Genomic DNA, 57,671 nt, shown 5'->3' with positions numbered 1-57,671 from the left:
ATCGGCATGACGACCATTGCCGCGGCGCATCTGGATGACCGCGCCCGCATGGAGGACTGCCTGGAGAAGATCAGTTTCTCTTCCAAGCATCTGCTGGCTCTTATCAACGATATTTTGGATATGTCTAAGATCGAGGACGGCAAGCTGACCGTCAATCAGGCTCCTTTTTATCTGAAACAGGTGCTGGATTCCGTCTCCACGATCATCTACCCACAGGCCGCTGCCGGGGGACTAGACTTCAAAGTGTCTGTGCAGGATATGGCGGAGGAAGAACTGCTGGGTGATTCCATGCGGATCAACCAGATCCTGATCAATCTTCTGTCCAACGCGGTGAAATTTACGCCGGAACAAGGAAAAGTACAGCTGGAGGTGAAAAAGCTGGAAAGGCACGACCGCGGTATCAAGCTGGCCTTTATCGTCAGCGACACGGGCCGGGGCATGAGCGAAGAATTTTTAGAGCGCCTCTATCAGCCGTTTGAACAGGAGAACACCATCGGCGGCACAGGCCTTGGGATGCCGATCACGAAAAACCTGGTCGGCCTGCTGGGCGGCACCATCTCTGTGAAAAGTGTGCTGGGTACAGGTACCACCTTTACGGTGGAGCTGCCCTTTGCTTTATCCCAAAGACAGCAGCCTCCGACTTACCCCGCCATGGGTACCCTGCGGGTTCTGGTCAGCGATAACGATCCCGATGACGGTACCTACGCCGCTTTGCTGCTGGACAAATTCGGCATCAAGCCCAAATGGGTGCAAAGCGGTCAGGCAGCGGTGGCGGAGATCCGGCAGACTTATGACGCCGGGGAAAGCTATGATATCTGCTTCATTGACTGGCAGATGCCGGGGATGGACGGCGTGGAGACCACCCGCCGGATTAGGAAGATCGTCGGATCGGATACTCTCATCATTATTCTTACGGCTTATGATTACAGTGAAATCGAAACGTCCGCCCGGGAGGCCGGCGCCAATTTCTTCCTTTCGAAGCCTTTGTTCGCGTCATCCCTTTATAACGCTTTGATGACCGCGACCGAGATCGGGACGCCGCTTCCCAAACCTCATACCCTGACGAAAACGAATGCGCTGGCCGGGAGAAAAATCCTTGTTGCCGAGGACAATGACCTGAATCTTGAAATAGCCGTGGAGATACTGAACATGGCAGGCGCGCAGGTGTACTCTGCCCATACCGGCAGGGAGGCGGTCGATTGGTTTCTTGGCCCTGACGGCAGAACCTGCGACGCGATCCTGATGGATATCCAGATGCCGGAGATGGACGGCTACCATGCGTCCAAGACAATCCGCCACAGCGCCTGTTCCAATGCCCGCAGTATCCCTATTATCGCCATGACCGCCAACGCTTTTCGGGAGGATGTGGATGCGGCGTTAGCCGCGGGCATGGACGCCCATGTGGCAAAGCCAATCGATGTGGAAGAACTGTACCGGACGCTGGGGCAATGTTTGAAAGAACCAATCCATAGCCGCAACTATCCGGCGTAAATATCTTGTCTACAAAAGAGAGATTCTGACTGCTTACCACCGTCAGAATCTCTCTTTTCTTCGTTTCTTTTATATGATCCCCGACATTCAGATTTCCGTCGGATCATACCCGTTCCTACATTCTTCCGTCATAAAATATCCCAGCAAAGACCATCCCCAGAATGGGTCCAGTCCCGTTCCTTCGCCGGTCTCGGTTATATAGTATTCCCGGTCGCCGGATCTTTCTATTAATTCCCGCGTCCGCTCTGCAAGCGTCAACGCGATATCCGGGTACCCATATGTCATCAGGCCGTGCATAACCATGTAGTTTGTCGGCACCCAGGTATCTGCCCGCCAGTTGCAGCCGATATCCCCGTCCAGGTGAACCGGACTATAGCCAGGCTCAGAGGCCGCTAAGGCCGGCAGCGGATAAGGCCGCCAGAATTCTTCCGTGTTCAGAATATGTTCCGTAACCAGCCGGCCCGCCTGCTCTTTGTCCGCGATCCCGGCCCACAATGGCAGCAGCCCGGATATGGATTTGACCCGGATCGCTTCGCCCGACCGCATATCCCGGTCATAAAAGTAGCCGTCTTCTTTATCCCACAGCGAAAGCACCGCTGTTTTTCTGCTATTCGCTGCCGTCCGGTATTTCTCAGCTGTATCTTGATCCCCATAAAATACGCAGATTTTTGCGAATGCCAGACATTCCCTGTAGAGGTAGCAGTTCAGATCCACCCCTTCACAGTAATCAGACCGCCATATACCGGCCCGCTCGTGCTGATCGTCCATACCGGTTTCCACAGAACTTCTCCAGTAGGAGAGATTGTTTTTATCCGGGTCCCTGGCATACAGCCAATAATCCAGAGATCTTTGCAGTTTCCTGAAATTCACTTCCTCCAGCCAGTCCAAATGTCCGTCTTGGCGCAGACATAACAGCGTAATCTGGGACAGGAACGGTTTCACCATTTCAAAATCCTCTTCCCCGGAATAACCGTTTTGTATCGCCCTCTTAGTGAATCCATCCTTCTGCTGGAAGGCTAAATAGACCAGGACCGCATTTCTCATGCGCACCGTATCTTTCCCCATATACAGCTGTACGATTCCTTCAAAATACTGATCCCAGTCATATAACGTAGTGTTTTTATAGCCTGTATAATATGGAAGTTTTGTTTCCTCATTTACCGCCAGGCCGTTTTCCATCAGCTCCTCAATCCGCACGCGCTCTTTTTCAGTCAGACCGGACGCTATCTTTTCCATCATTGTTTGCTGCATCTGCTTCACCGCCTGTTCATCCTTTGTTTTATTTGATACACCTGTTCTGTCTGATCCACCCTTTACTCTGTCTGATCCACCCTTTACTCTGTCTGATCCACCCTTTACTCTGTCTGATCCATCCTTTACTCTACCTGGTCTATTCGTAAATTTGTCCGTATCCTGCCGTGCTATACGCCATACGCGCGGTATTTCCATCAATCCCTGCGGCAGCAGCACGTAGCCGTCCTGCCACTCCCGGCCCTCCGTCAAAAATGTTTCCGGGCCGTAGGCATACGCTCTGCCGGGCAGCCGATGCAGGGGTCCGAATGTATTCCGCCTCGTCAATTCCACCCGTATCCCGGTCAAATCCTCTACCGTTCTGTCATATGGAGGCCAGGCCGCAAGCTGCGTCTCTTTTCCCTCATACACGAGGCAGGCCCCTTCAAATACCGGGCCGTCTATCCTGACGCGCTCCCCGATAAGATTTGGAATCCGATAGAGCACCCCACCGGAATAAAAAGGCAGCCCCTGGGTAACTATGTCCCCGGGTTTCAGCTCTTGTGGGAGTTCACCCAGCACCACTGGTGTACCCTCTCTTAAATAGACGCCGAACGCGCCCAGCAGATATACGGCTTCGATGCCGGAGCCTGCTCCGTAGTACCGATCGATCCGGATAATATTCCGTCCTATTCTCACCGCATGCGCAGGGACGGCTATTTTTTCAAAACAGATGTCGATCCATTTCCCGCGGCTGTTCAGGTCCAGGACCGTATCATTGAACCGGATTTCTTTTATTTGATCCAGTTCTTCCACAACCAGCGTCAGATCCGCCGGCACTTTCTCGCAATCCACCGCGTACCGAAGGACAACCGGGTGAACCGCGCGGCCGGATGCTGATCCGTTTTTCTCCTGAAACCAGGGCTGAATCATTTCTCCGCCCCGATAAGGCATCTGAAACAGATCCCGAAGCCATCTGTCTGCTTTTAAAACTTCCTGGTCAAAGATCCTCAGATTCTCCGCGGCCTGAATGTCTACCCTGTCCAGTACGCAGATATTCTCCTCGGTCAGCTCATAGGAAAATGACTCCGGCAGCTTAACCTCTTCCAGAGGCCCTGTTTCTTCCTGCCGCCTTCTTTTACCTTCCGGCGTCCCTTTTCCACTCTCATCCTGAGTCTTCGGCCTATGAAAAATAAAATAATTTTTAAGTTCTCCCCGCATAAAATCCGTTGTTACGTAAAGCTTTCCTTTATCAGCCGTAAATTCAGTCTCTAAAATCTTCCCCGTCTCCGCCTCCAGGCTCTGTACGTAATCCCCGCTCCCAAGGCAAACCTGCACCCTGCGGTAATCTTTTTTCCGGTTCCGGTTCATCAATACAACTACACGGCCTTCCGGGAGTATCCGCACCTGGCCAAAAATATCTCCCGAGGCCTCCCCCCGGATATCCACATGATTTTCTGTCCGAAGAGCGGCCGCAAGGTTGTCTTCACTAAACGCAAGGCAAAGCGACTGGTCCGCCAGCCGTCTGGCCCGGTCTGATTTCCTGACATCCACATATCCCGGAACCTCTCCGGCAAAAATAACCGTTCCGCCCTGCGCCCGGAACTCCTCCAAAAGCTCCATCGTCGTGCTCCGGATCGTATCCAGTCCTGCCACCAGCACCTTCCGGTAGGACGCGGCATTGATCTGCAGTCTCCCGTTTTGGCAGGAACCATGTTCCGCCATCAGCCCCTCATCCCCGTAGTCAAAGTCAATCCGGTTCGAAACCAGTGTCTCGCAGATCCACTGATATTTTTCTTCCAGCTCCCTGATTCCCTCATCCCGTGCCGTGAGTCCGTCAAAGGCAAAACTATAAGCCCTGGCCCAGACGCTCTCCACCGGGCTTAAGACAAGCAGCTCACAGTCCGCAGTTCCCTGTGCCAGCAGTACGTGAAGCCTGGCAAAATAATCCTCCACACCGGCATAACTCCGATACCAGCCTGACTGATGCAGGATACTGGCCGGGTAATCACGCTTCGCCTCCCCCTTCATGGTGTACCAGGAAAGATGGGGACAGCGGACATTCACTCCGAACAGCGCCTGCCAGGCTCCGACGTTTTTGTAGTCTTCAAAACTCATCTGCCAGCCGGTTCCGCCGTAAAGTTCCGAGAGCACCCATTTTTGACCCATCTGTCTGGCCACCGATACTACCTGTTTGACCACCCACCAGCATTCGTTGGATTCCGTCAGGATATCGATACCGGGCACATCCATATGTTCATAAAAACGCATCACAGACCCCTGCATCACGGTCTGGGCGCTTAGGCAGTCTTCATGCAGCACGTGCCCGGTGAACAACAGTTTTCTCTCCCGGCACCAGCTGTGGATCTGGACCGCGTAGCTTTCCAAAAATAACTCCTGGCATAGCTCCATGTAATCCCATTTTACTTTGGACAGCGGTTCATCTTTGATCTTCAGGAACAGCTCCGGCAGCCGGGATCTTAAGTCATAGCCATACGTCTCCAAAAAACGTTCGAACAGGCCGGGCGTATAGGGCAGCGCCCATTCCTTTCCGTCAGAGAATCCGGTGAACAATGGTCCCCGGTGAGGCTCATCCGTAAAGATCCCCCGGATAGAGCTACCCAGCCTGCTGCCGCAGTATTCCCCGTATTTGTCGTGGGTGCTCCGAATGAATGCCTTCACCGCGTCCGGATTCATGGTATCCAGATATGTGCCGCCATTATAGACATCTTTACATTCGAATTCCGTGATCTCAAAAGCTACCGTTGTTTCTCCCTGCTCCGGTTTCTCCTTTGGATGCAGCAGCCGGCCGCTCTGATACTCATACTGATTCAGGACACAGCCAAATATCGCAACCGTATCCGCCGTCCTTATGCGGTCCGGGTCCGAACCCGGCGGATAGAACTTCATCTCAATCCGCCCCGCCCGGTAATGCTCATCCTGTGTCAGCAGCCCTCCCGCGGTTCCCGAGGGCCAGCGGTCCTCATCATACAGCCAGGCCTCCAGCCCGTCTTTTTCTCCCGCGTCCGAGCAGCGGTTAATCAGGGAAAACCATTCCCGGCCCAGGTATTCTGTCTCCAGTCCCGTGCGGGAATGCATGAAGAAGCCTCCAAAGCCCATTTCCCCCATGATGCCGATCTGTCTTAACAGCTCCTGTTCCTCCAGTTTTCCGTTCCAGGCCCAGAACGGCCTGGCATAATATTCCTTTCCGGGATTCCGGAACTCTTGATCCATTCTGTCCATTTGATCTATTCTGTCCATATGATCTCCTATTCCCAGCAGATTCCCGGCATTTTACGGATCTTAACCTCATCCGGCGCGGTCACACCGGCATGTATCGTACCGTCCTCTTCCTGTCTCGCCGAAAGACGGACCTCGCCGTAGGGCGTGGGAAAGCTTCCTCTCACCCATTTAAGCCCTCCCAGTTTGGGTTCCGCTTCAATCAGCCTGCATCCTGGCTCCAGTACTTTTAAGCCCAGAACATTCTCTGTCAGCCAGGGAGTGACGCCCGACGCCCATCCGTGGCAGAGGCTGTGCCGGTACCCTTTGTAACAGTATCTGCCGAAGGTTCCGTGAATGTCTACCTCCTCCGGATTTTTGATCAGGCTGTCGATGGGAGCCGCATGTTCCATCCATTCCACATCAAAATCCTCCCAGAATGTGGTGGCTCCCAGATTGAGCATCCCGCCCCAGTATTCCCGGACACAGTCCAGACAACCCTCGAGATCCCCCGCCATTGCCCGTGCGGTCAAAATATAATATCCCATAAAAGTAGACATTCCCTTTGCCCCGCCCGCCTTCAGCAGTTTCTCATTTGCGGTATCCGCGTCCAGGAGTCCCGCCATGACCAAAAGAGCGGCGGCTTGTTTGGAATCTTTATAATCCGCCGGATATTTTCTAAGCTTCACCAGGTCTTCCCCGCAGCGCAGTTCATACTCTTTTTCTCCCAGGATCTGAAAGATCCGCTTAAGCTTTTTCGTGGCGATCGTATGCAGCGCCTGGAGCCCCGCATCCACCACCACAGTGTCCGCATGGGAAGGCCAGTCCAGGAAACGGATCTGGGGGGTGGTATCTTTACCGTTTTCATCGATGGAAGCCGAGAGCTGATCGCAAAGGCCCAGCAGATAATCACGGTTGGACTTTAAGTATTCCAGGTCGTTGGTGTGCAGGAAATAATCATGGAGAATGAGAATCCACCACATGGAATAGGCTGGGTAACCGTTCATCCATCCCGGCAGCGGTGTCTCCGCTTTGACGAACTCCAGGCTTCTGGTGATGCTTTTATCAGAACCAAATACCGCCTGTATCGTAGTGATCTCGGGATGCATGTCCCCGACCCACACAAGCCGGTCCCTTTTAATCCCGTCCCAGATGTAGTCCTGCATATTCAGATGTACCGTATACGCTCCTGTATACCAGATACGGTTCAGCAGCTCATCGCTGCATTGAAAGCTCCCTCTGTACGGTACATCCTTGATAACCAGTACCGCTTTTACGGTTTTTAAGACCAGCTCCGCCTGTTCTTCCAGCAGGTCCAGCCGTACAAAACGGAATCCCGTCTCCCCCACCGGCGTCATGCTCATACTGCTGATATTCGTGACTATATCCCGGTTGGCATGATCATTGGTGGCATTCTTGTCATCCCCGATATCGCTCATGGCTTCCATCGCGGATTCACCAAAACGGATCCTGACTTTTGTCCCCGTTCCATTACTCTCTTTCCACGCGGATATGATAATTCCCCCATGGATTTCCATCCCAAAGTCCAGTAGCACGCCGGCCCTTTTCCCGTTATTTCTTAGAATGCAGGGATTCTTGGCCTCCAAAGATATCTGAACAGAACGGTCCAGCAGCAGCGCGCTGCTGTTTTCCACCTGCGCGCCCTCCCCTTCTGTCTGCCACAATATTTTCCGGGGGCACAGATAGACGCGTTTTCTCACATCCTGCTCGGCGGCCGGCCGGGTATTATTTCCATACATGTCAAAAAAACTTTGACCGTCATTATTCATCTTCATACTTAAATTTCCTCCAGTGGCGCATTCACTGCGCCTTATTTCCACTTCAACATCCGATGGGCATAGTATACGGAGCCCAGAATCAGAATCCCGGAAATAATCATATTAAACTGCATAGAGCCAAAGACCATCTCTCCGACCACAAGCTTCACCCGCTCCATCCGGGAAATCAGCCCGGAACCGGCAAAGCTCCCGATAAACCCTCCGCAGGCGGTCACCGCAGTGGCAAGTCCCAGATAGGCCATAGCCTGTTCCGGTTTTATATAATCGTAAGGAATCATAAACTGTGAGGTAACCAGTCCGGTGGAGATCAGTCCGCTGGTAAGAAAGATTACCAGGATCAGCCCTATCGATTGTGACGTCACAAGGGGCCATATAAAAAACTGGATACCCAGCGCTGCCGTGGTAACCAGCAGAATCCGGTTCCAGCAGATCCGGTTGGCGATTCTTCCCCATATGGGTGCGACCAGCATCTGCACCAACACCTGCAGCGACGTCAAAAGCATTACATGGGTAAATGATAAATGCAGCTTATCCAGCATATACGCATTATAATATGGATTTGCCATATTAATGGCCAGGTTTAACCAGAACATATAAAAAAGGAATCTCCCGAACTGCCGGTCCGACCGAAGGCAGTCCGCGTACTTTTGAACAGACTGCTTTTCCTGCGCCGGGCGCAGTTCCACATAGGGAATCTTACGAAGGATTCCATAGTCCGCCGCGGCAATCACCGCTGCCGCAAAGAACACCGCCGCAAATCCGATATATTCCCTATCATTCGCTCTTAATTCATCAATCAGAATCCCGCCCACGAAAGACAGCACGGTGGTAATGGCAACCACGATCCGGTCCCGTCTGGCAAAAAAGGTTCCCTGCATATGGGTATCCACCGTATTTACCATCCAGTAATTCAACCGGATACCGGAACTGGCGGCGATCGTGTAGGCAAAGGTAAGGATCACTACCGCCATCGCGGTCCGGGCGCTGAACATGCCCGCTATCCGCACATCTCTCCCCGGAAGGAACACAGGGATCATGATAATGCTCAAGATCAGCATCCTCCCTGCGAAGACCATCCGGTTAATGGTCTTGCCGGAATCCGGAAGCCTCGACCAGATCCGTTCCAGCATTAACTGGAAGATATTTGCCAGCAGGGGGATGGACAGCACGACGCCTACTTTTGAAGGCGCCACGCCCAGATACAGCAAAAACCCTGTCATCAGCACCCCGGAAACCAGGCTGTTATATACGGATGCCATTACCTGAGAAGAGAGAAACCGTCTCTGTTCCGGGCGGAATGACCCCGCATCCTTCTGACGCTCACTTTTCATATTTTAACCCTTTACGGCCCCTACCATCATTCCCTGAACATAATATTTCAGACAGCTGGCCGTTGCAATCAGCAGAGGGATGGTGCCGATGATAAAAGCCGCGGCAATCAATCCCATATCATTGGTCCCTTTCCCGGCTGCGTTGTTAAACACGATCTGGCAGAAGGTTTTCACGTTATCGCCGCCGGTAATGGCGATGGTGGGCCAGATATAGTCGTTGTACATGGCGACTACCGAGGTGATTCCCACGGTAATCAGAATCGGTTTGGACAGCGGCATGGCGATTCTGGCAAACATGCCGAACTCTCCCGCTCCGTCGATCCTGGCCGCCTCAAAGATATCGCCGGGCAGTTCCCGGAAAAAGGATTCCGCCAAAATGATACCCATCACCTGCTGCCCGGCCACGTAAGGGATGATCAAAGCCCAGAACGTATCCACAATGTGCAGCCCTTTCACAATATGAAAATTCGGAATAATCAACAGGGTATAGGGGATCATCATGACCGCCAGGATAAGGGAATACAGCACTTTTCTGCCTTTGAATTCCATCCGCCCGAACGCGTAGCCGGAAAGCGCCACGATGATAATAATAAAAAACAGGGAAATCCCGCAGACATAGATCGAATTCAATACCGGCTTGAAGATGAATTTCAAGGCTTTTGAGAAATTCATCCAGTACACAGGATTCGGAAGTCCCAGAAAATCATTGGTAATCATGACATTGGGCTTTAAGGACATATTGATCAGCATTAGAAACGGAAATGCCGTAGTAATTAAAAGCAATATGACAACAAGCCTGGACACTACGTAGCCCGGCGTTATTTTTCTTTTCACTCCCATGTCATTCACCATCCTTTAACAATTTTCTGGAAACCATGGTAAGCAGTATGATTACAAGGAACAGGACCACTCCCAGAGCGGAAGCGTATCCGAAGTTTCCGTCCCCGAACGCTACCTTGTACATCTGAAGGGCGGGTATCATGGTCGCAAAGCCCGGTCCCCCATTGGTCGTGGCTGCCACCAGACCAAAGCCCGACAGACTGTTGATCAGGGAAAGGGTCACTACGATTTTTGTGTAAGGCTTGACATTGGGCAAATGAATGTCCTTTACCACATTCCAGTTCGTCGCGCCATCTACGATGGCCGCCTCATAGAGTTCCTCTCCGATCATATTGAGTCCCGAGTGAAATATCAGGAAATACATGCCGGACACAAAGGGGAACCCGATCAGTACGATGGCGAACAGCGCCGTTTTTTCATCGTTAAGCCAATTATGTATCCATCCGTTTGCACCGATTTTCTGCAAAATAGTATTAAATCCAAAATTCGGGTTATACAGGTATTTCCAGATCAGAATTACTACGATAGAGGGAACCAGCATCGGGATCACAAACGCGGTCCTTATAAATCCTGATATTTTCTTATGTTTGATAAAAAACAGCAGTTCCGAAGCCAAAAGCGGGAAGAACACGCTGAAAAATACGGCCGCCACCGTAATCACGACCTGATTTTTAAAGGATGTCAGAAACATCTCATCATGAAACGCATCCACATAATTGCGGATTCCGATAAAGTTTGAGCTTTTATCCGTAAAGGAGGTAAATACGGCGTTCCCTATGGCATAGTATGAGAATACGGCCAGCAGAATCACCGTAGGCGCTATAAACAGATAAGGGATCATCTTTGCACAAAATGTTTTTTTCATAAATTCCTCCAGCTGCCGCAGTCCCTGCGGCCTATCTGCATCCGGCATTACCCTTTCGCGATATTGCCGTTTTGCAGTTGCTTCTTTTCATCGTATTTGCTATAATAAACATGCTGTTCTCTTATGGGTAATCGTTCCACCGGTCCCAATACTTTGTGAGAGCAGTTTTTTATAGCTCCTGCCCGCGAAAGGCAGGAGCTATTTTTAATTCTATTTCGCAGCATCCAGGGTCGTAGGGTCCAGATCAAATCCGGCGCTTGCGATGCCCTCATCCGAATATTTGTCGTAATAGGGTTTTAACTGCTCCAGGAATTCGCCCGCATCGATTTTGCCTCTGCTCAGGGAATTCACAAGATCATAAAATTTGGGCATATCCGCCTGGGTGACTCTGGTGAATCCGGTCAGGCCGTCCCAGTCTCTCGCGGTTCCCTCCGGTACGAATCCGTCTAATTTCTCCTGCAGCTCCGCGCTTAAGGTGACTCCCGCAATTACACTGGGGCCCTGGATAAAGTTACCGCTTGCCAGTGTTTCTTCATAGGTGGTCTGGGCCTGCTTCGGAGAATACCAGAATTTGTAGAAATCCTTGACTCTGGCCATGTGGTCCTCGCTGTCTTTTTGAACGATCGCCATCTCGTTCCCCAGTACGAAGAGTCCTCTCAAGGTATTTTCCAATCCCTGAGGCGCGTCTTTGAAGGACGGGAACTGGAAGGTCGACCACTGGAACTGCTTATCCGCCGGAAGCTGGTTGATGTCGTCCAGGATCTTCCCTGCATTGAAACTGCCCTGCAGCAGCATGGGGGAGTTCCCCATCTCGAAGTCGGTGATCATCTGGCTGCTGTCCACTCCTACCCAGTTTTCCGGGAAGAATTTTGCCACCTTGCTGAAGGTATCCCAGATCGTCTTATTGAGTTCCGTATTGACACTGTTTTCTTTCCGGTACATCGCGACTCTCTCATCGTTATTGACGATGTCTTTATCACATTTTAAATTGCTGGGATCCCATTTAAATCCTTCGTTGGCTTTCATGGTCGCTTCATCCCACACCGCATCCCCGGGCTTTGTCAGGAACTGGTCTTCTATGGTCCGATAACCGGAATCCGCGATGGAATTTAAGAACCAGCTGGATTCCAGACCGGCTGCGATCGGGTTTTGGTATCCTTTGTCCTTAAATGTCTCGCAGGCTGCGATCAGATCCTCAAAGGTCTGGGGCACCGCCACGCCTTCCTTCTCGAATATATCTTTATTATAGAAGAACGCTACGCCGATCTTATCAAAAGGCAGGATTCCCATTTTCGATCCGCCTGTTTTATTCAGTGCGATGGCCAGGTCGTTGGGATCAAAAACGTCCCGGACCAGTTTCCCGTCGTTATAAGGATTCACTTCATCCAGCATCGGAGCCAGATCCGTCAAATATCCTTTTTCAAACGCCACGTTCCAGCTGCTGGCGGTCAGTGCGTTTACTACAAAATTCCCATGCACGATGTCCGGCGCGTCATTTTGATCTGCGCTAAATGCCGTCTGCATCTTGGTCATATAGGCGTCGTTATCCGATACTACGTCCACCACCACTTTCGTCTCCGGGTGAAGTTCCATATATTCTTCCGCCAGTTTCTTCTGGCCTGCCGTATAGTAGTTGTTGATAACGCTCAAGACAATGGTATCTTCCTTTGTGGTATCCCAGGCCGCGTCGGAATCCTGCGCCGGCGTCCCGGTCTGTTCCGCCGTATCCGCTGTTTCCTTCGGCGCGCCGGCGTCCGGCGTTTCACTTTTATTTCCACAGCCTGCCAGCATGGCCGATACGGTCATAGCCCCCACTAACAATAAAGCTAAGCTTCGGTTTCTTTTTCTCATTTTTCTTCTCCTTTTCTCTTACGGGCATATCGCATCTTTTCTTTCACTGACTTTCTTGGTAATCGTTCCACCGGTCCCATGATACAGTGCGTACAGTTTCGCCTCCTTACCGTATATTTGCCACCCGTTTCTTTTTTATATCATCTGCATTTTGCAGTTGATTGTCCTTCCACCAGTTCCAAATCGTTCTGGAAATATCCTGTGCTGCCCCGGCTCATATTCGTATAGAGCAGCTCGAAGGCTTTTTTCCCAAACTGAATCTTATCCATGGACATGGAGGTAAGCGTCGGCTCCCAATACTGTCCATAGGAAATCCCGTCGAATCCCATCACCGATACATCCTCCGGAATCCGAAGTCCTCTCGCCTTCAGCGCCTTCATAGCCCCCAACGCCATCAGGTCATTGACACAGATGACCGCCGTGAATTTTCTGCCGGAATCCAACAGTTCATTGGCATAGTGGAAACCGTCCATCATATCGGTGGAGTATGGAAATTTACCGTCAAACAGCAGGCTGTCTTTGCAGGGAAGGTTTAACTTTTCCACCATCTCCCGGTATCCGATGCTTCTCAAGTCATAGGGAAGGTTTCTCCCCAATCCGCTCAGGTAGGCAATATCCCGGTGTCCCAGGTCATACAGGTACTGCATTGCGATATGCATGGCTTCTATATGGTTATTTTCTATCGATGACACTTTTCTGAAATCAGCGCCTACATTGCCGCTGACGATCACTTTGATCCCTTTATCCACCAGATGATACAGTTTATCGATCTTAAACTTATAGGGAATCGCCGTGACAAACACCCCATCCAGCCGTCTAATAATAAAATTGTCAAAGTAATCGTCCAATTTATTAAAACCGGTACAGATATTTACAAAATATCCCTTCTCATTGGCCGCGCTCTCAAAGCCTCTGACAATATCCCCAAAAAATGGATTAGAAATATTCTCCAGCACGATACCAATCTGCATGGTTTTCTTCATCACCATGCTCCGGGCGATCATATCCGGCCGGTAATCCAGCTCTTTGATCGCCGCCCTGACCCGGACTGCCGTCTCTTCCTTTACCTTATTGTTCTCATTCAATACATTTGATACGGTCGCGGAAGATACTCCCGCCAGCCTTGCCACATCCGCCCTCGTCACTTTCAAAGATCGTCACCGTCCCTCGATAATTTATACGTGTAAATTATTTTTAAAAAGAAAAGAAGATCGGATTCCTCTTCATTCTTTCCACATCCCGGTGTTTTTCCACAATTTTCATACAGTTCACGGGATATCTTTATGTATTTTTTGTTGTTTTCTGCGTTTATCATAGCATTTGAAAGAAATATTGTCAATCCTATTTTTTACACGTGTATATTTTTATTGACTTTTCTTCGGCACCATGATACCTTCATCTTATATCACACGAAATACTCTGAAAAACAGGAGGAATGTACCATGAATCCACTATTACCTCTCCGGCATTTTGTCCCGGATACCGAAGCCAGGGTCATGCCTGACGGCCGTTTGTACCTTTACGGTTCTTATGACATCAGCCGGGAAACCACCTATTGTTCCGATATACTGCATGTTTTCTCCACCGATGACCTAATCCATTGGACAGATCACGGCGTAGCGCTGCGCAGCCAGGATATTCCCTGGGCTTCCAAGGGGCATCTTCTGTATGCTCCGGATTGCATATACCGGGACGGAACCTATTATCTGTATTTCTGCATGACCGGTTCTTATGAGGGAGTCGCCGTCTCCGACAGCCCCGCCGGCCCTTTTCACGACCCGGTTCCGATCACCCCTGCCGACCAGGACAGTATCGATCCCGCGGTATTCATCGATACCGACGGCCAGGCCTATTACTTCTGGGGGCAGTTTCATTTACGCGGGTCAAAATTAAACCCAGATATGAAAACCCTGGACTTGTCAACCTTGAACACCTGCATCATAGATGAAAAAGAGCACGGCTTCCATGAAGGCATCTCAATCCGAAAGCGAAATGGCATCTATTATCTGTTATATACCGATATTTCCAGAGGTAAGGCTACCTGCATCTCCTATGCCATGTCCCGTTCGCCGCTGGGACCTTACAAAAAAGGCGGCGTCATTATCGACAACATCAACTGTGATCCTGAAACCTGGAACAATCATGGCTGTATGGCAAAATACAAGGGCCAGTGGTACATATTTTACCACCGTTCCTCCCAGAACTCCAAGTTCAACCGGCGTGTCTGCATAGAGCCCATCTTCTTTGATGAGCTGGGATACATAGCCGAAGTCCCCATGACCAGCCAGGGAGCTGAGCCTCCCCTGTCTGCCGCGGCCCCCGTATCTGCGGCTCTCGCCTGCCAGATGATGCATGGTCCGTACATAATCCCTTCTGCGGATAACGAGATAGAAATCCTGAGCCATGCCACAAACGGCAGCTGGGCGGCTTACCGCTTTCTCGCCTTTGACGGCCCCCATAGTTTCTCCATAACAGCGGCCGCCGCCATTAATGGCGGAACCGTGGAGATCTGGGCCGATTCCCTGCTGCTTGGTTCCTGTCCCGTGACCCCAACCGGAGGCTGGGACATCTTCCGCACCTTTTACTGTGCCGTAACCCCCGTCTCGGGAATAAAAACCCTGTATCTGGTCTTTCGCGGAAACGACCTGGACCGGCGGCTTATGGACGTGAAGGAATTCCGCTTTTACAGGGATTATGCATCCCCCGCTTGCTAATGAAGGGTAAATGCGCTAAAATATAAATAGCAAAGGGTCCGCGGAGTGTGTCCGCCTCTTCATCCGTGTATCAGAAAACCTTATGGCAAGGTGGTATGTTATGGATAGGGAAAATTTAGAGAAAGCCTATGAACAGGCATTGGCTGAGTTGGCAAAGGCAAAACTGGAAGTGGAAATGCTGACCAACACAGTAAACGGCGGTACCGCCCGGCTGGCAGTGGATGACGGAATGAGAATCATCGCTGCCTCCGAGGGCTATTACCGCATGACCGGATATACCGAGGAAGAAAGCTTTGACCCACCGTTCTTCCGAAGAGGTGTTAATCTTGTTTTGCCGCAGGATCTTTCTGTAATCACATCTGCGATCAAGAAGCTTTCCCGGGACGAACCTATCCAGATTTCATACCGGATTCGAAAAAAGAACGGGACGGTCGCCTGGAATTTTGCTCACTGCTCACGCATCAATCAATCGGGTCCGGAGCGGACCATCGATGTCTTTTTCTTCGATATTACCGACACCAAGCAAACAGAGATTGAACTGAAAAACCTGCTCGACAACATCCCCGCCGGTGTGCTGCGGGCTTCCGTCGGCGACGGCATTCACGTACTGTTCGCCAATCAGGAATTCTATCGCCAGACCGGGTATGCGCAGACGGAGTTTGCCGGGAAGGATATCGATAACCAGTATCTTCGCGTTGTACATCCGGAGGACCGGGATCATCTGCTGGAGCGGGCCAGGGCTTTCACCGAATCCCAGTACAGATGTATGGGGATAGAGTACCGGATTATCACCAAAGACGGACAACTCCGGTGGATGTGGGCCACAGGCTCGCGGTTGAGCGATCTCAATGAACCCGCGTCGGTTCTGCAGGGAATTATCAAGGATATTACCGATGAGCGGCAGCAGCGGCTGGATGTAGCCCTGAATGAGGAGCGCTACCGGATCATCTCTGAGCAGACAAAAGAGACCGTTTTTGACTGGGATCTGGTTCAGGACCGCATCCAGTTTTCACCGGTATATCAGAAGATGTTTGGCTTTATGCCTCCTGCGGACCTTCCTGTGCGTAGTCTGACAGACTACGATATTATCTATGAGGAGGATAAGCCGCAGGTCACCAGGATGATAGACTCTATATTAAACGGGGCCTCCTATGCGGAAGCGGAATATCGGGCCAAATGCGCCGATGGTTCTTATCTATGGTGCCGGAACCGGGTTACCACCATTTTCGGAGACAATCACAGGCCGGTCCGGGCGATCGGGCTGTTAAGCGATATCAATGATTATAAGCAGACCGCTACGGTTCTTCAGAATCAGGCCATGCGGGATTCTCTTACAGGCCTGCTCAACCGTATGGCTTTCCAGCACAGTGTAGAGCGTATTCTTCAGGAGTATCCCTCCGGCAGCCATGCGTTTTTACTGTTTGATGTGGACCAGTTCAAGAGCATCAACGATACCATGGGGCACGCACTGGGGGATGAAGTGCTGAAGAACATTGCTTCTATCCTGGCGGACGAACTCCGCTCATCGGATCTGTTCGCCCGGATGGGCGGCGATGAGTTCGCTGTCTTTATGGTAAATATAGCTTCGGCGGAAGCCACCCTTAAGATCGCCCACAGGCTGCGCGCCAGGATCGGCGAACTGGCCGGATTGACCGGCCTTAAAAACCAGACTACCATCAGCCTGGGCATGTCGGCTTATCCGGCGGATGCATCCACTTTCGAGGAACTCTATAAGCGGGCCGACAGAGCCCTGTATGAAGTAAAACATAAAGGAGGCAACGGGTGTCTGCGTTATTTCTGATAAGCGATTCTCTCTGATCCGTCCTCCAGATAAATCACTCCGCAGCGCGTGAATCCATTCTTTTTGAGGGTCCGCTGCATCGGAATATTCTGTCTGTGGGTATCGATCCGTATGCTGCCGCACTGGTCATAACACCAGCCTATACAAAAGGTGGCCACACCTTTGGTCCCCTGTTTTGAGGTGATCCGGTGAATGATGCCGTAGGGCAGTTCATTGATCCACCCGCCTTCATAGATCTTCCGGTAAGTGGGTTCCTCCCCCTTTTTAAAATAAAAGGTGCCGACGATCTCCCCGTCCTTCTCACATACGTAGCTGTTCCCCTCTTTTATATCGTTGATAAGCAGATCCTTTGGCGGATAGGCCGTTCCCCACTGATCGGGATTTCCGCTCTCTGCCATGAAAGCTCTCGCTTCCCGGAATAATTGCAAAATGGTGTTCAGATCATTGATTGTAGCTTTTCGAATCTCCATAGACTCCTCTTTTCAGCGCTTTCCTGTATCCCGGATTTTCCGGCATATGCCGACCGGGCCGCGCATTCTTCTGTTATTTTCGTATTATTTTAAATTGTATGAGCAGGCTTGTCAACCAGCCGCGCTGCCGCCGCTTGGCGGCATTTCTGCCAGCTAACAGATTCCCATTGTCTTGTTACGGCTTTTGCAGTTTGATCTCTCTTTGGTTCAGCGTGCCGATATAGCGCCCTATCCTCTTATAATGGTAATCGTTGGTAATATCGATATCTTCCTCCTCATCGTTCAGGGCTTTTAAGATTCTTCGTTCCTTATATTTATAGACCCGCCGGACAATGAGGTATCCGTCTTTTAGGAACATCCAGATTTCTCCGTGTTTGGGAATATAATCGTCTATATACTGGAAGCACAAAATAGACTCCGGGAAGAAAAAGGGCGTGAACTTATCCGTATTCAGAAAGACACAAAAGGTGGTCTGCATAGTAAATATGTTGTTGTCTGTCTCAACCATATATAATTTCTTTCCGGAGTATTCCGCCAACTCCCCCCGCCAGTTCAGGAACTCATAGCAGGTAAGCACGGTTTTATCTTTGTTCTTTAAATAGATCATGCGGTCGTATTCCACGTTTATCAAGAATTTTATGTATTCCTGCCTGTGTTTTGGCAGCATTTTATAGCGGTAAAAATATTCTTCCAGCTGATAGGGGACGCGTGTCTCTCTGCCAAACAGTTCATCCATCGAACACCGAAGCGCATTTGAAATCGCCTCAATTGCCTGGCAGCCGGGATTTTTCGTAATGCCGCTTTCAATCTTAGCCAGCGTACTCAGCGGAATTTTGCTGGCGTGTGACAGCATTTCCAACGTAAATCCTCTGGCTTTCATGATTTCTTTCAATTTTTTATGATCCATTTCTTTTGTCCCTTCCGCTTTTTTATGAAACCTTGGTATTCCAAATTTGGACATTTTTTGACCGGTGTGGTAATTGACTTCATTATAGTACTTTTCTTATAATTAAATCTATTCCTACAATGAATCTATAAGAAGGACGTACAAGAAAGGAGTTATGGTCATGGTAACTAAAAACATTCAGTTGGTGGTTCCTAAGGATTCTTCTCTGCAGATCATAGTCTTGTGTCAATCAAAAGACCGGCTCACCGTGTTGGAACTTCCAAATACCATCTCAACACAATTGCCGGACCATTCGCTTCTTCTTCCGAAAGAGCATATTTCCTCTTTGGAAATTGCCCCGCTCATCCGCAAACTGGGATTGTCTCCCAATCTAAAAGGGTACGGTTATCTGCGCAAAGCGATCGAAACATCCCTTCGTTATCCGGACACCGCTATCAGTATTACCAAAATGATCTATCCGCAGGTAGCCCGTACTTTCCATACCACCGAGGCCTGTGTGGAGCGTTCGATCCGTCATGCCATTCAGGTAATCTGGACAAAAGGAGACCGGGATTTTTACCGCCAATTGTTCCCGGACAACGCCGGACACAAACCAACCAACAGCCAGTTCATTTCCCTGTTTACGGAATATTTGAAAAGGCGGGAAGACCACACGATACTCACCTATCAGCCATCCGATTCATAATTCAAAGCTTTTATACTTTTTTACCTTCTATATGTCAAGTATACATTCTTCAGGCTTCTTATCCGTTCGAAGCCCTTTGAAAACGGGCTGCCTCAATCCCCCGCCGGCAGTCCGTTCCATATATTTTACCACACATACCAGTTCGGGTTCGATCCAGTACGCTTCCTCATTTCCTCTGGGAACCGTCATTCCCGCCGGAGGCCCTGACAGCCGTTTTTCCCGGCGTATCCGTGTAAAATCAGGGCCGGATACCCCCAAGGTCACATGTCCCTGATAGATCAGTTTTCCATCCTGGAACTGGCCCAGGATCAGGCTGCTTACATGATCCGACTTGTCGATCCAGCCGCAGACCACGAAGTCCTCATCCTGCAGATTTTTTATTTTAATCCAGTCTTTTGTCCTTTTTCCGGGAATATAGATACTGTCCTTTAATTTCGCGACGATTCCCTCCAGCTCATTTTCCTTCGCCAGGCGGAAAAACTCTACGCCCTTTTCTTCTATAAACCGCGACAACGCCACTCTCTCATTTTCCTTCAGATTTTTCGCCAGCAATTCTTTGCGTTCCAGAAGCGGCCGGTGCACGATCTCTTCCCCTTCATAGTATACCATATCAAAAGCGACAAAACTGGCCGGAGACCTTTTGGCTTCCAGCTCAATCTTAAACTTGTTTGACATCAGGCTCCGGCGCTGGATCGCAGAATAATCCGGGCGTCCGTTCACCATCATCATCAGTTCCCCGTCCAGAATGCACTTTTTTCGTACCTGCTTATGCATATCTGCCAGTTCCGGAACCTTGGGGAGCATTTTCAGATCCCGTTTGTTTCTAAGCTCCGTTAATTGGGCGGCCGGGTCCAGATACGCCACGCACCGCTCGCCGTCCATTTTCAATTCATAAATATAATCCCTGCTGTCGAACGCGTCAGCGCTTACACCGATCAGCATGGGCTTTAAGCTTCTTGCCGCGAACAGATCTCTCATGCCGGTTCCGCTTTCTTTCTGGTTCTCTTCTTTTTCGGGGGGCCATCCTGATCTTCCACCTGCCGGATACTTGCCTGCAGCGCATCCATCAGATTGATTACATTAGCCGGCTTTTCATCCGGCGGCGTTACGATCTCCTTGCCGGCGATCTTATCCTCGATAATCTGGCGCAGCCGTACCTGATATTCATTCTGGTACTGCTCCGGTTCAAAGGGCTTCACCATACTGTTGACCAGGGTTTTCGCCATGGTTAGTTCCGCATCGTTTAATTCCGGCTGCTCCGGTTCTTTGGGCATTTCTTTAATCTCATCATAAAAGAAGAGTGTTTCCACCAGAATTCCGGTATCCGTGGGAATCAGGGCCAGCAGTTTTTCCGTCTGCCCGATCACGGTTTTGGCGATGGCTACCTTCTCTTCGGACAGCATGGCTTTGCGCAGCAGCTCATAAGCTTTATCGCCGCCCGCCTCCGGTACCGCGTGATAGGTTTTATCATAATAAATGGGACGGATATTTCTCATCTCCGTAAAATGAAGGATATGGATGGTCTTATCTTTTTCCGTCTTCGCTTTCTCAAAATCCGCGTCCGTCATGGTTATATACTGTCCGGGGGAGAATTCAAATCCCTTGATTATTCCGTCGGCCGCCACTTCCTTGCCGCAATTCGCGCAGACTTTCTTGTACTTTACCCGGGAACCGTCCTCCCGGCACAATTGATTAAAGTGGATATCATTATTCTGTGTCGCTGTGTGAAGCGCTACCGGTATGTGAACCAGACCAAACGATATCGCTCCTTTATGGGATGCTGCCATTTTTATCACCTCGAACTTAGTATGCGCAGCGCTGGAGGTTTGCATTCATTTTTTTACTAAGGGCCGGAGAGGGAGGACGCGGGGGGCACCGGGAGCGGGCGGCAAGCCGCTTCGGCCGGGCCTAAGAACGGGTAACTCCGATGGCGGGAGAACCTCTTATTGGCAGGGTCCGGTACAAACTCGCCAAAGGACGGCTCGGACAGTGTCCCGGGCCCTGCGAGGTTCTCCCACCATCTGCGTAACCCGTTCTAAGGCCTGGCCTCAAGCGGCTTGCCGCCCGCTCCCGGTGCCCCCCGCGTCCTCCCGCTCCTGCTTTGGTGATAAATGAGATGCTGGCGATTTCGGGGTTGTATTTTTGCGATATTGTTTGTATATATATATGATGTTTTTTTTAAGGTGTCTTATTGATAGTAACTATTTTCCAAGCTATTGGTGCGAATATTACCAGGAAAGAACTTGTTCTATTTGTATAATTATGCTAAGATGATGATAAATTTTTTTAAAGGAGTCCTTTTTGTGTTATCTGTTTACCGTAATGAACTGAAGTATTTGTTGAGCTGGGAACAGGCTGTGCAGTTGGAGGAACAGATCGGTCAGGTTTTGGAGCCGGATGAGTTTTCCAGCCAGGGGGCTTACCGGGTAAAGAGCCTGTATTTTGATACTATTTATGACGCGGATTTTAATTCCCGTTTTTATGGAGAGTATTACCGGAAGAAAATACGGCTTAGGATTTATGATGAGAATGAGCCGTTCGCTAAATTGGAACTGAAGGAAAAGGAAGACCATTATCAGCACAAGACCAGCCTGACTTTGTCCAGGGAACAGGCGGTTCGCCTTATGGACGGCGACTACGGCCTGCTGCTGGATCTGGAGGAGGAGGCGGCGCTTCGCCTCTATTCCCTGATGATGGGCGAGGGGTACCGTCCGGCGGTTATTATCGAGTATGACCGGCGGGCCTTTGTATATCCGCTGTTTCATACCCGGATTACTTTTGATTCCGGAATCAGGAGCAGCGAGATGGACCTGGATCTTTATCAAAAAGAGCTTCCCTGGAACCGGGTCAGTTCGGAACAGGTCGTGCTGGAAGTGAAATATGACCAGCAGCTCCCGCCCTTTCTGTCGAGCCTTTTCCGCAAATATTCCCTGTCCAGGCTTTCCGTCAGCAAGTACGGAATTGGCCGCCCTATTTATCAAGAATATATTTTTTAAAGGAGTGTAAGTATGTCAAAAAAAGATATCCTGTCCTGGTTTTATACCAACAGTACAGCCCTGACAGCCCGAGACATCGCGATTATCCTGTGTATCGGCCTGCTCTGTTCCGCGGTTATTTTCCTGACTTATAGATTTACCTATAACGGGGTAACCTATAATCCGAAATTTAATTCTTCGAATGTGATTATTCTGCTGATTACCGTTGTGATCATGCTGATGATCAGCAGTAATATCGTTATATCCCTGGGTATGGTGGGCGCGCTCTCCATCGTACGGTTCCGGACCGCGATCAAGGACCCGAGGGATACGGTTTTTATTTTCTGGTCTATCGTGGAGGGGCTTTGCGTGGGTTCCCGGAACTTTAAGCTGGCTTTGATATCGGTATTATTCATCGCCCTGGTTATTTTCGCTTTTCATCTCTATGTGCGGAAATGGAATTCTTATCTGCTGGTCATCCGCGGCTCCCAGACGGCTATGGATGCCGCCCGGATTCAGTCGGTGCTGAAACCGTCGGTTACTTCTGTGCGGGTGAAAGCGGTGAATCAGACGGATTCTTCCTGTGAAATGATATTGGAGACAAAGGTAAAGGGAACGCTTTCAAAGGAAAATCTGGAGGTTTTACATAGCATCGAGGGAGTGAAAAGTTTCCACTGGATGCTGCAAACCGGCGAAACCATAGGATGATGTATATATGAAGGAAAAACTGCTGAAATTTTCTAATCCCAGAAATAAAAATTGGTGGCTGTTTACCGGGGCTCTGGTTATCTTTGTGCTGGCTGTGGTTTTGTTTACCCTGACGGAGGAAAAGGACGCCGGCAGCCTTCAGGAATATGTAAAAAACGGAAGCGTGGAGTACAGTGTCGCCGACACGTTCCTGACTGAAGATACCGAATTGGCGCTTACGGCCGATGCGGTTTATAGTTCGTCCTATGATATTTATTATACGCTGGACGGCAGCACGCCTGATCTTACATCTTCCTTATATGAGAAACCGCTCCTTTTGGAGGCCGGGGATACGGTCCGCGCGGTACCGGTAAAAGCCAGGGTTTGTTATAAGAATACGTTGAGCGATGTGGTGACCAAGACCTATTTTGTCGGAAAGAATGTGGACCAGCGCTATACTACCCTGATCGCCTCGATTACCACGGATCCTGAAAATCTCTATGATCCGGTCACCGGTATCATGATGGAGGGGCCCAATACGGAGTACGGCTTTAAGAATTTTGACCAGCGCGGCGACGAATGGATACGCGACGCCAACGTGGAAATGTTCGACGAAACCGGAGAGAAAATAATAGACCAAAAGATCGGTCTGGGCATATCGGGGGGATACAGCGCCAATTATTTTCCCAAATCCCTGAAATTGGATGCCAACGAGATCTATGATAAAGAAAACCCCAAGTTTGAATATCCCTTTTTCTCCACGGATGAAACCGTTTCGTCACAGTCCGCCGGCCGTAAGTTTAACCATCTGGTTCTTCGAAACAGCGGAAATGACCTGTACTCTACTCTGATCCGGTGGAATCTGGCCAGCTCCCTGGCCAAAGAAATCGGCCTGACTCCCGTGATGTCCGCAAGACCGGTGACCGTGTACTTAAACGGCGAGTATTACGGCCTGCTGCAGATGCAGGATTCTTATTCTTCCTATAATCTGGCCCAGCAGCTGCATGTGGAAAAATATGAGGTGGAAAAATTCGAAAGCTCCGAGCGGGAATGCGCCGAAGCTGCCGGTTACGCAGAATATCTGTATTCCGATCTGAATGTCGCTTCGAACCGGGAACATCTGGAAGAACTGGTCGATATGGATAATTTTCTGACCTACTACGCCTTCCAGCTCATGGTGAATAACTTTGACTGGCCCCAGAAAAATTATGCCGCTTATCGGACGAATCAGGAAGGAGCCGACAACCGGGTCCGTTTTCTCCTGTTTGACACGGATTATATGTACAACCTCTATGACACCCCCGACCGGGCGCAGGAGCTCTTCGGAGAGATGCTGGTATACCCGGAAAATGACAACAACGCCCTCTCAAATGTTTTAAAGTGTCCCGAATATGAGACCCGTTTTGTCAACATTATCACTTCTCTTATGAGTAATATTCTGGACCCGGAACATCTGTTGGAGCTGATCGACCGCTATAGCCAGGAGATCGCGGCAGAGATCGGGTATATGGAAGACGAAAGTCCGGATGCTGAGATACGCGGCGTTGCCGGAAACTGGGATTCTGAGATAGCCCGGCTAAAGTATTATGCGAAAATCCGAAACGAGGAAGTATCCGACTGGCTGGACACGCTGTTTGAGGTGGAGGATCTCTACACGGTGACCATGGTGCCTTCTGAGGGCGCGGATCTTAGCTTTGGCGCCGTCCGGCTGACGCCTGAGGATTCGGAGTGGAACGGATACTTTTTCCAAAGCCATCCACTTACGGTGACCTGCGAGACCTATCCGGGTTACGAGTTTGACCACTGGGAAGTGAATCACCGGACCGTCACATCCAAAGACCTGGTCATATCCCCGGATATGCTCCTGGAAGGGGATAATCAGGTCCGGCTGGTTACCCGCAGAATCAACGGGGAGGGGCCGGTGATCAGCAATGTATCCGCCGCCAGCGTGGATGACTGGATTGAGCTTTATAATCCCTATACGAATACCATAAAGCTTCGGGATTTCTATCTCTCCGACAACCGCAGTGATCCGCTGAAATACCGCTGCCCGGAGACAGAGCTGGAACCCGGGGAAACCCTGCGGCTTTACGGCAAGACCAGTCCTGTGCTCAACCATTATCTGGTGAATTTTAATCTAAAAAAAGGCGAAGTGCTGACTCTGTCAGATGCCGATGGAATGGTTCTGGATCAGGTTACGATTCCGAAGATGTCCGCGGATGAAAGTTACGGGCGCTATCTGCATGGGAATACCTGGAAGTTTTTTGGGAAACCGGTAGAATAGATGATATGAATAGACCATCCAAAGAATTATTCTTTCCCGCTGCGTATTTCTCTGATATAATAAGAGCTGACAGTGATTCTGCCGATCTAATGCAACATACATGGCACTCAACAAGGAGGATACGAAATGATCATCAAGGGTTTTAAGATGAAGCTGTATGAGGGTATGGCCGAAGAATACGAGAAACGTCACAATGAACTGTGGCCGGAAATGAAGGATATGATCCATGAGCATGGCGGCCGGAATTATACGATTTTCTGGGATAAGGAGACCAATTTCCTGTTCGGTTACATCGAGATCGAAGATGAGGAAAAATGGGCCGCCGGAGCGGATACCGCGATCAACCGTAAGTGGTGGGACTTCATGGCTTCCGTCATGGAAACGAACCCGGATAACAGCCCGGTAACGGTGGATCTTAAAAACGTATTTCATTTGGATTAAGCATAAATAACCCTGTTCGTGTTGCGGTTCTATTAGCCGCGGCACGGACAGGGTTATTTATATTGATTGCCGTTCTTTCTTTTACCGGTTCAAAGCTTTGAATATACCGGTCAGGCCCGCCTCGTCTACTCTTCTGCGGATCTTTTCCGTATCTGTCGTATACAGATTAAGCTTTTTCATACGGGTGAAGTAACAAGAACCGGAGAACGTGTACTTTCTGCCCATCCCCTCTTCGGTTGCCATCTCTTCTTTTACATATGCGATGGCATCTCCTATAGCCAGGCTGCGGGGGAGTTCTAATAGCGCAAGTCCCTCAGCGTATCTCACGCTGTTGTATCCGGCCAGCGCCCCTGTTGCGATTGCCTCGGTATGGCCCACCAAAAGCCCCGCTTTCTCCCCGGCGCAAAACAGGTTCTCCGCATCCGTCACCTTCAGCGTATTTTCCCTGGGAGCCATCGCAAAATACCGCATGGAGTTTCCTTTGCCTCCGGCGTAGGGGTCCTCGTACCGGGCGTTTTGAAATCCCGGAATCGGATGCAGCTTCTCTAATGGATAATAGGGCGTCATAAGCTTCGCGTGCCCTGTGTCCAGCAGGATTATATTGTCTCTGAATTCAGGAAGCGCATATTGCTGACAGCATTTCAAGTCCAGATGATCGTCGATCAAAGCTTTGGGAATCGGAATGATACAGACGCCTTCCTGGTCCAGCCTGCGGATGATTTCGGGAGAGAGGGATTCTTTTAAGAGCTTGCAGGAACCGCTCATAGCGCCGGTGGAACCGTCTTTTTTTCTTCCCTTGTACTCTTCTATGCCGGTCAGTCCGGTCAGGGAAACTCTTCCTCCGAAGCTTGGACAGCGCAGGACGCACATCGCGCAGCCATTTCCGTATTTCGTACAGCAGTTCATAGGACCTGCCGTACCGGTCGCGTCGATAAAGACGTCTCCTGCATAGGTCCTGTCCTTGTCATCCGTGACGTGAATGATCCGCCGGTTCTCCATTTGGATATGCGATATGCGGGCCTGAAAGACCAAATGAATGTCCTGTTCTTCCAGATACCGCCTTACGGCGCCCTCGATCCTGCCGATATCGTACAGATCCGCGTGCTCATGGCCTGGAAACCGGATGTTTCTATGCCGGATGTTCTGATCGATCACCTGGAACAATTCTCCGGCCCCCAGCGCGATCAGTTCTTCTGTGGCGGTAAAACGGCCGTTATTTCGCATAATCCCGCCTGCGAGGCCGGTGCCTAACAGCATATCCGTGCGCTCCAGCAAGGTGACACAGGCCCCCAGCCTGACAGCTTCCGCCGCGGCCGCACAGCCGGACCAGCCTCCCCCCGCGATAACCACTTTTTTCATATTTTTCAGCCTTCTCCTCTCATCCTTGACTCAAATCCGGAATTATTTTCATCCAGAATTACTTTCATCCGGAATTACTTTCATCCGGAATCACTATTTCTTACACCCGGAAGAGTCTTTACGGATATTATATGAAAGACGGACGGCTAATATTTATGACTTAAGCTTATATCGGCATGTTCCGGATCAATTCCACCAAAGACTGCACATTTTCCCCGGTCGTGGCCCAGCTGGTGCAAAAACGCACCGCTGTGTTTTTCTCATCGATGGGCTCCCATATTTCGAAAGCCGCATGTTCGGAAAAATATTGCATCTGCGCCTGCGTAAGGATCGGGAACTGCTGATTCGTCCAGGAGCTGACATAGAGCGGAATCCCCTTATCTTCCAGCGCTCCGCGGATTTTAAGAGCCGCGTCCACCGCGTTTTTACAGATCTTCTCATACAGATCATCCTCAAACAGGACATCGAACTGGATACCCAGCAAACGTCCCTTCGCCAGCATACCGCCATGCTGCTTCATTATGTATCGGAAATCTTTTTTTAAGCTCTCCCTGGCGATGACCACCGCCTCTCCGAAAAGGGCTCCGCATTTTGTGCCGCCGATGTAGAATACGTCGCACAGCCTGGCGATATCAGGAAGAGTGAGGTCGTTCCTGCTGCCGGCCAGTCCGTAACCAAGTCGCGCGCCGTCCACATACAGGGGCAGCCCATACTTTTGGCAGGCGGCATACAGGCTGGTCAGCTGTTCCTTCGAATACAGCGTTCCGCTCTCCGTGGGAAAGGAGATGTATACCATGCCGGGCTGGACCATATGCTCCCTGCTGGTGCTGGCGGCGTGGGCTTCACAGTATGCCGCCACCTGCTCTGCGGTAATGGTGCCGTCTTTGGATGGCAGGGTCAGCACCTTGTGTCCGGCCGCCTCGACGGCTCCTGTCTCATGACACGCGATATGGCCGGTATCGGCGCTGATGACTCCCTGATGCGCTTTTAAGATGGATGCGATCACTGTCGCGTTCGTCTGCGTACCTCCGACCAGGAAATGAACATCCACCTCTTCTCTGCCGCAGGCCTTTCTGATTTTCTCCCTGGCGCCTGCGCAATAATCGTCATTCCCGTATCCCGGCGTCTGCTCCAGGTTGGTTTCCGCCATTTTCTCCAGAATTTTGGGATGGCATCCCTCTACATAATCACTTTGAAAATAAATCATTTCTTCCTCCCTGCATGCATATTCCCGCATGCCAATTCCAATTGTATTTCCCATTATACAACAGGAGAGGGATTCCCACCAACGAAAAAAACCGAAAATCCGGCAAATCATTCCAAAATCCGATAAATCCTTCTAAAACCAGCGGTAGTGGGGCTTCGCTTCTCGGAAAAACCAGTACCGCAGGTAATCATCCAGGACAATTCCCACGAATGATAAAAAGAACCACAGAATGGTAAACGGAAGGCAGATCTGCCCCATCAGGTTAAACGGCACCGCGCCGTAATCCCAGACATTCCATCCAAGCTTGATATTTAACAGCCAGCCGGTAAGGAATTCCAGCCCCGTTATGATACCGGCCGAGGCCAGCATCTGCGCCCACACCGGAAAGCGCAGAGAATATCTGGCGTCCAGAAGCCCGATCAGCACGAAACAGATCCCGCCCAGCACCGCCATACTCCAATGGGAATACCCACGGAACATTATTTCCATCAGATAATACACGCCTCCGCCAACGCCGAACAAAAACGGCAGTTTTGAAATTTGTCTCCACATTGCCTTCTCCTCCTTTTTAATCATTTTCTCCCTACAGCCCCGGAACCATTACGGTAATTAAATCCAATTTGAAACAGAATTGGGTTGCTTTGCTTTTATTTCCATACTATAATAAAATAAGTGTTTCCCAATACATAGAAGATCAGGTGTTATCATGAAAAACAATACAATATGCAGAAAAAATACCAAAGGTTTTACTTTAACGGAAATGATCGTGGTTCTGGTAATCATTGTCATACTTATCGCTCTTTTAGTCCCCACTCTGGTGGGATATATCGACAAAGCGAAGGAAAAAGAGGCCATCGCGGAATGCCGCAGGGCGGTCGTCTCCACCCAGACACTGGCTTCTGAAAAATATGGCCTGGACAATGAAGTGTCCGGCGGTATCGCATTCCTGGCCAAGTATAAGGATGAAATATTTGAACTGGCCGAGCTGCCCGATAAGGCGCGAATCAGCTATCTGTCCTTCCAAAACGAAGGAGCTTCCGCGGATGGAGCCTCCCGTTCCATCTCCATGCTCAAATTCACATCCTCCAGCAATATCAAAGTAATCTATGACGCTTCCAAGGATCCCAAGTACCGGATTGACTGGGAGGATGCCGGCGCGGGCAAATACTTGTCCGATGCGCAGGAATTGTGGGGCTCCAAAGATTATATTAACAACGACAAACTCTGGGAGGCGTTCCTAAAAGACAACAGCGACGCTCCTCTGACGGATACGGAAGTCCAGCTGATGAACGAATTCGCGGAAAAATTTGGCTGTACCCTGAAAGTCGATCCCAACACCCTGCAGTGGCGGCCGGTGCTGGTCCGTGGAACCGATACGGTATTACTGTTCACCCCTTCCGATCCTGTCACACATAAGAATCAGAATACGCCGGTATTTTACGACGGAAATAATTTTTATTATTACGTCCGCAAAGATTATAAGGGAAATCTTGAGATTAACCTGAGCGCCGTGACTATGGATAACGCACAGCGGCTGATCGATAACGCTTTGTCCAGCAAGACGCTGAACACGGATGATATCGCTCCGAATCAGGGTGCCTGGGTCAAATACGAGCCGTAAGCCTTAGCGTCGCGTAGGATTATCCATTCCGGCTAAGCCGTATTAATAGGAAATGAGTAAAAGCCATGATCTCCTTTTTACAGGTAATCATGGCTTATTCTTTTGTCTGCTTCACAGGAGCCTTTTGTATTGTTCACATTTCTCTTTTTTCATCCTCATCTCCGGCCGCAACCATAAGAGACATTGTGATGACTCCAAGACAGGCCCCGCCAATCAAACAGAGTATATAACCCATAGCATTTCCTCCTTCTCTACCGTTTTCATCTTTTGGTAAGCCTAAAAAGGAATAAAGAACCGGATTCGCGTGGTCCTTCTCTAATATCTTCTCTGTTCCGTACGGGAATATGAGTTTTAGAAATAGCAATATTTAACTGTCTAAAAATGTATAAATGGAATATTATTTTCACAGGATATTATTTTCACAGACTCTTGACACGTTAAACACAAATTCTACACAAATAAAGAGTATATTATGAATTGCAAAAGCAAATAGCTTTTTCATCCTAACACTTTCTTTTTCATATAAGGCGGCATCTGAAAAATGCCGCCCCCCCTCTTTTTTCAGTTTTCCCACACACTTTATTTTGGCATAAGATTCAAAAGCGCCGCCTTCGCCTGTTCGATGGCCAGGCCCTTTGTCCTCCAGATTTCATACTCACTCAGGGAAGGAAGTCCCATGTTCACGCCTGTCTTCCGGTATTCCATGGAACTTTCCAGTGTTTCTTTCCCGGACATATGAAACTGGGTCAGGGGCGCGGCGGCGCCGGCCTTTGTAATCACGTCCGCGCATACGCCTCCGGCCGCAAGGATATGTATCCGTCCTTTAGCCGCAGCCGCAAGCTCCTGCAAAAGCTTAAGCCCGTTCAGGCAGCTATCCTTCTGTCCTGATGTAAGGATCGTGTCAATTCCGAGCCGGACGGCGGCTTCCAGCGTCTCAAATGGATCCGCCGAGACATCGAAGGCCCGGTGCAAAGTGACCTTCATGCCGCCTGCGCTTTCCATCAGAAGCTTCATCCTCTCTATGTCCAGACTGCCGTCAGGTTTTAAAACCCCGATTACCACCCCATCCGCGCCCAAACGTTTAAACTCCAGAATATCCTTCCGGATCACTTCAAATTCATCATCCGTATAACAGAAGTCCCCGAACCGGGGTCTGACCAAAACCCGGATTACGGTGTCACAGCATTCCCGGATATGGGTAAACACCCCGATACTGGGCGTGATTCCTCCAATGATCAGCCCGGAGCACAGCTCCAGCCTGTCGGCGCCCGCCTCACAGGCAATCCGCGCCGAATCCGCGGAATCCACACAAGCCTCCAGAATATATGGTTTCATACTACTTCCTCCTTAACGTATCATCTTTCCTAAAGCAAATGATACCGGCCTCACAGATTATGCAGCCGGCAATGTTTAAGAGTATATCGTTTACAATGCTTTTCATTGATGAAACCTATTGTAGAGGAAAATCTGGTGTCATACAAGACCTTGGAGCATAAAGTTTTTACCTTTGTCTGCGGACTGGCGCAAGAGATCACCAGGACCATGCCGGAAAGTTATGATGCTTCCGCTTGCAGAACACTATTGGCAGCATAAAAGATTCTTAACGATATCTTAGCGTGCAAAATAATAGAAATTGTATATAATAGAATTATAAGGAGGCGGTTAAAATGTTAGAAACCTTACTCGTTTCTTTTACATTGCTTATCGTCTTAACAAAATTTGGTTTACCTCTTTTCTATTGGCTCAATCAATGTTCCCGCCATTGATCACCACGAAAAGTGCCGGCAGCTTCCCGCCGGCACTTTTTATTGCTATGAGCGCTTAGCGGCTGTTTTTCATTCAGGACTTCTAAGTTTGGACGGATTTACTCCCATATATTTTTTAAATATTTTTACGAAATACCTGGTGTCCGTGAAGCCGACCTTCTCCGCGATTTCATAGATTTTCAGATTGGTAGTCAAAAGCTGTTCTTTTGCGTATTCCACTTTATGCCTGTTGACACAGTCGATAAAGGATTCCCCGTATTCTTTTTTGAAAATATAACCCAGATAGGATGGATTTACATAGAACGCAGCCGCGATCTCTTTGAGAGACGGGTTGTCCCGGTAATGCTCTTTCAGATACTGCAGCAGATCTCCCACCAGTTTACTGTATACTTTGTCCGGAGTCCCTCCGTTTTGTTCTTCCAGGCTTTTTTTCGCCTCTTGGAAGGAACAGGCTACCTCTTCGAGTTCTTCCACTTCTACCCCCATACCGGATTTTACCTTTACCTTAAGGATCTGTGCTAACGTCCCCCGGACTTCTTCCTCAAAGGACCGGATCTGCGCCAGGGTCTGATGTCTGTCATAGAGCAGGATCACATAATTTTCCATAAAGGGAAACGACAGGCCGTACTGCCGCTCCCTCATCAGCTCGTCGCAGACATTGGCCGCCGCGTATATCATCAAAGCGAGTTCCTTTTTATCTGTCTCGTCCTGTGACAGAATCTGGAACACGCTGACTCTATAGGTCCCTTTGTTAATCCGGATATTGAGGTTTTTTAACTTTTCTTTTAACTCATTGTTGCCGATATTTCCCTCGATCAGCCGAAGAAAGGTATTCTCCCGCAGCAGATTCTTACCTGCCCGGGCCAGCGCGTCCCCCCGGCGTTTCATGCGGATTCTGGAGACAGCCGTGCCGATCACTTCATGTAATTCCTCCGGGTCCAGCGGTTTTAACAGGTAATCGGTCACTTCCATGCGGATCGCTTCCTGGAGATATTCAAAATCACTGTAGCCGCTCAGGACGATGATAATGGGATGGGCGTTTTCCTCTCTGAGCGCCCGGATCAGTTCCAGGCCATTCATCCGGGGCATCTTGATATCGGTAATCAGGATGTCCACCTTGGTCTTCCGGTATTTCTCAAGCGCCTGCAGCCCGTCATTCGCCTCTTCGATCTGCTCCACCCCGTGATTATCCCAGTTTACCGAACGGATGATTCCCTGACGTACCAGGGGCTCGTCATCCACGATCATTACTCTGTACATCCTCTTCCTCCTGTCCTTTTGCCGGTAAGTATAACGCCACGCAGGTCCCCTGCAAAGAACTGCTGAAGATCCTCAGTCCGTAGCCGCTGCCCAGCAGCAGCTTCATCCGCTCATTTACATTTTTGAGCCCGATATGGTAGAGATTCTCTTCCTTTGAATCCGTCTCGATTTTCTGCTGTAAAAGATCCCGGGTCACGGCGTCCATGCCGATTCCGTTGTCCTCGATCAGAATGCAGACGCCGTCCGCTTCGTTTTTTCCGTAAATGCGGATCCGGCACACATCCATCTCCTGATTAAACGCATGGTTGACGCAGTTTTCTATAATCGGCTGCAAAGACAGCTTGGGAACCCGGAGCTCTTTTTGTTCCATATTAAGCATTTCTTCGTATTCCAGCCTTTCGCCGAACCGCAGCTCTTGAAGCTGCATATAGTAATCCACATATTCCAGCTCATCTTCGATCAGCACGATATCCGGGTGCCTTAAATTCCATCGGAACATATTTCCCAGAATCGTTAACATCTGCGCGGTTTTTGAGTCGCCTCCAGATATGGACATAGCCCGGATGGATTCCAGGGTATTAAACATAAAGTGGGGATTGATCTGGATCTGAAGAGCCCGAAGCTCCGCTTGTTTCATTTTAATGTCTTTTACATAGATCGTGTCGATGTATTCTTCCAGCTTCCGGCTCATGTCGTTCAACCCGTTTTCCAGCACGGCGATCTCGTCATCTCTCGTCACCTCCAGCCGCTCATCCAGCCTGCCCTTTTGAATCTTCCGGATATGTTTTACGATCCGCGTGATCCGGCTGCCCAACAGACAGGCGATCAGCACTCCCGCGGCCAGGCACAGCAGCAGACAGATCACCAGGACCGGCAGCACCTGCTGCAGGGTCAGGCGGTAGACCTCCCGGTAGAGCACGCCTTTGTCGATGATATGGACATAGGAAAGTCCGCTCCACGAGACCAGATCCGCCTTTTTCACAACGAACTGTTCCTTTTCTCCCGGGGACAGACCGGTTGTCTTTTTCAGCAGATAATCTAAGCTCTCATCTCCTGTCCGGTAATATATGACTCCCTTGGAATCCACGATATAGGTGGTCCCGATCTGCTGTTCTCCCTGGCTGTCGTAAATTTCGAAAAATGTTTTTGGGTCGATATTGATAATCACGGCGCCGCATTTCGGGCCTTTCTGCATGTTGAAGATATCCACGATATTCATATAGATACTGATCACGTCGTCCTGCTCTTTTAGATAATCGGACCGGTACACAGGGGTCATAATGATTTCATTTTCATATTTCTTCACTTCATTCAGAAAATCCGAATGCAGGAAATCTACCTCCTTATTCCAGTCCTGAAACAGGCTTTTGGCAATCAGATACGTCTTATTTCTCTGATAATCCACCAGGATTATCTCTTTGACGAACTGGTTGCCATTGCTGGATGCCCGCAGGAATTGGTTGATGAGCAGCTCCCGCTGATAATCATCCTGTTCTTCCCGCAGCACATCCGTAATATTTTGATAGCCGTATTCCTTCAGATAAAGGTTGGTAAAGATATTGCCGACCGACTGGAGCCGACCGTTGATATCCACCTTCATCTTATCCATCAGCTCCGCCTCATAGTTTGTCTGGGTCCGGATCATCTGTTCCGCCATCGTGTTGGCGATAAACCAGGATGAGGCACCCAGACCCAACACGATAATCAGCGAATACATGACCAGCATATTGCTGACAAATCTGTTTTTTTCATCCTCTCATTCACTCACAATTCGCAGCTCCCTGCTGTCCGGCAGTCTGGGAAAACACGTATTGCCCAGGGTCTGATACCAGAAACACACCGTAAATATGTCGTCCCTTCTGGCCAGGTAGAGATCCTTCCTGGTCCAACCCAGATCCTGTATCTCGATCCTTATATCCGACTGAAAGCGGATCGCATCCTGCACATGCCAGCGGTACATGGAAAATCTGGGCTGGATGTTATAAAGCCCGTCCGGCTTCCGGTAATAATGCATCCCCAGATACGGAGTGCTGTATGTGGTATAAGCTCCGTCCACTTCAAAGTTAAAGGAACCTCCAAAGTAATCTTCCGTGCCGGTGTAACAGATCGAAGGCGCTTCCTGATCCCCGTCCAGGTAAATCTTCACTTCCCCTTCGCCCCACCAGCGTCCGTCTCCGTTTAAGCCGATGCTCATGGCCAGCCCTACATATTTTCCCTTTCCCTGTACCCCGCTAAGGGCCGTATGAACCTCGCCCTGACGCAGCGGCTTGGACTGCCGGTACTGGGCGTGAAAATATCCGATGTTCTCAGGAAGTGCCGTCCGGATATAATTAATCTGGTAAAAACACATATAATCCCGCTCTGTCCGGTTTTCGACCGTCATCCGGCAGTGCCTGCGAAACGGCATCTTCCAGAAACAGTTCATTCCCCGGATCGGCCCCACCACTACCTGGGACGAATTCAGTGTATAGAAAGGGCCTTTCATCCATTGGTCGTCCATCGTTTCCGCCCATCCGTAGGCAAAGAAGTCCGGCAGCGGGCATTCCACACCGGGCTTAGCCATTTCGTCCCAATAAATTCTCAGGATGAAATTCTTATCAACCACGCCGCCGAACCACATACTCTCGATCATACCGCTGCCATCGATATCCGCTATCGTAAGCGTTTCCCCGGGTTTAATCAGTTCACACGGGCGGATCTTCCATCCTTTTCCAAGCTCCCGGGCCGGGCCGGCGCCAAAGCCTTCCGATGCCATGGCGCCCTTTCCCTTTTCCCCTGTCGGATTCTCCGGCGAGATGCTGTAGCTCACCGCGTCGTCCAGTAATATCATATCAGATCTGTCATCCATCTGTTAACTCCTCATGCAATTATATTTTCTGTATCTTTTCCGTATCCTATCTTCAAAAGGATATCCAACCTTACGGGCACCGCTAACCTTTCACCGCTCCCGCCACCATGCCGTGCCGGAACTGCTTTTGCATACACAGGTACAAAATGACGACCGGTACCGACGCCCACATGACCGCTCCGAACACGATATCCCAGTTCGTCGTATACTGCCCGATGGCCCGGTAGATCCCCGTCGTAATGGTACTGCCGGTTTTGGCGTCCAGGATATACAGCGGCGGTAAAAAATCATTCCAGATCCACATACCCGAAAAAATGATCACGGTGGAGGTACAAGGCTTCAGCAGCGGCAGCAAAATCGAGCGGAAGATCACAAAACGGCTGGCTCCGTCGATCTTCGCCGACTCTTCCAGGGAAGTGGGCAGCGTCTTAAAGAATTCCACATAGAGGAAGAAGGAAACGCTGAAATAGACTGCGCAGTTAAACAGGATCATTCCCGGCATCGTCCGAAGCAGATGAAAGAAAGCCAACGTCTTGATACTGGGTATCAGGATCATCTGAACCGGAATCATCAGCCCCATCAGGAAAAACACATAGACGCCGTTATAAAATTTTGTATTCTTGCGCGCTACGATGTAGGCGGCCATGGAGGCCACCAGAATCAGCAGCGCCAGCGAGCATCCGGTGATCAGGATACTGTTGAGATAGAGTCTTGGAATCCCCGCGCTGTTCCAGGCGCTGACAAAATTCTGCAGGGTAAAGGCCGACGGAGGGGCAAGCGGCTTCATGACAATGTCCTCATAGGGTTTGAAGGCGTTTACCACCGCGATATACAAAGGCAGCGCGAAAATTACGGTAATGAAAAGCGCCGCGATCCTGGAAATGACGGAAACTTTCTTTCTCCTCTTCATCAGTAATCCACCTCCATCTTTTTCAGAATCAGGTACTGAACCGCCGTCACCACTCCGATGAACAGGAACAGGACGAGAACGATGGCCGAGGAATAGCCCAGCATATTATAGTCCGTCATTCTGGAGACCGCATTGACCGCGATGGTCTCGATGGTCTGGGGTGTCATGATCTTTACAAAATCATACTGGCGGAGCGCGTTAATCACGGAAAAAATAACGGATATGGTCAGTCCCGGAACCAACAGCGGCAATGTGATGCGGAAAAATTTGTGGAAAGCGGATGCGCCGTCCACCTGGGCCGCCTCATACAAATCCTGAGGGATCGTCTTCAGCGAGGCATCGTATACCGTCACATAAAAGCCCAGGCCGGCCCAGGAGATCGCCATGGTAACCGTAAGGGTTGTGACAAAGGGGGAGGCGAAGAAATCTACATTACCGCCTCCGAAAAAGCCGATGATCTCGTTGATCACGCCCCCGTTCCCCTGTGTCATATAGGACCAGATAAAGGACACCACCACGCTGCTCAGCACACAGGGAATAAAGATCACCGCTTTGCACAGATTGTAGGTCTTCTCCTTTTTGTCCATCCAGACCGCGATCAGTACACCGAATACATTGACAAAGATCACATTGAACGCGGTCAGGATCAGCGTCGTCTTCACGGAATCCCAGAATGCCTGGTCCGTCATCAGATTGACAAAGTTCTTCATCCCGATGAATTTATAGGTGGGACTGATGCCGTCCCAGTTCGTAAAACTGTAATAAAAGCAGACTACGATAGGCACCACCATAAAAATCAGATAGATCAGGCTGCCCGGCAGCAGAAATAAAAAGTCGGATAGTTTCGTTTTCCAGTTTTTCATAGAGGGCCTCGTTACTGGGCGTTATCCAGAAGCTTGTCAAACTCCCGATCCAGATTCTCCAGCTCTTTCTGCATATCCGCATTCGGATCTGAAGCCAGCTTCAATGTGAATTTTATCAACAGATCGGAGCCGCCCGCGATCCAGGCGTTATCCCCAACGGTGTCAAAGAAATTGGGAATTCCCTTGTACTCGTCCATCATGCCTTCGATCTCTTCGTGCAGCGGTGTCTTTTCATATTTCACTTCTTCCTTAAGAGGCGTAAATAACTGTTCTGTCTGAAGGAACTGGGCCGACCATGTAGGGTCCTGAATAAAGAATTTCACAAAATCCTTGGCAACCTCCGGGTACTTGGTCTTAGAACTGATGGACAGGCCTTCATTTACCCACAGCGGCATCACTTTGTTGGAGGCGTCATCACCCGGTATGGGGAAGAATCCAACTTCGAAGTCATGAGGCATCGTCATCTCATCTCCCTGTGTCCAGGAACCCATCATATACATGGCGCTCTTTCCGCTGAAGAAATATTCGTTGCTCTGGGCATAGGTCATACTGGACCGGTCGGAGGTATTGTATTTTGTCATAAGATCCACAAATTTCTCCACGCCTTCCACAAATTCCGGCGTATCGGCAAAACTCACCTTTTTCTCCATTCTCTGCTGCGGCCAGTCCGGAGTCTTGGAGAGCACGTCGACTGACTCGATACATTGGAAAGGAAGGGTATGGGCCCAGCCGTCTTTTAATCCCATCACAGCCGGAGTGATTCCCTTGCTGTTGAACGTATCACAGATCTTGATCAGTTCTTCCCACGTATCCGGCACTTCCAGATTGTTCTCTTTGAACAGGTCCTTATTATAGAACACGCCTCCCACCTGGATCTTATAGGGTACGACATAGATCTTACCGTCTATCTTCGATACGTATTCCGGCCGGATCATGTCTACGTCGCTGTCCTCAAAAGGCAGCAAAGCGCCTGACGGAACGAAATCACTGGGAGTGGCCATAACCATAACGTCGGGGAACTGGCCCGTAGACAGCAGGGTCTTCGCATGCTCCCGGACCGTAATGTTGGAGGATGGCTGGAAGATCAGTTCGATATGTACATTGGGATGTTCCGCCGTATAGCGGTCGACCACAACCTGCCAGAAATCCCTGGTCAAAATGGGGGTCTCATTGGCTAAGAACTGGAGATTGACTTCTTCCCCGGCGGCTTCCGGCGTAGTTTCCGGCGTCATGGCGTCCTCCTGCGCCGGTGCGGCAGCCGGTTCGGCTGATGGAGCGGCGGCCGGTTCCTCTTTCGCTCCGCAGCCTGCCAGCAAAGCAGCGTTCATACACAGACATAACACAATAGTAATTACCTTTTTCATATACCTCTTCCTTTCTGCTTTTGATGGTTTTATTATAGCATCGGAAGCTGTGTATTTTAACGATATGGATTCTATATTTAAGGGCACAAATTCTAGGATCTCAGACTTTTCTTCAAAATAAAATGGAGTTTCGCTTGCGAAACTCTTCGCCTGCGGCGGGCCGCGCACTTTTCTATAAAATAAAAATGCCGGATTTATATGTAAGGTATTCAAAACCTCACATATAAATCCAGCCCCATTGTTTTTTAGTACGTTTATTTCACATACATCTGCATAGGATAGGAGAGATATTCCACCGGCTCCAGCTGCTCTACCGTCACATAACCTGCAGGCGCGTTCAGAATCGTGGGAATCCGGTTGACAATGGTCGCGCAGGTATGTTCCACGGTCGCCGGTTTTTGCACATAGAAGGTAACGTCCGGCTCGCCGATGATCTTCCAGTCACACATATCTCCGTCATCAGGTCCGTACACCTTGCCGATACACTGGGTCTCGATCACAGGCCCCTGGAACGTTTCGGTAGTGACCACAGCGCTCATGCCGATGCAGTTGCCCTTTGGAATCGTTTCGCCCAGAGTGGAAGAATATAGATCCGTGTCATAGAAGTAGGGCACACATTTCTGAGTCTGGGATTTGATCGTCCATCCCATCTTCGCGCACAGTGATTCATTGGAATTCCATACATAGGCAGGCTCCAGTGTGGTCGGATGCGCGATCTTCTCCTCGAATTCCTCCGGCGTAAAGCCTGCTCCGTGAGCCTGCGCAAGCGCCAGCCCGTAGTCTTCCACATTATAGCTGACCGCTCCTTCGATCCGGTCGATCCGGTGAACGCCGCCGGCTACACAGCCGATCATATTGATCCAGTAGATATCCTGCATTCCTGCGCCAACGATGGTACAGTTGTTTTCTTTCGCCAGTTTGTCTAATTTATTGGTAATCGCAGAAGCGGTCGTCCAGGGATAGATCGCCTCTTCACAGGTCGTAACCACATTGATGCCTCGTTTTACGCAGCGCTCAAAATGCGGATATACATCGTCCATAAAGCTAAACAGGGTTAACACGGCAATATTTGCATCACAGTTGTCCAATACGGCATCCGCGTCACTCTGGATCGTTACTCCCAGCTTAACACCTAATCCGGCCCAGTCGCCCACATCCATGCCAACCACTTCCGGATTGACATCGATCGCACCGACGATCTCCGCGCCTTTTTCATATAAATAGCGGAGTGAATATTTGGACATTTTTCCACAACCATACTGCACTACTCTTACTTTTTCGTTATACATTTGCGATACCCCTTTCCTGTCGCTCCCCGATACACTTCCTATATGCTGCTGCATGTCTTATAGGATCTTGTACGGAAGCCGCTTGTCTTTGTTATCTTACGGCTTCATTGTAAACTTTATAACAGGAATAGGGTCAATACTGCAATTGTTACAAATTTAACGATATTTTATTGGTACTTGTAACCGTAAGAACATGCCCCGCTCCTCATATTCCATCAGCGGAATTTCCGAAATCACTTCGCAGATATAATCCCCGCAGACCGTATATCCTTTCTCTTCCACTTCGTTCAGCAGCCGGTCGGCATATTCCAGTTCCTGCTCAAAGCCCTCGCAGTAGATACACAGATAAGTATTGCTGGGAATCCGGGTAATCAGTGATTTATCCACATAATCCTGGTCTACAAACACAAAAACCACTTCCGAGTAAAAGTTCCGTTTCAGGATATTTTCCCGGGAGACAATGGAACCGGCATTACAAAAATAGATCTGAGGCAATTGATTTTCCATGAGACTGTCCTTCAACTGACGAAGCACTTTTTCGTACATCTCAATCCCGTAGTCATAGAAATTTTCTTTTGACTTCACACAGTACATCTGTCTCTCCCGGATGAATTCCGTCAAGATCGTTCCTGCCTTCGGGGCGTTTTCATATTGCTCAAAGCTGTCCAGGGTGCGCTCGATCGCCCGTCTCTGATACTTCAGCTCCCGGATCTGACTCTCGATCTGGCTGTTTTTCTGACGGAGGACGCTCTTCATCATATCAATATTTTTGTCTTCCATGTGCACCTTGATATCCTTGAGGCTCATCCCCAGGGATTTCATATACTGAATCATGTCCAACTGTGCACACTGGCGAATGTCATAATACCGATAACCATTCTCTCCCACATGGACAGGGCTTAATAGTCCCTTGCGGTCATATAGTCTTAACGTTTGTTCGGAAATGTGGTTTAATCTGGCCATCCTGCCTATCGTCATCTTATCCATAGTTTCCTCCTGTGCCGCATTTACTGCGGCTTATTTCAGGTATGGTGTAACCATTTCCTCCTGTGCCGCATGTTATAATCAAAACATTATACCTGCTATAATGTTTTCAACATTTTTCTACAATAAAAACAGAAGCAATCCAGCCTTTTAATCTCCCAACTTTTATTCGGATTTTTAATAATAACAGGCCAACGGACTTTTTCTAATTATAACACAACTATGGCTTTTTCGGATAAGATAACTGTTTAAAAACCCAGAGCATATCTGTTTATTTATTTCACAATTCTTACAAATTTTTTCTTTCCTATCTTTAGTACATCTCCGTTTACCAACACATAATCAAAGTCCGCAATTTTTTCACCATTTAACTGAACACCTCCCTGGGCCGCCAGTCTGCGGAATTCGCTGTTGGATGCGGTATATTTGGCTTTGGTAAGAAGAGGAATGATATCAGCCAGCCTGTCCTTCTCCTCTTCTATGATCAGCTCCGGTATTTCCTGCGGGATACCCTTTTCCTGAAACGCGGCTGCGTAGTAATCTTCCGCTTTTCTTGTTTCTTCCGCCGTGTGATAGAGGGAAGTGATGATGCGCGCCAGTTCCATTTTTACATCCCGTGGGTTTTTCCCCTGCTCCAGATCTCTTCTGATCTCTTCCACCTGATCCGGATGCACATCGGTGGCCAGCTCAAAGTATTTTAATATCAGATGATCCGGGACCTCCATCACTTTTTTGAACATGGAAGGAGCCTCTTCATCGACCCCGATATAATTGCCCAGGCTCTTACTCATCTTCTCCACGCCGTCCAGACCCTCCAAAATGGGCATGAACAGGGCTGCCTGCGGTTCCTTCCCCAATGTCTTCTGAAGTGTACGGCCCATCAATATATTAAATGTCTGATCCGTTCCTCCCAGTTCCATATCCGCATCGATGACCACCGAATCATAAGCCTGCATCAGAGGGTAAAAGAATTCATGCAGGCCGATCGGAACTTCATTTTTATACCGGTTCTGGAAATCGTCCCGCTCCAGGATCCTGGCTACTGTGGTGGTCGCGGCCAGCCGGATCACCTCTTCAAAATTCATCTTTCCAAGCCATTCGCTGTTAAAAAGCACCTCTGTCTTATCCCGGTCCAGCACTTTAAAAATCTGCGTCTGATAAGTCAGTGCATTTTCCTGTACCTGTTCTTTACTCAACGCATTCCTGCCTTTGGATTTGCCGCTGGGATCTCCGATCTGTCCGGTAAAATCACCGATGATGATAACCGCTCTGTGACCGAGATCCTGCATCTGCCTGATTTTGCGGAGCACGACGGCATGCCCCAGATGAATATCCGGCGCGCTGGGATCTAACCCCAGTTTGATTCTCAATGGCCTTCCCGCCTTCTGCGCGTCGCTTAATTTTTGTTTTAACGTTTCTTCGCTTACTACCTGCTCCACGCCTTTCATAATAATTCGGAATTGTTCTTCTACTGATACTATCATAACAGACCTCCTGATAAAATAATTAGATTTTCTTTAATACCGCAAGGTCTATAAGATTAAATCCGCAATTTACTCAAAAGGACACTCATCCTCTGAAATAAAATGAGTTTCGCTTGCGAAACTCTCCGCCCGCGGCGGGCCGCGTAAGCGGCATCTTCCTTTCCGTCGCAGTGCGATCCCCCGGAGGGTATTTTATTCCACAGGCGTACTTTTCTATGGAATAAAAAAACTCCCGTCCTGTTCTAAGGACGAGAGTGTATCTCGTGTTACCACCTTAAGTTCATAAACAGTTCACACTGCTTACCTCTTCAAGTACGGCCAAATATCCCGGCGATACTCTAGCACTATAACGTGTGCGGGATCCGTCGCAGCCTACTGTATGCTTTCAGTGCGAAGCTCAAAGATGTATTCATAACAAGTTTCCCATGCGCCTCTCATCAGCCGGCAGCTTTCTGTATGTTTCGCTTATCACTACTTATTCTTATCATTGCTTTTCTTAATCATATACTCCGAATTATGATCCATAATTCTTCGTTATGCGGTTTATTAAATTAATGTGATTATAAACGGGTTTATAGCGGATGTCAAGGGGCGGCCTTAACAATTCACCTCAATTATACTTGTTTTTTGCAAGTATAGCGGGGTAAACCGTGGCTGTGCTTTCCGTATTCTACCGCTTCCTTTGGACAGCGGCAGATACACGCCATACAGTGCGTACAGTTACCTCCCCATACAGGCTTTCCGTTTTCGAGACGGACATTGTTAAGAGGGCAGACGGCCGCACATTTACCGCAGGAAATACAAGCGTCCGTGGCATAGAATTTCTTTGCGTGAACGAACATGGGATAGAAAATGCCGTTGACAATTCCGCTGTTCATTTTGTCGCCGAACGAAATATTTGATTGCACAAGTTTATCGCAGCTTTTGATTACATGCGCGGTATCGTTTATGATGCGTTCCGCCTGCTCTATGATTTGCAATGCGCTTTCCTCCGTCGGAGTGGAAAACAATGCGATGTAGTTTTCGGGCATGACAATCCCGGCACAGCCACAATAATTCATCTTTTTTTCTGCGCAGAGTTTTTCAAGATACTTTCCGGCGTTTCCAATACTTCCGCCGCAGGTCATCACAAAATAAATATCCTTATTTCCCGTAAGTTTAGTGTTTTCCAACCATTTCTCCACTATGCGCGGAATTCTCCAGGCGTAAGTTGGAACAGAAACCACCCACGGGCGTTCCGAGTGCATAGCTGAAAAATCACGGTTTCTGATTTTGTCAAAAAGATTAAAAATCTTATCATCGATTTCTTTGCCTATTCTTTTTGCTGTGTACTCACTGTTGCCGGTTCCTGAAAAATATAAAATCATAATTTTCCTCCTTTACGTTTGTGAACTGATATGCTGTATGCTTGCATATACACGGTTGATTAAATCGCTAATCTCTTTCCACTGTGTTTCATCCGTACATAAATAATAATAGTTTTTCGTACCTTCCCGACGCATTGCCACAATCCGGGCGTCTTTTAATATTTGAAGGTGATGGGAAACGGAAGGTCTTGTAAGATGCGTTTTTTGAGCTATCTCCCCTACCCGGATACCATTCAGGTCACTTTCTAATAACGCAAGTAAAATCAGCTGCCTTGTTTCGTCGCCGATGGCAGTAAAGGCATTCTGGCATTCCCGAAAGCCTTTGATAATCTGCTTTAAATTTTCTTCGCATTCTCTTTCCATTTTGAATCCTCCTACATATAACGAACATCTAATTCTTTATGGGGAGTGGAACGTAAAAATTTTATATTCGGATAACCGAGCACTAGCGTCATAGCAACTTTTTTCCCTTTGGGAACAGCGATTGCTTTTTTGATTTTTCGTGAAGCGTTGGCGGCCATTGTGAAGAACCCGCTGTATAATACGCCCAACCCGTGCGCCTCCGCTACAAATTCCATATTTTGTGCGGCAAGGATACCATTTGTCTTATCCTTTGCCATGATGACGATTACAATCGGAGCATGGAAAAAAAAGAAATCATCGGTAATTTTATTATTTTTCGCCATAGGACTGAACATGTCTGCGATTGGCTTTACCTTCTTGAACACTTGAACTGCCATCTTCTCAATACAGTCTTTTTCTTTGTCGAGCACAACCATTGATACATCCTGCATATTCTTTGCCGTATGTGTGAACCTGCCCGCTTCTAAAATCTGATCGATTATTTCCTTGGAAATCTCTGTCTGCTTGAAACTACGGATACTCCTTCGAAAACGAATGGTATTCAAAACATGATCAGGTTCAAGGCGTATCTCTTCTGTTTTTTCCGTTTGGCCGCTACCGCAGCCGACGACCGAAATGGCTTTTTTCGGGCAGACAGCTGAGCATTGCCCGCACATGATGCATTGATCCATTACTGTGACTGCCTTTTTATTATTTATCTCTATATTGTGTGCGGGACAGACTTTACTGCACAGGCCGCATCCTATACATTTCTCCGTATTTATGATTACCGCTTGGTGTTCCATATTCATCAGATCCTTTCGTTAAAGTTCTTTAACCATTATACTCAACACATTGTGTAAAAACAACATTGGTAAAGACATTCGTTACCATATAACTATCAAATAAAACAAACAAATAAAAATCTATGAGCAGCTGCCAATTACAAGTAGCTGCCAATAAGGTTGTTTTATTTTTATAATTTGGTAAAATAAGGTTTGGAATGGATAATTATTTGCGGAATAGTTTTAATATGCTTGCAGGGTTGTCTCCTTTTGAATCGTAGAAAACGCTGGGATAAATGAGCTTATAATGCTTGTTGCTTTCATAATTTTGGGGGAGGGGAGGTGGTATTGTGGTTGAATTTAGTGGTCTGGTTAAAATAAATTTCTTTAAAAAGGAAAAATTCACCGGTTCCTGCGGCGGGATGTGTTTTAAAGTCGAGAGTAAAGATGAAAACTCTGTGTTGCTGGCTACAATCTGGCCTGGCCCTTACAGTTCAGATCATACGCCGGATGAAAAGAAACAGTATGCGGAATTCGCATTCAGTCCGGAAGGCCTGGAGGAAATTCAGGAGTGGCTGGAGGAACAGTATCAGGCGCAGAGCGCTTTATGGAAACCGGTTCGGATTGGATAAATTTGGTGTTCTGAATAGGCTCTATGTTTTCGGTTACACTGTCTTTGGAGGTGTTTGATATGGATGAAAATTATCGAATTGCAGATCTCACATCGGAATGTGTGACTGAAATTAATGAATTGCAGGAAAAATTGAAGGAACAGACGAAGGAAGATATTGTATTGGTCGCATATAAAGCCGGGGAGTAGGTTCCCCGGCTTTATTTAGGCTTATGTTTTATGTATTAGGATGTTCTTAATGGAATTTTTCAAATTATATTTTTATTCATCTCTTGGCTCCTCATAGGTCATGGCCTGCCGGCTGTCTTTGATTCCGGCAGTTGTCGGATCTGTGACTATTCCCAGTAATACCAATAGGTTGATGATCATCCCGGCTGTCTTTACCAGTTCTGATTCCGCTATAGGCGGAACGATCCCCATCAGGCCGCAGATCTGATAGATCAGGGCAATCGTTGCCATGATGATGGCGGTAAGCGTTGTTTTGTTCTGAATCCTTACCTTCCAGTTTATTTGTTTCATATTCCTTCCCCCTTTACTACTATTTGGTCTATTCTGTGGTGAGCGGATTTCGTTGACTGCTCTACGATTACCACTCTTTCCGTTAGTCCCTGCACATCCCGTTTGACTGCTGCTATATCATATTTGATATCTCGGACATCGTTTCCGATTTGGTCTAGTTTTACATTGATTTCCGCGGATTCTTTTGCCTTTCTCTCCGCGTCTGACTCGTCTGCATGTCTGGCATTTCTTAGGCCCATGTAGATGGCGAAGGCTGCGGAGATGAAGGCGATTAGTGTTGAGATCGCGGTTATGGTTGTGGATATGGTTATCACATTTGGCACCACCCTTTCTTTTTATGATATTGGTTTTGAGGCGTTGGGAAGGATGGTTCAGGTTAGTTGGTTAACTCATAAAATGTTTTTTCTTTTATTATAAATTTATGTTATAAAAACTTGAAAAATCTCACTGTTCAAAAGTGGCCCGTATTAATCATTAAAACAAACAATGATTTGTCGGTTAGAATTACTCAGACAAACACGAGTTTGTCAGACAGAATCGATACGACAAATGATGGTTTAACACAGTTAAGTAATGATTTATCATGGATATATTTAGACTTTACTCCGACGAGCGAAACTACAATTTACTATCGATATTGCAGATATAATAAGGCCACTTCTGAGACACATCTCAACATACAGATGGCCGCACCAATTGGAACGGCGAATACACATATTGGTACAATACCGATTGACTATGCTCCTAGCGTAGTGACCTTTTTTATGGGATCGTCTGATGATTCGAGCTTAATACGAGTTTATGTTGACTCTAATGGAAAAATATATGCCCGATCTGCCACAAATCAAACATCAGTGAGGTTTAGCGCTTCATATCCCGTTATCAAATGATCTTTACGTATAAATAAACACCAGTGTTCGATTATAACTTAAAGCGATTGCAGACTCATACTTCCTAATAAAGTTCCATCAACATATACAGCAATTTGGGTCTTATTATCAAGCCATTCGAATCTTATTCTACCGCTATCTAGTTGTGAGTTTAATTTAGCAATATTACCATTAAGCGCCGCAATTTTTGTATTTATTTCGGTCTCCGTGAAGTACCGATCATCATGTGAATGCGTCGAAGGTGCATAAGTTGACGGCTTTCCTGTTATTACTGACCATGTATGTGTATGATTTGATGGGGCTTTACCAGATACAACATCCGTTAACTGTGTTAAACCATCATTTGTCGTATCGATTCTGTCTGACAAACTCGTGTTTCTCGTATGAAGCTCATTAATAGCAGCCACCAAAGATCCTTTCGCTGCCGTTGCCAAACTCCCCAACGTCCCCATCGACGCCTTAATAACATCAAATCTTTTCCGAATTTTCCCAAATAAAGTTGTCAACGCTTCACCACTGGCAATATCCGCATCCGCAGAAGGTATAGTAAACGCCACCGGTGTACCGGTATCTACTACGCCCGTAGCTCCGATCGGTCCTTGCGGTCCAATAGGGCCAGTTTCCCCCTTCGGTCCTTGCGGGCCTGCCGGACCGGTTGCACCTTTTGGTCCCTCCGGGCCCTGCGGACCAATATCTCCTTTATCTCCTTTTAAACCCTGCGGGCCTGTCGCACCTGTATCACCTTTCACTCCTTTAAGTCCTTCCGGACCCTGCGGCCCTATGTCGCCTTTATCGCCTTTCGGGCCCTGCGGTCCAGCCGGGCCGGTTGCGCCAATGGGCCCCTGAGAGCCGGTTGCGCCTTTATCGCCTTTGTCACCTTTTGGTCCTTTTACATTTCCTATAAATGCTCTACCCATACTAATTCCTCCTATTCTTCTGGTGTAACATAATAAACATTTCCTGTAGTTGCATCATATTCAAATTCGGGAGGCGTACTCCCGTCCGCATAAGCCGTATAGAGATCTCCTGTTTCATCCACCGACAGAGTGAAAAGTCCGCTTACCGGGACCACAACTCCGCTGTCTCCCCGATCCCCTTTATCTCCTTTCGGACCGGCGATTCCCTGGATTCCCTGGGGTCCCTGGGGACCGGTTTCTCCAACTGCCCCTTTGGGGCCCTGCACACCGACTGGTCCTTGTGGTCCTATAGGCCCCTGCTTTCCTTCCGATCCCTGTGGCCCCGTGGCACCTTTTGTACCTGTCGGGCCCTGAGGACCTGTAAATTCTCCATTCTCTTTTCGGGCAGTCAGATCATCTGCCACTCTGTTCGCATTAGACGCGGCCACCGATGCGGCATCCGCCTGTGTTCTGGCGTTTTCTGCCTGGCTATTTGCAAAAGTACCCGCCTGGTTCGCACCATCTCTGGCATGTCCGGCCTCATCGATGACATATTCTGCCGTAACTTTCGCCTGATTCGCTGCTGCTAACGCTTCTCTTGCTGCTGTCAATGCTGGGCCGGTCTGCGGAATATATTCTTTGGCATCACTGATCAGCTCATTCAAAGCAGAAAACTCATTGGAACTTTCGATCTCGCTGTCAGGGACCATGCTTTTCATGATCTGCATTTTAAAACTGGCGGTAGAAAGAAGCACCTGTTCCTTGCGAAGTTCGATCTCCACCATAGCTAAACCATCTGCCGCCAGTGTCTGGCTGGTCAGCGGTACCAGGATTTCACCTTCTTGTAATTCACAAAAGCTGAATACCGTTGTACCGTCGGGTTTTCTTATTTTAACCCGTAATTCCACATCCTGCGGTATGTCAAATAGCGAACCGTCTTCCGTGAGCCTTGCCGCTATATATCTGCTTCCGGAATCATTTTGTTTCGCCGTGACCATAATAGACGGCATTTCTCTGTATAAATCAATTACTACATGTTTTATTATCTGCATTATTTTTCACCACACTTTTCTGATACGCTTCTCTTTCCGCATCCGCCATTTTCCGGGACAATGCCTGTACTTCCTCGTATAAGTCCCTGATCAGAGGTTCTAGCAGAACCCAATGGATTCCCGATTCGTTAATATCAGATCGTATCTTTTCTTTTAATTCGTCAATCATTACGATTGCCGGTTTCTGCATCTCACTTCGCAATCCTTCCTGCATTTTTTCTTTCATCTCTGTCTGCATTTACCAAACACCTTCTCTCCAAATCTTCAATTCTTTTAACAGCTTCCTGAACACCGCCCCACAATACACCCAGGGATGCATATAAATTAATGGATTCCCCGTCCGCCGTCAGAACCTTGGGTGACAATCGATAACCCTGTCCAATCACAAAGCCCTGCATCCGATAATCCGGATGAGTTTTATATTCAAAAAAATATACATCCGTATTCATAACATCTTCCAAAAGGCCGCTTGCCGGCTCTATATTTTGTTTTAGTCCGACCAATGATTGAGGGCTGGCTCCAAAGACGTCCAGTGTTCCTTTTCTATCTCCATTTACGATAGACACAAAATCCGGTGTCATCTGCGCATAGTGCTCCTTTCCAATTTCCACGGAGACACCTGCCGTTGAGATTTTGGCAGTCCAGCCGCTGTTGTCTCTATTACAGATATGCATACCGCTGCCAAACATTTTCATTTCGGCCGTCTGATCATGATTAAGCACCAGGCACGTCACATCCTTTTCCGAACCTCCGTCGATTGTCACATGGGATGCGAACATATCTCCGTTATGATCGACCCAGTAGGGGGCCGTATCCCCTGTCAGGTCACTCCCACCGGCCCAGAAGGCTTTTCCATGTCCGCTTGCGTTTATACCTGCTCCAATGCTGTGTAAACGATGTGGTTCAATTGTCCAGTCCGCTATTTTTCCTCCTATCGCGGTTAAACCGATTTGATCCAGTTTCGCATACTCTATCTGTCCGTCACCGGATATAGCTTTAATTTCACCGGAGGTATTATTTTGCCCACCGGCCATAATTGTATTTCCCTGAATCGTTATGCCCGAAAGTGTGCCGGTTGTGATATAATCCGCTACTATTTTTCCATCCATAGTCATTGCCAACCCATAAGGCCCGTTGACTCCATTATGGCTATGTCCTAATCCGGCCAGATTCCAGCACCATATATTCTTAGCCCTTGTCTTTTCCGGCTGGTCCATAATCAGTATTCTTTCCGGCCGTTCTGCCGGATCCAGTACGACGTAGCCTCCGTCTTGTCCGGTTATCAGGCGGGTGGCATCCTCAATCGCGGCTTCCATGGTCGTTTTAGTCTGTTCGACTTGTTCCGTTAACTCCGTGCGTATCTGATTGTAGGTTCCTTCTATAGTCGGCGGTAATGTCGAGAGTGTTACAACATCTAAAGAATGCTTTTTGGGGTATTCCTTATATTCAACAACCTGGTGTTCCACCCGGGTATGACGTTTTCTGTCAATCAGTGTTACTACCTTATACAGCCAGATATCCTGATCCAGATTGTTTACCTCACATTCATAGGACCGTTCGGGAAAAGACAGTTTTTCCAGGCGACTGACTGCCGCATTTTTCAGAGCCTGCGCGTCTGTATACTGCTCATCTTTCCATCCAACAGAAATGATTCGATCGGAGTAGCGATGATTTTCCACATATTCTTTGCCATTGTTCACGGATGAGATAGTGAGCGGAATCTTCGTATTATCATCAGTTTTTCCGTACGCATACAGCCTGGTAGCAAAATTTGTGCTGTTTCCCGTGTAGCCGAGACTTTTCAGGTTTAGCTCTTCTGTTATGTATTCACCGGTTGCTGTGTACTCATCTGGATTTACCACATATAGGATTCTATTTAACACATCAAAATTACCTGCCACTCCCCATAGGCTCAGAGCCTTATTCAACAGGTCTTCTGAATTCACATTTTCAACAGGATGGCCCTCGCTTGACTCTATCGTGTATCTTTGGACATATTTACCGGCATCCGCGATAGACCAATTGTATGGTTTGATGTCATTTAACAGTTCAGCCAGGCTTATATTTTCTTTCCGGTATTCCCGCCAGAATCGCTCCCTCCAGTCATCCAGATCCAGCTGGCAGTCGATTACGACATACTGTGAATGCTCATCGATTGATTTAACAGAATATTGGTTGTTTTCTGCAATGATCCGGCACTCCTCGGTTATGTATTGATAGATCTCATGCCGAGCCGGAATTTCAAAGGAAAGTATATCGTATCCGTTGAAAGCATGCGTAATACTCCATTTCGTCTCTTCCGGCTCAAAGGGATGCACGATACCTGGTGTTTTTGGATCTAGTATTTTTAGCATTTTTTCACCTTCATTCAAATAACGGGTAGTATTCTACCGTTACGGGGATATTGTAGGACATGTTTATCTCATTTTTGCCAGGGAGTATTTTGGGGAAATCGATGATATCTGTGGCGGCAAAACGGTTATTGCCGTTTTCCGTGATTTTGCCGCTGATCCCGTCTATAATGAAATTCTTTCCGGCATGGAGATTCGTTACTTTTATGCCGTTGATTTTGAAAAATGAGATATTTATGGGAGGTTTTAGTATATATCTGACTCCTGATGGTATGTTTCCCTCATTGTAAATGATGGCTGGTTCTGAGATGTCAGCGGATACCAAGGGCAGGCGCTGTACTACAATAAAGTCTAATGTTACCAGGTAGTAAGGTTCTACTCCTGTTTCCTCAACATTCTTTCCCGTGAGAAGCGCGGGATACTCAAATCTATGCAGCTCGCGTTTTAAGATACATTCTTTACAAGCCAAGAAAAGATTTGAGATATTTTCATGCGCCTGCTCATCAGATGCACCTCCGACATAAAATTCTACTGTCGCCGTTTTGGGTTCGGTAGTGCCTCCAAAATCAAGGAAGCTGCTTTGCCCTGTTTGTATTATATATTGGTTTGAAATGCCTCCAGGCTGAATATGAAAAGAAACTAAATCAGCATTATATTCCAAGTAGCATTCTTTATTATTGATGAAACATTTTTCCCCAACACATTTATCCTGAGAGCTGTAAAAAGAATTATAATCATACATGCGTATTCCTCCCATTTATTTCATTCCGCTTTATAAACATGGCAACCTCATTTCTATTATATTTTCTTTGATATTATTCTGGATACTACAGGAGCAGTTTTTCGACCTACGATTTCGCTGTCCATTAAGACATTACCATCGTTCATAATTATGGAGGTATCTAATTTAATTGGTGCCTTATGAAATTCTTCAGCGAGTAAAGCTGCCAATTTTTTATAGTCAAGGTCCATTTTTTGTGTATTCGTTATGTCTATATACCTATCCGCTTCGGAGGAATAAACAAACTGAGTATAATCTAATTTACCTGAATTAGTATTTTCCATAATAGCTGCCATATCATCTGTCAATACATTCAACTCATCAGTAATAAAATGCTTACTATCGTTTATTCCTTTAGCAAAACCAAGCATCATGTCTGGCATCCATTTTTCATATTCTCTCAAGGGTCCTATATCTGGTTTTGAGAAATGTAATATAGATTTAATAAAATCCGCAACACCGTTAACAGCACTTTTCAGGAATGATTCTTTTCCGGAACTAATTCCTTCAGACATATTTTTTATACAATCCCGGCCCCAACCGTTAGAGTCAAAATTTGATGAATCTAGTTGGCTAATTTCATCTGCAGTATTTCCTACAGCGTCTGTGACCATGAATGTGTTTCCGCTCATACCTTCACCATAATTGGCTGATACACTGCTTCCTTGCATATATGCATGTCCGGGAAGGTTCACGGCATCCATTCCAATTTGTGCGCCTACCATTAGTGCCTTACTAAAACTTGAAACAAGTTCACTACCGTTATTAATGGATTCCCCCAGACTTTGGGTATAGTTTGAACCACTCGTAGTACCAAATATATCCCAGTTTTCCTGTATCTCAGGAAGCCCCGCATCCATGCTTGCCTTTATACCCCCCAGCGCTTTTTGACCAGAAAGCTCCGTAGATGTATACAGTATATCTCCATTATCTGCCAAACTAATACCTAACGCTTCCAACGTCTCCTGACCTTTTGTTCCAAATTCTTCCGGTAAGGAATCCAAGGCTGATACTAAATTTGCTGCCGTCTGCTTTTGAGTCTCAGTAAGAGTGGCACCCGATTGCTCAGAGTCCAATATCCATTGTAACCAAATCCCTGCTTCTTTTAATGTCGTATCATCCATATTAGCTAAGTATTTTTCATTCAGCTTAGCCATATTGGCACTCCATTCATCCTCCAGATCGTACTTCTTTTTCTGCATTTCATTCCGGGCTTCCATTTGCGTGTACTCACCCGACAAAACCTTAGTGTTTAACTCATCATGATCTGCCGTTATCTCGTTTGAATATTTTTTATTCTCTTCTCCTACTTTCTCATAATAAATAGATAGATCTGATAAATACTGCTGTAATCCTTCACTTCTTTGTTGATATCCTTCCGCCTCTATTTGTAAAATATCGCCCTTTTTCTTTTTGGCAGCATCAACTTCGCTTTGGTATTCTTTAGACGCAACTTCATTTTGTAGCTGGAGCCATTCCTGGGAATATGAAGAATTATTTTCCATTTCTTTTTTATTAAGGGCCATTTGAGTCGTATATTTTTCGTAAGCCTTATCAATAATATTCTGTGTTTCTTCTTCTGCGGCCTTTGTAATTCGTGCGGCTCTATCTTCATACTGCGATACTGTAAGATCGTTACTGTCCTTTAATGTATTCGCCTGATCTACCACTACATCCAGCCTTGCACTATAAACAGAAAGTTCCTGTGCCGATAAATCTCTCATTTTTTCAAACAATTCATCTAATCTCTGAATCTCACTCTCTGTTAGTTCACGTCTATCATCTGCTGCTTGTTCTGAAATGGTCGTTATCTCTTCTTGTATGTCTCTCATTTGCGTTTTAAGATTATTTTGTTTTTCTGACGAGATCAATATCTGATCATTGAATCCAGACATAGAGCTGGTTGCTGAACCCACTTTATCCTGCCATTCATTTATTCCATCCAGCATAATGGAAAAAGAATCATTGATATCTTCATTGGATTTTTTTAACTTTGTCGCTCCACTATTAGCTTCTTGCTGTTTTAAGCAGTAAGCCGTCAGTGCAACAGCTACGCCGCCTATTGCCACAGCTGCTAAGCCTGTAGGTGAAATTAGATTCGCTAAGGTTCCTCCCAACACCCCCGTATTTGATCCAGCCGCCATGGAAGCATCAGCTACTCCTAAAAGGCCCGTAGCCGATTCCTGGATCACGGATCTTTTTCCCATAGCTTCCAGTATACTACCAAAACCACCAGCCATATTACCTAATCCCGAAGTTACAGATCCCGTGATAGATAACAAAGGCCCCAGTGCTGCAACAATACCGGTTGTAGCAATTATATTTTTTTGTTGTTCCGGCGTTAATTCATTGAATTTGTCCGCCAGCTTACCAATAAACTCAATTCCCTGGCTAATGAATGGTATGAGTTTTTCTCCCACTTCAATTCCGGTATTCTTTAACTTATTAAGTTCTGTTTGTATCTTTATTGTTGATGTTGCATTCATATCATCGAAAGCCTGTTGTGTTTCCCCAGTGGAGGTCTGTATTTCACCCAGAATATCATTATATTCTGTCCCGCTGTCTTTCATTAAAATAAATGCACTCTGCGCAACTTCAGCCGATCCAAACATATCATCCAATGACATACCTGATTGCTCCGCGCCATCGTTGAGCATTTGCAGTATTTCGGTAACAGGTTTTCCCTCTTCCGCCAGTTGAGCAAATCCTTTTCCAGACATATTGCGTAAAACCGTATCTGCATTCGATCCGCTTTTTCCAAGCTCTTCCAACAATAACGTATAGTTTTTAGTAGCATCTGCTGTAGAAATACCATTTTGAGTTAATATAGCCATAGCAGCTGAAACATTATCAATATCAACATTAACAGACGATGCTATAGGGAGAATCTGGCCTAAACTTGTGACCAAATCATCTACCGCTATCCTACCAAGTTGATGGGACTTGATCAGTTTGTCAGATACCGTCGTAGCCTGATCCGCACTGAGTCCATAAGTATTTAGCGTTAGCGCAACCCCTTCTACAGCTTTTGTTGTGTCAGTAAATCCGCCTCTAGCCAGCTTAATCATATCATTTGTGAATTGTATCGCATCCGCACTATCAATTCCGGCATTTAGAGTTTCATACAAGGCATCATTAAACTCTGTAATGGAAACTCCGGTCTCATTTGACGATTTTGTTACTTCAGATTTTAGTTTATCATAGGTTACTACTGTTCCATCGATCATGGAACCAACCCGCAAAAAACTTTCTTCCGCCTCCAGTGCAAAAGTTATACTGTCTTTTCCGGCTGTTACAATATGTTTCGTAAGTTTAGATGAAAGTAGTTTACCTGTTTCCCCTATTTTTTTCCCAAAGGAATCCATTTTACCGCCGGCATCCTCAAAAGACTGTCCCAAAACAATTGCATTGTTTTGAGTTTCATCCAGTTTGCCAGCTATTGTCCCTATATCTTTTTCCGTATTGTTAAGCTTTGTCTGAAATTTTGATACTGCATCTCCCGCGCCTTCGATTTCCTGAGACAAATAATCATATTGATCTTGCATATGAATTATACTATTCTTATAATTCTCTGCAGCCTCTACAGCTCTTTTATATTCTTCTGTTCCCTCTGCTTGAGAATGTGCCAAAGTTTTTACTTTTTGTTGTGCAGTTTCGTATTTTTGGGACATCTCTTCAAGAGCTGTCTTTAATTGTTTCTGTTCCTTCTGCGAGTCCTGAATTTCTTTATTCAAATCTCCAATCCTTTGACGATATACATTTGCTTTGCTTACCGCATTCTCAAGCTCTGTTGTAAACAGTTGTGAATTTCGGGCTGCTTCTTCAAACATTCCTCCAACGCCTTTGGAGACGGCTTCAAGTTTGCTTAATTCAGACTGTGCCAGCTTTGATTGTGTTTCGATTCTACCCAACTCTTTTTCTGCATCATTGACTGCTTTTTTTAAGCTGGACAAATCTAACTTTATATTTGTATTTCCCATTCCTTCCATCAACCCGCCCCCAATTCAGCATAAAATTCTCTCATATTTGTCACTCTTTTTTCATAAACAGGTTCCTCACCATTCGCTATTTTTGCCCTTATATACTCACACGCCTCATCAAAGCAAAAACTTACATAGCTATCTTTGATCTTCATGATTTGACTCGGGCTTTTGTGCTGCATTACCGCCAGATTTATGATTCTCAGCAGATCCTTGCTCTTGACGAAATATGCGCAGGGAGTCAATCCCTGTCTGCACGTAATTATAAATATACATAAGCTGTGTATCTGTAAGGTTTAATCCTGCCTCTTCAAATTCTTCATAAGTCGGTTCAACCAGCGCCGACTTGGCTATACAGTGCATGATTTTACCCATCTCAGCAAGGCCTTCCCCATTTTTCATTGCGTTTGATGTCCCATTTTTAAAGAGCTCTGCCGCCGTAGACAGCAACGGATTCGGTATCCCCCCGGACTCTGCCAGATGAAGCAGTGAAGGCCTGCGCAGTTTCACAATCAGCGGCTCCTCGGAGAGGAAGCCGGGCAGCTCCACTTCAGAACCGCCCGCATATCTTTTTAAATCATGTAACGATGTTACCATCCTCTCTCCTCCTGTCACGCCATTGCGATTACGTCCGCAATACCGGCTTTCTTCGCTTTATATTCAGAATCCAACTCCACAACCAGGATTTTATTCCCGTTAGCGGCGCTTACTTCCTCTGTACCGTTCCACGCTGTAAAGTCATCCGCACACACTTCATCATAAGCGGGTATAGAAACGGATACACCGGTTTTGAACTTATAGCTGTTGGAGATGGCTTTTGCCGGAGTTACCGTCAGTTTTGTTTTTCCAGCCGCAGTACCGGCTGCGCTTGTCACACTGAGGGTTCCGATCACCTGCTCAACAACCGGCAGCTCTTTTACATATTCGATCTTATAAGGTGCTTCGCCGCTGGCCGGGGAAGAACTGATCGGATATTCCGTTGCCCGGAAGACGTTATCCTCGGAGTTTAATCCTGCCGGCTGACCGGTACAGCCAGGATATGTAATCTTTTCGTATCCGATCACTTCGGACCCTGACATCTGAGCGGAATATACGTCCAGCACGAACTTCACCGGTTCGTACTCAGCGCCGGATACCGGCGGTTCATAACTCACGATATTTCCGTCACTGTCTTTCACCAGGGTACCGCCCTGCAGAATCTCGATCATCTCCAGAATCGTCAAATTATCAGTTAATGTAATCAGATGCCCGGTAAGCGTTCTCTTTTCAGGTTTCTGGGCCTTGAGTACGCCCTTTACGATTAATTTTACCGCTTCCGTAGTCTCTACCTGCGGTTCCACAGCAATTTTGCTTCCCGATGTAATCGCGATGCTTCTGGGATTCTCCTCCTTTGTGGTTGCCACGATCATGCTGCAATCGATGGTTGCTCTCTCTGTACCTTTTCTCGGTGTAATTCCTGCCATTTTTAATCATCCTTTCCAGTTGTTTTGTTTAACACTTTTCGTGTTTTTATTCTTTGTCTTTGTCGACAT

The 57,671-nt window shown here is 47.8% G+C and carries 49 protein-coding genes and 1 other annotated feature (2 of these 50 only partly in view); of the genes, 11 read left to right on the top strand and 38 right to left on the bottom strand.

Annotated elements, in window-relative coordinates:
- Positions 1 to 1,491 carry the 3' portion of a response regulator gene (locus KTH89_RS04795; RefSeq protein WP_158344797.1) on the top strand. Its footprint begins 942 nt before the window's first position, so only the last 1,491 of its 2,433 coding nucleotides appear in the window; its start codon lies beyond the left edge, outside the window; the stop codon is at positions 1,489 to 1,491.
- A gap of 87 nt (positions 1,492 to 1,578) precedes the next feature.
- Here KTH89_RS04795 and KTH89_RS04790 read toward each other — a convergent pair whose 3' ends face one another.
- The 7 genes from KTH89_RS04790 to KTH89_RS04760 form a co-directional block, all read right to left on the bottom strand.
- On the bottom strand, positions 1,579 to 5,982 hold the full coding sequence (locus KTH89_RS04790; RefSeq protein ID WP_158344795.1) for an MGH1-like glycoside hydrolase domain-containing protein: 4,404 nt from the start codon (positions 5,980 to 5,982) through the stop codon (positions 1,579 to 1,581).
- 8 nt (positions 5,983 to 5,990) lie between these two features.
- Positions 5,991 to 7,736, bottom strand: a complete 1,746-nt coding sequence (locus KTH89_RS04785; protein ID WP_238720886.1) for an alpha-L-rhamnosidase-related protein — start codon at positions 7,734 to 7,736, stop codon at positions 5,991 to 5,993.
- Between the two features lie 35 nt (positions 7,737 to 7,771).
- A complete protein-coding gene (locus KTH89_RS04780; protein ID WP_158344793.1) occupies positions 7,772 to 9,070 on the bottom strand; it encodes an MFS transporter in 1,299 nt (432 codons plus the stop codon).
- A 3-nt stretch (positions 9,071 to 9,073) separates the two neighbouring features.
- Entirely contained in the window at positions 9,074 to 9,910 is an 837-nt protein-coding gene (locus KTH89_RS04775) for a carbohydrate ABC transporter permease (RefSeq protein WP_238720884.1), read from the bottom strand.
- Between the two features lies 1 nt (position 9,911).
- A complete protein-coding gene (locus KTH89_RS04770) occupies positions 9,912 to 10,775 on the bottom strand; it encodes a carbohydrate ABC transporter permease (protein WP_238720882.1) in 864 nt (287 codons plus the stop codon).
- A 210-nt stretch (positions 10,776 to 10,985) separates the two neighbouring features.
- The gene (locus tag KTH89_RS04765; protein ID WP_158344787.1) at positions 10,986 to 12,626 is read right to left on the bottom strand and encodes an ABC transporter substrate-binding protein; all 1,641 of its coding nucleotides are present in this window, start codon (positions 12,624 to 12,626) and stop codon (positions 10,986 to 10,988) included.
- Positions 12,627 to 12,766: 140 nt separating this feature from the next.
- Positions 12,767 to 13,771 (bottom strand): LacI family DNA-binding transcriptional regulator, encoded by a 1,005-nt coding sequence (locus tag KTH89_RS04760; protein WP_238720917.1) that lies wholly within the window; start codon positions 13,769 to 13,771, stop codon positions 12,767 to 12,769.
- Between the two features lie 297 nt (positions 13,772 to 14,068).
- On the opposite strand from KTH89_RS04760, the gene KTH89_RS04755 reads away from it, so the two are divergent.
- Together KTH89_RS04755 and KTH89_RS04750 are read left to right on the top strand one after the other, a co-directional pair.
- Positions 14,069 to 15,340: a family 43 glycosylhydrolase gene (locus KTH89_RS04755; RefSeq protein WP_238720880.1), complete on the top strand. Its 1,272-nt coding sequence runs from the start codon at positions 14,069 to 14,071 to the stop codon at positions 15,338 to 15,340.
- A 100-nt stretch (positions 15,341 to 15,440) separates the two neighbouring features.
- A complete protein-coding gene (locus KTH89_RS04750) occupies positions 15,441 to 17,141 on the top strand; it encodes a sensor domain-containing diguanylate cyclase (protein ID WP_238720878.1) in 1,701 nt (566 codons plus the stop codon).
- Here KTH89_RS04750 and KTH89_RS04745 read toward each other — a convergent pair.
- The gene (locus KTH89_RS04745) at positions 17,132 to 17,611 is read right to left on the bottom strand and encodes a GNAT family N-acetyltransferase (RefSeq protein WP_238720876.1); all 480 of its coding nucleotides are present in this window, start codon (positions 17,609 to 17,611) and stop codon (positions 17,132 to 17,134) included. The genes KTH89_RS04750 and KTH89_RS04745 overlap by 10 nt on opposite strands.
- Before the next feature lie 175 nt (positions 17,612 to 17,786).
- Positions 17,787 to 18,518 (bottom strand): XRE family transcriptional regulator, encoded by a 732-nt coding sequence (locus KTH89_RS04740; protein ID WP_238720874.1) that lies wholly within the window; start codon positions 18,516 to 18,518, stop codon positions 17,787 to 17,789.
- A 160-nt stretch (positions 18,519 to 18,678) separates the two neighbouring features.
- On the opposite strand from KTH89_RS04740, the gene KTH89_RS04735 reads away from it, so the two are divergent.
- Complete coding sequence (locus KTH89_RS04735) at positions 18,679 to 19,203, top strand: sporulation initiation factor Spo0A C-terminal domain-containing protein (RefSeq protein ID WP_238720872.1); 525 nt, start codon at positions 18,679 to 18,681, stop codon at positions 19,201 to 19,203.
- A 27-nt stretch (positions 19,204 to 19,230) separates the two neighbouring features.
- Here KTH89_RS04735 and KTH89_RS04730 read toward each other — a convergent pair whose 3' ends face one another.
- Positions 19,231 to 20,181 carry an ATP-dependent DNA ligase gene (locus KTH89_RS04730; protein ID WP_158344773.1) on the bottom strand — a complete coding sequence of 317 codons (951 nt, stop codon included), beginning with the start codon at positions 20,179 to 20,181 and terminating at the stop codon, positions 19,231 to 19,233.
- Positions 20,178 to 20,990 (bottom strand): non-homologous end joining protein Ku, encoded by an 813-nt coding sequence (ku, locus tag KTH89_RS04725; RefSeq protein WP_238720870.1) that lies wholly within the window; start codon positions 20,988 to 20,990, stop codon positions 20,178 to 20,180. The genes KTH89_RS04730 and ku overlap by 4 nt, the downstream gene beginning before the upstream one ends.
- A 516-nt stretch (positions 20,991 to 21,506) precedes the next feature.
- Here ku and KTH89_RS04720 point away from each other — a divergent pair.
- From KTH89_RS04720 to rhaM, 4 genes are all read left to right on the top strand, one after another.
- Entirely contained in the window at positions 21,507 to 22,199 is a 693-nt protein-coding gene (locus tag KTH89_RS04720; RefSeq protein WP_238720868.1) for a polyphosphate polymerase domain-containing protein, read from the top strand.
- A gap of 12 nt (positions 22,200 to 22,211) precedes the next feature.
- The gene (locus KTH89_RS04715) at positions 22,212 to 22,886 is read left to right on the top strand and encodes a DUF4956 domain-containing protein (protein ID WP_158344769.1); all 675 of its coding nucleotides are present in this window, start codon (positions 22,212 to 22,214) and stop codon (positions 22,884 to 22,886) included.
- Between the two features lie 7 nt (positions 22,887 to 22,893).
- On the top strand, positions 22,894 to 25,149 hold the full coding sequence (locus KTH89_RS04710) for a CotH kinase family protein (protein WP_238720865.1): 2,256 nt from the start codon (positions 22,894 to 22,896) through the stop codon (positions 25,147 to 25,149).
- Positions 25,150 to 25,275: 126 nt separating this feature from the next.
- Positions 25,276 to 25,590: an L-rhamnose mutarotase gene (gene rhaM, locus KTH89_RS04705; protein WP_158344764.1), complete on the top strand. Its 315-nt coding sequence runs from the start codon at positions 25,276 to 25,278 to the stop codon at positions 25,588 to 25,590.
- 81 nt (positions 25,591 to 25,671) lie between these two features.
- On the opposite strand, the gene KTH89_RS04700 is transcribed toward rhaM, so the two are convergent.
- The 3 genes from KTH89_RS04700 to KTH89_RS04690 form a co-directional block, all read right to left on the bottom strand.
- Positions 25,672 to 26,949 carry an FAD-dependent oxidoreductase gene (locus KTH89_RS04700; protein ID WP_238720863.1) on the bottom strand — a complete coding sequence of 426 codons (1,278 nt, stop codon included), beginning with the start codon at positions 26,947 to 26,949 and terminating at the stop codon, positions 25,672 to 25,674.
- Positions 26,950 to 27,115: 166 nt separating this feature from the next.
- On the bottom strand, positions 27,116 to 28,156 hold the full coding sequence (locus tag KTH89_RS04695) for a threonine aldolase family protein (protein WP_238720861.1): 1,041 nt from the start codon (positions 28,154 to 28,156) through the stop codon (positions 27,116 to 27,118).
- A 132-nt stretch (positions 28,157 to 28,288) separates the two neighbouring features.
- Positions 28,289 to 28,708: a putative ABC transporter permease gene (locus tag KTH89_RS04690; protein WP_158344758.1), complete on the bottom strand. Its 420-nt coding sequence runs from the start codon at positions 28,706 to 28,708 to the stop codon at positions 28,289 to 28,291.
- Between the two features lie 154 nt (positions 28,709 to 28,862).
- On the opposite strand from KTH89_RS04690, the gene KTH89_RS04685 reads away from it, so the two are divergent.
- Positions 28,863 to 29,777 (top strand): prepilin-type N-terminal cleavage/methylation domain-containing protein, encoded by a 915-nt coding sequence (locus KTH89_RS04685; RefSeq protein ID WP_158344756.1) that lies wholly within the window; start codon positions 28,863 to 28,865, stop codon positions 29,775 to 29,777.
- Positions 29,778 to 30,356: 579 nt separating this feature from the next.
- Here KTH89_RS04685 and KTH89_RS04680 read toward each other — a convergent pair.
- From KTH89_RS04680 to KTH89_RS04620, 13 genes are all read right to left on the bottom strand, one after another.
- Positions 30,357 to 31,112 carry a copper homeostasis protein CutC gene (locus tag KTH89_RS04680; protein WP_238720859.1) on the bottom strand — a complete coding sequence of 252 codons (756 nt, stop codon included), beginning with the start codon at positions 31,110 to 31,112 and terminating at the stop codon, positions 30,357 to 30,359.
- Between the two features lie 500 nt (positions 31,113 to 31,612).
- Positions 31,613 to 32,803, bottom strand: a complete 1,191-nt coding sequence (locus KTH89_RS04675; protein ID WP_238720857.1) for a response regulator — start codon at positions 32,801 to 32,803, stop codon at positions 31,613 to 31,615.
- Positions 32,778 to 34,529 (bottom strand): sensor histidine kinase, encoded by a 1,752-nt coding sequence (locus tag KTH89_RS04670; RefSeq protein ID WP_238720855.1) that lies wholly within the window; start codon positions 34,527 to 34,529, stop codon positions 32,778 to 32,780. Before KTH89_RS04670 ends, KTH89_RS04675 begins: the two co-directional genes overlap by 26 nt.
- Before the next feature lie 30 nt (positions 34,530 to 34,559).
- Positions 34,560 to 35,651 carry a glycoside hydrolase family 172 protein gene (locus KTH89_RS04665; RefSeq protein WP_238720853.1) on the bottom strand — a complete coding sequence of 364 codons (1,092 nt, stop codon included), beginning with the start codon at positions 35,649 to 35,651 and terminating at the stop codon, positions 34,560 to 34,562.
- 82 nt (positions 35,652 to 35,733) lie between these two features.
- Positions 35,734 to 36,561: a carbohydrate ABC transporter permease gene (locus tag KTH89_RS04660; RefSeq protein ID WP_238720852.1), complete on the bottom strand. Its 828-nt coding sequence runs from the start codon at positions 36,559 to 36,561 to the stop codon at positions 35,734 to 35,736.
- Positions 36,561 to 37,424 (bottom strand): carbohydrate ABC transporter permease, encoded by an 864-nt coding sequence (locus KTH89_RS04655; RefSeq protein WP_158344744.1) that lies wholly within the window; start codon positions 37,422 to 37,424, stop codon positions 36,561 to 36,563. The genes KTH89_RS04660 and KTH89_RS04655 overlap by 1 nt, the downstream gene beginning before the upstream one ends.
- Positions 37,425 to 37,435: 11 nt before the next feature.
- Positions 37,436 to 38,788 (bottom strand): ABC transporter substrate-binding protein, encoded by a 1,353-nt coding sequence (locus tag KTH89_RS04650; RefSeq protein ID WP_238720850.1) that lies wholly within the window; start codon positions 38,786 to 38,788, stop codon positions 37,436 to 37,438.
- A gap of 254 nt (positions 38,789 to 39,042) precedes the next feature.
- Positions 39,043 to 40,077 (bottom strand): NAD(P)H-dependent amine dehydrogenase family protein, encoded by a 1,035-nt coding sequence (locus tag KTH89_RS04645; protein WP_158344741.1) that lies wholly within the window; start codon positions 40,075 to 40,077, stop codon positions 39,043 to 39,045.
- A gap of 156 nt (positions 40,078 to 40,233) precedes the next feature.
- Complete coding sequence (locus KTH89_RS04640) at positions 40,234 to 41,064, bottom strand: MerR family transcriptional regulator (protein WP_158344739.1); 831 nt, start codon at positions 41,062 to 41,064, stop codon at positions 40,234 to 40,236.
- A 272-nt stretch (positions 41,065 to 41,336) separates the two neighbouring features.
- Positions 41,337 to 42,545, bottom strand: a complete 1,209-nt coding sequence (tyrS, locus tag KTH89_RS04635) for a tyrosine--tRNA ligase (protein ID WP_238720842.1) — start codon at positions 42,543 to 42,545, stop codon at positions 41,337 to 41,339.
- A gap of 241 nt (positions 42,546 to 42,786) precedes the next feature.
- Positions 42,787 to 43,042, bottom strand: a binding site (T-box leader).
- A gap of 117 nt (positions 43,043 to 43,159) precedes the next feature.
- Positions 43,160 to 43,912 carry an EFR1 family ferrodoxin gene (locus KTH89_RS04630; RefSeq protein WP_238720834.1) on the bottom strand — a complete coding sequence of 251 codons (753 nt, stop codon included), beginning with the start codon at positions 43,910 to 43,912 and terminating at the stop codon, positions 43,160 to 43,162.
- A 12-nt stretch (positions 43,913 to 43,924) separates the two neighbouring features.
- Complete coding sequence (locus KTH89_RS04625; protein WP_238720832.1) at positions 43,925 to 44,275, bottom strand: ArsR/SmtB family transcription factor; 351 nt, start codon at positions 44,273 to 44,275, stop codon at positions 43,925 to 43,927.
- Between the two features lie 11 nt (positions 44,276 to 44,286).
- Complete coding sequence (locus KTH89_RS04620; RefSeq protein ID WP_238720819.1) at positions 44,287 to 45,060, bottom strand: nitroreductase family protein; 774 nt, start codon at positions 45,058 to 45,060, stop codon at positions 44,287 to 44,289.
- 329 nt (positions 45,061 to 45,389) lie between these two features.
- On the opposite strand from KTH89_RS04620, the gene KTH89_RS04615 reads away from it, so the two are divergent.
- Together KTH89_RS04615 and KTH89_RS24870 are read left to right on the top strand one after the other, a co-directional pair.
- Positions 45,390 to 45,671 carry a hypothetical protein gene (locus KTH89_RS04615; protein WP_238720817.1) on the top strand — a complete coding sequence of 94 codons (282 nt, stop codon included), beginning with the start codon at positions 45,390 to 45,392 and terminating at the stop codon, positions 45,669 to 45,671.
- A gap of 59 nt (positions 45,672 to 45,730) precedes the next feature.
- Complete coding sequence (locus tag KTH89_RS24870; RefSeq protein ID WP_267287757.1) at positions 45,731 to 45,859, top strand: hypothetical protein; 129 nt, start codon at positions 45,731 to 45,733, stop codon at positions 45,857 to 45,859.
- Positions 45,860 to 45,931: 72 nt separating this feature from the next.
- Here the strand turns inward: KTH89_RS24870 and KTH89_RS04610 are convergent, their stop codons facing one another.
- From KTH89_RS04610 to KTH89_RS04555, 11 genes are all read right to left on the bottom strand, one after another.
- On the bottom strand, positions 45,932 to 46,189 hold the full coding sequence (locus KTH89_RS04610; protein WP_238720815.1) for a phage holin: 258 nt from the start codon (positions 46,187 to 46,189) through the stop codon (positions 45,932 to 45,934).
- Positions 46,186 to 46,503, bottom strand: coding sequence for a hypothetical protein (locus KTH89_RS04605; RefSeq protein WP_238720813.1), 318 nt, complete (start codon positions 46,501 to 46,503; stop codon positions 46,186 to 46,188). Before KTH89_RS04605 ends, KTH89_RS04610 begins: the two co-directional genes overlap by 4 nt.
- 614 nt (positions 46,504 to 47,117) lie before the next feature.
- Positions 47,118 to 47,996 (bottom strand): collagen-like protein, encoded by an 879-nt coding sequence (locus KTH89_RS04600; protein WP_238720811.1) that lies wholly within the window; start codon positions 47,994 to 47,996, stop codon positions 47,118 to 47,120.
- 11 nt (positions 47,997 to 48,007) lie between these two features.
- The gene (locus tag KTH89_RS24865; protein WP_275061749.1) at positions 48,008 to 49,027 is read right to left on the bottom strand and encodes a BppU family phage baseplate upper protein; all 1,020 of its coding nucleotides are present in this window, start codon (positions 49,025 to 49,027) and stop codon (positions 48,008 to 48,010) included.
- Positions 48,999 to 49,265, bottom strand: a complete 267-nt coding sequence (locus tag KTH89_RS04585; RefSeq protein WP_238720809.1) for a hypothetical protein — start codon at positions 49,263 to 49,265, stop codon at positions 48,999 to 49,001. Before KTH89_RS04585 ends, KTH89_RS24865 begins: the two co-directional genes overlap by 29 nt.
- The gene (locus tag KTH89_RS04580) at positions 49,219 to 51,381 is read right to left on the bottom strand and encodes a phage tail spike protein (protein ID WP_238720807.1); all 2,163 of its coding nucleotides are present in this window, start codon (positions 51,379 to 51,381) and stop codon (positions 49,219 to 49,221) included. Before KTH89_RS04580 ends, KTH89_RS04585 begins: the two co-directional genes overlap by 47 nt.
- A 10-nt stretch (positions 51,382 to 51,391) precedes the next feature.
- The gene (locus tag KTH89_RS04575; RefSeq protein WP_238720805.1) at positions 51,392 to 52,120 is read right to left on the bottom strand and encodes a hypothetical protein; all 729 of its coding nucleotides are present in this window, start codon (positions 52,118 to 52,120) and stop codon (positions 51,392 to 51,394) included.
- Between the two features lie 56 nt (positions 52,121 to 52,176).
- On the bottom strand, positions 52,177 to 56,148 hold the full coding sequence (locus tag KTH89_RS04570; protein WP_238720803.1) for a phage tail tape measure protein: 3,972 nt from the start codon (positions 56,146 to 56,148) through the stop codon (positions 52,177 to 52,179).
- A gap of 129 nt (positions 56,149 to 56,277) precedes the next feature.
- Complete coding sequence (locus tag KTH89_RS04565) at positions 56,278 to 56,736, bottom strand: esterase (protein ID WP_158348675.1); 459 nt, start codon at positions 56,734 to 56,736, stop codon at positions 56,278 to 56,280.
- A gap of 14 nt (positions 56,737 to 56,750) precedes the next feature.
- Positions 56,751 to 57,602 carry a hypothetical protein gene (locus KTH89_RS04560; RefSeq protein ID WP_158348674.1) on the bottom strand — a complete coding sequence of 284 codons (852 nt, stop codon included), beginning with the start codon at positions 57,600 to 57,602 and terminating at the stop codon, positions 56,751 to 56,753.
- A 46-nt stretch (positions 57,603 to 57,648) separates the two neighbouring features.
- A protein-coding gene (locus KTH89_RS04555) for a hypothetical protein (protein WP_238720801.1) crosses the window boundary here: on the bottom strand, positions 57,649 to 57,671 show its 3' portion. The gene runs 178 nt beyond the window's last position; only the last 23 of its 201 coding nucleotides appear in the window; its start codon lies beyond the right edge, outside the window; its stop codon occupies positions 57,649 to 57,651.

The organism is Diplocloster agilis (genome assembly GCF_019042275.1).
Lineage (GTDB): Bacteria > Bacillota > Clostridia > Lachnospirales > Lachnospiraceae > Diplocloster > Diplocloster agilis.
This window is presented reverse-complemented; position numbering and strand designations above follow the sequence as displayed.

Bases quoted from the DNA above. Each gene is read 5' to 3' on its own strand.
- KTH89_RS04790 (WP_158344795.1), bottom strand. From the start codon at position 5,982: ATGGACAGAATAGATCAAATGGACAGAATGGATCAAGAGTTCCGGAAT.
- KTH89_RS04785 (WP_238720886.1), bottom strand. From the start codon at position 7,736: ATGAAGATGAATAATGACGGTCAAAGTTTTTTTGACATGTATGGAAAT.
- KTH89_RS04780 (WP_158344793.1), bottom strand. From the start codon at position 9,070: ATGAAAAGTGAGCGTCAGAAGGATGCGGGGTCATTCCGCCCGGAACAG.
- KTH89_RS04775 (WP_238720884.1), bottom strand. From the start codon at position 9,910: ATGGGAGTGAAAAGAAAAATAACGCCGGGCTACGTAGTGTCCAGGCTT.
- KTH89_RS04770 (WP_238720882.1), bottom strand. From the start codon at position 10,775: ATGAAAAAAACATTTTGTGCAAAGATGATCCCTTATCTGTTTATAGCG.
- KTH89_RS04765 (WP_158344787.1), bottom strand. From the start codon at position 12,626: ATGAGAAAAAGAAACCGAAGCTTAGCTTTATTGTTAGTGGGGGCTATG.
- KTH89_RS04755 (WP_238720880.1), top strand. From the start codon at position 14,069: ATGAATCCACTATTACCTCTCCGGCATTTTGTCCCGGATACCGAAGCC.
- KTH89_RS04750 (WP_238720878.1), top strand. From the start codon at position 15,441: ATGGATAGGGAAAATTTAGAGAAAGCCTATGAACAGGCATTGGCTGAG.
- KTH89_RS04745 (WP_238720876.1), bottom strand. From the start codon at position 17,611: ATGGAGATTCGAAAAGCTACAATCAATGATCTGAACACCATTTTGCAA.
- KTH89_RS04740 (WP_238720874.1), bottom strand. From the start codon at position 18,518: ATGGATCATAAAAAATTGAAAGAAATCATGAAAGCCAGAGGATTTACG.
- KTH89_RS04735 (WP_238720872.1), top strand. From the start codon at position 18,679: ATGGTAACTAAAAACATTCAGTTGGTGGTTCCTAAGGATTCTTCTCTG.
- KTH89_RS04730 (WP_158344773.1), bottom strand. From the start codon at position 20,181: ATGAGAGATCTGTTCGCGGCAAGAAGCTTAAAGCCCATGCTGATCGGT.
- ku (WP_238720870.1), bottom strand. From the start codon at position 20,990: ATGGCAGCATCCCATAAAGGAGCGATATCGTTTGGTCTGGTTCACATA.
- KTH89_RS04715 (WP_158344769.1), top strand. From the start codon at position 22,212: ATGTCAAAAAAAGATATCCTGTCCTGGTTTTATACCAACAGTACAGCC.
- KTH89_RS04710 (WP_238720865.1), top strand. From the start codon at position 22,894: ATGAAGGAAAAACTGCTGAAATTTTCTAATCCCAGAAATAAAAATTGG.
- rhaM (WP_158344764.1), top strand. From the start codon at position 25,276: ATGATCATCAAGGGTTTTAAGATGAAGCTGTATGAGGGTATGGCCGAA.
- KTH89_RS04700 (WP_238720863.1), bottom strand. From the start codon at position 26,949: ATGAAAAAAGTGGTTATCGCGGGGGGAGGCTGGTCCGGCTGTGCGGCC.
- KTH89_RS04695 (WP_238720861.1), bottom strand. From the start codon at position 28,156: ATGATTTATTTTCAAAGTGATTATGTAGAGGGATGCCATCCCAAAATT.
- KTH89_RS04690 (WP_158344758.1), bottom strand. From the start codon at position 28,708: ATGTGGAGACAAATTTCAAAACTGCCGTTTTTGTTCGGCGTTGGCGGA.
- KTH89_RS04685 (WP_158344756.1), top strand. From the start codon at position 28,863: ATGAAAAACAATACAATATGCAGAAAAAATACCAAAGGTTTTACTTTA.
- KTH89_RS04680 (WP_238720859.1), bottom strand. From the start codon at position 31,112: ATGAAACCATATATTCTGGAGGCTTGTGTGGATTCCGCGGATTCGGCG.
- KTH89_RS04675 (WP_238720857.1), bottom strand. From the start codon at position 32,803: ATGTACAGAGTAATGATCGTGGATGACGAGCCCCTGGTACGTCAGGGA.
- KTH89_RS04670 (WP_238720855.1), bottom strand. From the start codon at position 34,529: ATGCTGGTCATGTATTCGCTGATTATCGTGTTGGGTCTGGGTGCCTCA.
- KTH89_RS04665 (WP_238720853.1), bottom strand. From the start codon at position 35,651: ATGGATGACAGATCTGATATGATATTACTGGACGACGCGGTGAGCTAC.
- KTH89_RS04660 (WP_238720852.1), bottom strand. From the start codon at position 36,561: ATGAAGAGGAGAAAGAAAGTTTCCGTCATTTCCAGGATCGCGGCGCTT.
- KTH89_RS04655 (WP_158344744.1), bottom strand. From the start codon at position 37,424: ATGAAAAACTGGAAAACGAAACTATCCGACTTTTTATTTCTGCTGCCG.
- KTH89_RS04650 (WP_238720850.1), bottom strand. From the start codon at position 38,788: ATGAAAAAGGTAATTACTATTGTGTTATGTCTGTGTATGAACGCTGCT.
- KTH89_RS04645 (WP_158344741.1), bottom strand. From the start codon at position 40,077: ATGTATAACGAAAAAGTAAGAGTAGTGCAGTATGGTTGTGGAAAAATG.
- KTH89_RS04640 (WP_158344739.1), bottom strand. From the start codon at position 41,064: ATGGATAAGATGACGATAGGCAGGATGGCCAGATTAAACCACATTTCC.
- tyrS (WP_238720842.1), bottom strand. From the start codon at position 42,545: ATGATAGTATCAGTAGAAGAACAATTCCGAATTATTATGAAAGGCGTG.
- KTH89_RS04630 (WP_238720834.1), bottom strand. From the start codon at position 43,912: ATGATTTTATATTTTTCAGGAACCGGCAACAGTGAGTACACAGCAAAA.
- KTH89_RS04625 (WP_238720832.1), bottom strand. From the start codon at position 44,275: ATGGAAAGAGAATGCGAAGAAAATTTAAAGCAGATTATCAAAGGCTTT.
- KTH89_RS04620 (WP_238720819.1), bottom strand. From the start codon at position 45,060: ATGGAACACCAAGCGGTAATCATAAATACGGAGAAATGTATAGGATGC.
- KTH89_RS24870 (WP_267287757.1), top strand. From the start codon at position 45,731: ATGGATGAAAATTATCGAATTGCAGATCTCACATCGGAATGTGTGACT.
- KTH89_RS04610 (WP_238720815.1), bottom strand. From the start codon at position 46,189: ATGAAACAAATAAACTGGAAGGTAAGGATTCAGAACAAAACAACGCTT.
- KTH89_RS04600 (WP_238720811.1), bottom strand. From the start codon at position 47,996: ATGGGTAGAGCATTTATAGGAAATGTAAAAGGACCAAAAGGTGACAAA.
- KTH89_RS24865 (WP_275061749.1), bottom strand. From the start codon at position 49,027: ATGCAGATAATAAAACATGTAGTAATTGATTTATACAGAGAAATGCCG.
- KTH89_RS04585 (WP_238720809.1), bottom strand. From the start codon at position 49,265: ATGCAGACAGAGATGAAAGAAAAAATGCAGGAAGGATTGCGAAGTGAG.
- KTH89_RS04580 (WP_238720807.1), bottom strand. From the start codon at position 51,381: ATGCTAAAAATACTAGATCCAAAAACACCAGGTATCGTGCATCCCTTT.
- KTH89_RS04575 (WP_238720805.1), bottom strand. From the start codon at position 52,120: ATGTATGATTATAATTCTTTTTACAGCTCTCAGGATAAATGTGTTGGG.
- KTH89_RS04570 (WP_238720803.1), bottom strand. From the start codon at position 56,148: ATGGAAGGAATGGGAAATACAAATATAAAGTTAGATTTGTCCAGCTTA.
- KTH89_RS04565 (WP_158348675.1), bottom strand. From the start codon at position 56,736: ATGGTAACATCGTTACATGATTTAAAAAGATATGCGGGCGGTTCTGAA.
- KTH89_RS04560 (WP_158348674.1), bottom strand. From the start codon at position 57,602: ATGGCAGGAATTACACCGAGAAAAGGTACAGAGAGAGCAACCATCGAT.